This is a genomic window from Anoxynatronum buryatiense, from assembly GCF_900182905.1.
GTDB lineage: Bacteria > Bacillota > Clostridia > Peptostreptococcales > Tindalliaceae > Anoxynatronum > Anoxynatronum buryatiense.
Genome location: NZ_FXUF01000008.1, coordinates 115,343 through 173,013 on the forward strand (window position 1 = coordinate 115,343; position 57,671 = coordinate 173,013).

At 50.4% G+C, this 57,671-nt stretch carries 47 protein-coding genes and 2 riboswitches (1 of these 49 cut by a window edge); of the genes, 42 read left to right on the forward strand and 5 right to left on the reverse strand.

The genetic code is table 11. From position 1 onward, the window contains the following. Positions 1 to 65: 65 nt before the first annotated feature. The 28 genes from QOL74_RS11330 to mutY all read left to right on the forward strand — a co-directional run bounded on the left by QOL74_RS11330 (position 66) and on the right by mutY (position 31,199). Positions 66 to 917, forward strand: a complete 852-nt coding sequence (locus QOL74_RS11330; protein ID WP_283409593.1) for a bifunctional 5,10-methylenetetrahydrofolate dehydrogenase/5,10-methenyltetrahydrofolate cyclohydrolase — start codon at positions 66 to 68, stop codon at positions 915 to 917. 208 nt (positions 918 to 1,125) lie between these two features. Continuing rightward, a complete protein-coding gene (locus tag QOL74_RS11335; protein WP_283409594.1) occupies positions 1,126 to 1,413 on the forward strand; it encodes a hypothetical protein in 288 nt (95 codons plus the stop codon). A 273-nt stretch (positions 1,414 to 1,686) separates the two neighbouring features. After that, positions 1,687 to 2,820 carry an ABC transporter substrate-binding protein gene (locus tag QOL74_RS11340; RefSeq protein ID WP_283409595.1) on the forward strand — a complete coding sequence of 378 codons (1,134 nt, stop codon included), beginning with the start codon at positions 1,687 to 1,689 and terminating at the stop codon, positions 2,818 to 2,820. Positions 2,821 to 2,896: 76 nt separating this feature from the next. Beyond that, positions 2,897 to 3,739: an ABC transporter permease gene (locus QOL74_RS11345; RefSeq protein WP_283409596.1), complete on the forward strand. Its 843-nt coding sequence runs from the start codon at positions 2,897 to 2,899 to the stop codon at positions 3,737 to 3,739. A 29-nt stretch (positions 3,740 to 3,768) separates the two neighbouring features. Further along, on the forward strand, positions 3,769 to 4,521 hold the full coding sequence (locus QOL74_RS11350; protein WP_283409597.1) for an ABC transporter ATP-binding protein: 753 nt from the start codon (positions 3,769 to 3,771) through the stop codon (positions 4,519 to 4,521). A 75-nt stretch (positions 4,522 to 4,596) separates the two neighbouring features. Next, positions 4,597 to 5,754, forward strand: a complete 1,158-nt coding sequence (locus QOL74_RS11355; protein WP_283409598.1) for a double-cubane-cluster-containing anaerobic reductase — start codon at positions 4,597 to 4,599, stop codon at positions 5,752 to 5,754. Positions 5,755 to 5,820: 66 nt separating this feature from the next. After that, a complete protein-coding gene (locus QOL74_RS11360; protein ID WP_283409599.1) occupies positions 5,821 to 6,642 on the forward strand; it encodes an acyl-CoA dehydratase activase in 822 nt (273 codons plus the stop codon). A 113-nt stretch (positions 6,643 to 6,755) separates the two neighbouring features. Continuing rightward, a riboswitch (glycine riboswitch) is annotated at positions 6,756 to 6,862 on the forward strand. Positions 6,863 to 6,865: 3 nt separating this feature from the next. Then, positions 6,866 to 6,967: riboswitch (glycine riboswitch) on the forward strand. 137 nt (positions 6,968 to 7,104) lie between these two features. Then, positions 7,105 to 8,217, forward strand: a complete 1,113-nt coding sequence (gene gcvT / locus QOL74_RS11365; RefSeq protein WP_283409600.1) for a glycine cleavage system aminomethyltransferase GcvT — start codon at positions 7,105 to 7,107, stop codon at positions 8,215 to 8,217. 91 nt (positions 8,218 to 8,308) lie between these two features. Next, a complete protein-coding gene (gene gcvH / locus QOL74_RS11370; RefSeq protein WP_283409601.1) occupies positions 8,309 to 8,692 on the forward strand; it encodes a glycine cleavage system protein GcvH in 384 nt (127 codons plus the stop codon). Position 8,693: 1 nt separating this feature from the next. Next, complete coding sequence (gcvPA, locus tag QOL74_RS11375) at positions 8,694 to 10,040, forward strand: aminomethyl-transferring glycine dehydrogenase subunit GcvPA (RefSeq protein WP_283409602.1); 1,347 nt, start codon at positions 8,694 to 8,696, stop codon at positions 10,038 to 10,040. Next, the gene (gcvPB, locus tag QOL74_RS11380; RefSeq protein WP_283409603.1) at positions 10,037 to 11,506 is read left to right on the forward strand and encodes an aminomethyl-transferring glycine dehydrogenase subunit GcvPB; all 1,470 of its coding nucleotides are present in this window, start codon (positions 10,037 to 10,039) and stop codon (positions 11,504 to 11,506) included. The genes gcvPA and gcvPB overlap by 4 nt, the downstream gene beginning before the upstream one ends. Positions 11,507 to 11,701: 195 nt before the next feature. After that, the gene (locus tag QOL74_RS11385; protein ID WP_283409604.1) at positions 11,702 to 12,640 is read left to right on the forward strand and encodes an AEC family transporter; all 939 of its coding nucleotides are present in this window, start codon (positions 11,702 to 11,704) and stop codon (positions 12,638 to 12,640) included. 44 nt (positions 12,641 to 12,684) lie between these two features. Next, positions 12,685 to 14,094: a dihydrolipoyl dehydrogenase gene (lpdA, locus tag QOL74_RS11390; protein WP_283409605.1), complete on the forward strand. Its 1,410-nt coding sequence runs from the start codon at positions 12,685 to 12,687 to the stop codon at positions 14,092 to 14,094. 185 nt (positions 14,095 to 14,279) lie between these two features. Continuing rightward, on the forward strand, positions 14,280 to 14,825 hold the full coding sequence (locus tag QOL74_RS11395) for a peroxiredoxin (RefSeq protein WP_283409606.1): 546 nt from the start codon (positions 14,280 to 14,282) through the stop codon (positions 14,823 to 14,825). 194 nt (positions 14,826 to 15,019) lie between these two features. After that, positions 15,020 to 16,900: a sigma-54 interaction domain-containing protein gene (locus tag QOL74_RS11400; protein ID WP_283409607.1), complete on the forward strand. Its 1,881-nt coding sequence runs from the start codon at positions 15,020 to 15,022 to the stop codon at positions 16,898 to 16,900. Between the two features lie 374 nt (positions 16,901 to 17,274). Then, positions 17,275 to 18,195 (forward strand): thiamine pyrophosphate-dependent dehydrogenase E1 component subunit alpha, encoded by a 921-nt coding sequence (locus QOL74_RS11405; RefSeq protein WP_283409658.1) that lies wholly within the window; start codon positions 17,275 to 17,277, stop codon positions 18,193 to 18,195. Between the two features lie 14 nt (positions 18,196 to 18,209). Then, on the forward strand, positions 18,210 to 19,184 hold the full coding sequence (locus QOL74_RS11410; RefSeq protein WP_283409608.1) for an alpha-ketoacid dehydrogenase subunit beta: 975 nt from the start codon (positions 18,210 to 18,212) through the stop codon (positions 19,182 to 19,184). 100 nt (positions 19,185 to 19,284) lie between these two features. Next, positions 19,285 to 20,352 carry a DctP family TRAP transporter solute-binding subunit gene (locus QOL74_RS11415; protein WP_283409609.1) on the forward strand — a complete coding sequence of 356 codons (1,068 nt, stop codon included), beginning with the start codon at positions 19,285 to 19,287 and terminating at the stop codon, positions 20,350 to 20,352. A gap of 94 nt (positions 20,353 to 20,446) precedes the next feature. Next, a complete protein-coding gene (locus tag QOL74_RS11420) occupies positions 20,447 to 20,920 on the forward strand; it encodes a TRAP transporter small permease (RefSeq protein WP_283409610.1) in 474 nt (157 codons plus the stop codon). 5 nt (positions 20,921 to 20,925) lie between these two features. After that, positions 20,926 to 22,209, forward strand: a complete 1,284-nt coding sequence (locus tag QOL74_RS11425; protein ID WP_283409611.1) for a TRAP transporter large permease — start codon at positions 20,926 to 20,928, stop codon at positions 22,207 to 22,209. 36 nt (positions 22,210 to 22,245) lie between these two features. Further along, positions 22,246 to 22,722 carry a PPC domain-containing DNA-binding protein gene (locus QOL74_RS11430; RefSeq protein WP_283409612.1) on the forward strand — a complete coding sequence of 159 codons (477 nt, stop codon included), beginning with the start codon at positions 22,246 to 22,248 and terminating at the stop codon, positions 22,720 to 22,722. A gap of 4 nt (positions 22,723 to 22,726) precedes the next feature. Beyond that, positions 22,727 to 24,046: a dihydrolipoamide acetyltransferase family protein gene (locus tag QOL74_RS11435; protein WP_283409613.1), complete on the forward strand. Its 1,320-nt coding sequence runs from the start codon at positions 22,727 to 22,729 to the stop codon at positions 24,044 to 24,046. A 28-nt stretch (positions 24,047 to 24,074) separates the two neighbouring features. Continuing rightward, positions 24,075 to 25,463: a dihydrolipoyl dehydrogenase gene (lpdA, locus tag QOL74_RS11440; protein ID WP_283409614.1), complete on the forward strand. Its 1,389-nt coding sequence runs from the start codon at positions 24,075 to 24,077 to the stop codon at positions 25,461 to 25,463. Between the two features lie 236 nt (positions 25,464 to 25,699). Next, positions 25,700 to 26,974, forward strand: coding sequence for a DUF418 domain-containing protein (locus QOL74_RS11445; protein WP_283409615.1), 1,275 nt, complete (start codon positions 25,700 to 25,702; stop codon positions 26,972 to 26,974). Between the two features lie 250 nt (positions 26,975 to 27,224). Beyond that, positions 27,225 to 27,677: a hypothetical protein gene (locus tag QOL74_RS11450; RefSeq protein WP_283409616.1), complete on the forward strand. Its 453-nt coding sequence runs from the start codon at positions 27,225 to 27,227 to the stop codon at positions 27,675 to 27,677. A 166-nt stretch (positions 27,678 to 27,843) separates the two neighbouring features. Continuing rightward, entirely contained in the window at positions 27,844 to 28,710 is an 867-nt protein-coding gene (locus tag QOL74_RS11455) for a hypothetical protein (protein WP_283409617.1), read from the forward strand. Positions 28,711 to 28,861: 151 nt separating this feature from the next. Next, the gene (locus QOL74_RS11460) at positions 28,862 to 30,124 is read left to right on the forward strand and encodes a DNA recombination protein RmuC (RefSeq protein WP_283409618.1); all 1,263 of its coding nucleotides are present in this window, start codon (positions 28,862 to 28,864) and stop codon (positions 30,122 to 30,124) included. Then, positions 30,111 to 31,199, forward strand: coding sequence for an A/G-specific adenine glycosylase (mutY, locus tag QOL74_RS11465; protein ID WP_283409619.1), 1,089 nt, complete (start codon positions 30,111 to 30,113; stop codon positions 31,197 to 31,199). Before QOL74_RS11460 ends, mutY begins: the two co-directional genes overlap by 14 nt. Here mutY and argH read toward each other — a convergent pair. Then, the gene (gene argH / locus QOL74_RS11470) at positions 31,154 to 32,557 is read right to left on the reverse strand and encodes an argininosuccinate lyase (RefSeq protein WP_283409620.1); all 1,404 of its coding nucleotides are present in this window, start codon (positions 32,555 to 32,557) and stop codon (positions 31,154 to 31,156) included. The two genes, mutY and argH, sit on opposite strands and share 46 nt — an antisense overlap. Positions 32,558 to 33,017: 460 nt before the next feature. Here argH and QOL74_RS11475 point away from each other — a divergent pair, with 460 nt between their 5' ends. The 7 genes from QOL74_RS11475 to QOL74_RS11505 all read left to right on the forward strand — a co-directional run bounded on the left by QOL74_RS11475 (position 33,018) and on the right by QOL74_RS11505 (position 42,316). Further along, positions 33,018 to 34,175, forward strand: a complete 1,158-nt coding sequence (locus tag QOL74_RS11475) for an NAD(P)-dependent malic enzyme (protein ID WP_283409659.1) — start codon at positions 33,018 to 33,020, stop codon at positions 34,173 to 34,175. A 50-nt stretch (positions 34,176 to 34,225) separates the two neighbouring features. Continuing rightward, entirely contained in the window at positions 34,226 to 35,557 is a 1,332-nt protein-coding gene (locus QOL74_RS11480; RefSeq protein ID WP_283409621.1) for a 2-hydroxycarboxylate transporter family protein, read from the forward strand. Between the two features lie 209 nt (positions 35,558 to 35,766). Further along, on the forward strand, positions 35,767 to 37,368 hold the full coding sequence (locus QOL74_RS11485; protein WP_283409622.1) for a methyl-accepting chemotaxis protein: 1,602 nt from the start codon (positions 35,767 to 35,769) through the stop codon (positions 37,366 to 37,368). A gap of 142 nt (positions 37,369 to 37,510) precedes the next feature. Next, positions 37,511 to 37,783, forward strand: coding sequence for a citrate lyase acyl carrier protein (citD, locus tag QOL74_RS11490; protein ID WP_283409623.1), 273 nt, complete (start codon positions 37,511 to 37,513; stop codon positions 37,781 to 37,783). A gap of 2 nt (positions 37,784 to 37,785) precedes the next feature. Further along, positions 37,786 to 38,688: an HpcH/HpaI aldolase/citrate lyase family protein gene (locus QOL74_RS11495; protein WP_283409624.1), complete on the forward strand. Its 903-nt coding sequence runs from the start codon at positions 37,786 to 37,788 to the stop codon at positions 38,686 to 38,688. A 1-nt stretch (position 38,689) separates the two neighbouring features. After that, positions 38,690 to 40,240, forward strand: a complete 1,551-nt coding sequence (citF, locus tag QOL74_RS11500) for a citrate lyase subunit alpha (protein ID WP_283409625.1) — start codon at positions 38,690 to 38,692, stop codon at positions 40,238 to 40,240. Positions 40,241 to 40,450: 210 nt separating this feature from the next. Then, a complete protein-coding gene (locus tag QOL74_RS11505; protein WP_283409626.1) occupies positions 40,451 to 42,316 on the forward strand; it encodes an Ig-like domain-containing protein in 1,866 nt (621 codons plus the stop codon). A 124-nt stretch (positions 42,317 to 42,440) separates the two neighbouring features. Here QOL74_RS11505 and QOL74_RS11510 read toward each other — a convergent pair whose 3' ends face one another. After that, on the reverse strand, positions 42,441 to 43,559 hold the full coding sequence (locus tag QOL74_RS11510; RefSeq protein WP_283409627.1) for a C39 family peptidase: 1,119 nt from the start codon (positions 43,557 to 43,559) through the stop codon (positions 42,441 to 42,443). Positions 43,560 to 43,814: 255 nt separating this feature from the next. Between QOL74_RS11510 and QOL74_RS11515 the strand changes: the two genes are divergently transcribed. Continuing rightward, positions 43,815 to 44,192 carry a gamma-glutamylcyclotransferase family protein gene (locus tag QOL74_RS11515; RefSeq protein WP_283409628.1) on the forward strand — a complete coding sequence of 126 codons (378 nt, stop codon included), beginning with the start codon at positions 43,815 to 43,817 and terminating at the stop codon, positions 44,190 to 44,192. 132 nt (positions 44,193 to 44,324) lie between these two features. On the opposite strand, the gene QOL74_RS11520 is transcribed toward QOL74_RS11515, so the two are convergent. Together QOL74_RS11520 and QOL74_RS11525 are read right to left on the reverse strand one after the other, a co-directional pair. After that, positions 44,325 to 46,634: a putative bifunctional diguanylate cyclase/phosphodiesterase gene (locus tag QOL74_RS11520; RefSeq protein ID WP_283409629.1), complete on the reverse strand. Its 2,310-nt coding sequence runs from the start codon at positions 46,632 to 46,634 to the stop codon at positions 44,325 to 44,327. 185 nt (positions 46,635 to 46,819) lie between these two features. Next, positions 46,820 to 48,040 carry a glycoside hydrolase family 10-like protein gene (locus QOL74_RS11525; protein ID WP_283409630.1) on the reverse strand — a complete coding sequence of 407 codons (1,221 nt, stop codon included), beginning with the start codon at positions 48,038 to 48,040 and terminating at the stop codon, positions 46,820 to 46,822. A gap of 213 nt (positions 48,041 to 48,253) precedes the next feature. Here QOL74_RS11525 and QOL74_RS11530 point away from each other — a divergent pair, with 213 nt between their 5' ends. From QOL74_RS11530 to QOL74_RS11555, 6 genes are all read left to right on the forward strand, one after another. Continuing rightward, positions 48,254 to 49,171: an aldo/keto reductase gene (locus tag QOL74_RS11530; RefSeq protein ID WP_283409660.1), complete on the forward strand. Its 918-nt coding sequence runs from the start codon at positions 48,254 to 48,256 to the stop codon at positions 49,169 to 49,171. A gap of 91 nt (positions 49,172 to 49,262) precedes the next feature. Next, a complete protein-coding gene (locus tag QOL74_RS11535; RefSeq protein ID WP_283409631.1) occupies positions 49,263 to 51,476 on the forward strand; it encodes a DNA topoisomerase III in 2,214 nt (737 codons plus the stop codon). Between the two features lie 81 nt (positions 51,477 to 51,557). Continuing rightward, positions 51,558 to 52,067 (forward strand): methylated-DNA--[protein]-cysteine S-methyltransferase, encoded by a 510-nt coding sequence (locus QOL74_RS11540; RefSeq protein WP_283409632.1) that lies wholly within the window; start codon positions 51,558 to 51,560, stop codon positions 52,065 to 52,067. 489 nt (positions 52,068 to 52,556) lie between these two features. Next, positions 52,557 to 53,264: a B3/B4 domain-containing protein gene (locus QOL74_RS11545; protein WP_283409633.1), complete on the forward strand. Its 708-nt coding sequence runs from the start codon at positions 52,557 to 52,559 to the stop codon at positions 53,262 to 53,264. Positions 53,265 to 53,767: 503 nt separating this feature from the next. Then, on the forward strand, positions 53,768 to 55,294 hold the full coding sequence (locus QOL74_RS11550) for a response regulator (RefSeq protein WP_283409634.1): 1,527 nt from the start codon (positions 53,768 to 53,770) through the stop codon (positions 55,292 to 55,294). Positions 55,295 to 55,504: 210 nt separating this feature from the next. Next, positions 55,505 to 57,538, forward strand: coding sequence for a methyl-accepting chemotaxis protein (locus QOL74_RS11555; protein WP_283409635.1), 2,034 nt, complete (start codon positions 55,505 to 55,507; stop codon positions 57,536 to 57,538). 117 nt (positions 57,539 to 57,655) lie between these two features. Here QOL74_RS11555 and QOL74_RS11560 read toward each other — a convergent pair whose 3' ends face one another. Beyond that, positions 57,656 to 57,671 carry the final stretch of a M55 family metallopeptidase gene (locus QOL74_RS11560; RefSeq protein ID WP_283409636.1) on the reverse strand. 806 nt of this gene lie beyond the right edge of the window, so 16 of the gene's 822 nt are visible here — the last part of the coding sequence; the start codon falls outside the window, past its right edge — the gene reads right to left on this strand; its stop codon occupies positions 57,656 to 57,658.

The following is a 57,671-nucleotide window of genomic DNA, read 5'->3' on the forward strand; positions in this document are numbered from 1 at the left end:
CTCCGCTTTTTAACCATGAACAGGAAAATGCAAATGAACCGGAGGATGAAAAAAGGAGGATGACCATGGCAACACGCTTGAAGGGAAAACCGGTGGCAGATGCCCTGTCCGCCGCCATTCGGGAAGAAGTGGATTATCTGAAACCCAAAGGGGTTCAACCTGCCCTGACGCTGATTCGGGCTGGCGAAAAGCCGGATGATATGGCATACGAACGAGCCATTATCAAACGCTGCGAGTCGGTGGGCGTTAAGGTGAACAGCGAGGTGGTGCCGGAAAGCATCAGCCAGGCTGATTTTTTCAACCTGCTGGATACACATAATCAGGATCCGGCAGTTCATGGCATTCTGATCTTCCGGCCACTGCCCAAACATCTGAAAGAAGAGGAAGTGCAGTACCGCATTGCACCGGAAAAAGACGTGGACGGTTTTCACCCGGTGAACGCCGGCAAGCTGCTGACGGGAGACCCCGCGGCTTTTGCCCCCTGCACCCCCATGGCAGTGATGGAAATTCTGAAGCACTATGAAGTGGCACTGTCCGGCAAACGGGCAGTGGTACTGGGGCGTTCCATGGTGGTGGGTAAGCCCGTGGCCCTGCTGCTGCTGGCAGAAAATGCCACGGTGACCATTGCCCATTCCCGCACTCAAGACCTGGAAAAAGTGACATCTGAAGCAGATCTACTGGTGGCTGCCATTGGGCGTTCAGAATTTGTGACAGCAACTCACATCAAAAAAGGTGCCGTGGTGGCAGATGTGGGCATCAACGTGGATGATGCCGGTAATTTGACTGGTGATGTGGCCGCCGCTGCTGCGGAAGAAATGGCTGAGGCGTACACACCTGTACCCGGCGGCGTGGGTTCGGTGACCACGGCTGTTTTGGCAAAACAGGTGATCAAAGCCTGCAAGCTGCAGTTGAAGTGAGAATTCGGCGACAGATCAGAAGTGAATGATGAAAGACAGGATAAGAGCGGGTGATAAGTCCGCTCTTCTTTTGATATTTAAATGGCGCTTGTGTCGATAAAAGTCGCCGCTATAGCGACGAAAGTCAATCATTTTGCTTCATCGAAAACTGAGTAGGGAATAAGAAAGTAAGCAGTAAAACTGCTACTAATAAAAAAGGAGGATAATCATGCCTGAAGAAACAACAGTGCCAGAGATAAGATTTGAGTTTGATAATGCGTTGATTCGGCAACTATTGACCATTGAAGCGCCAGAGGAACTGCAGGCCCTGTTCAAAGAAAGAGGCGTAGATGTAAGTCCGCAAGATGCAATTAAAGTGAAGCATGTAATCATGGAGGCTACATTCACTAAAGAAGGCGAAGACCTGGAAAGAGAACTATCAGAGAATGAGTTAGATCGAGTGGCGGCGGGCGGGATTGTATATATCAGACCACCTGTGATTTTCGTTGACCGGTAACGCCACTATGGACAGGAGCAATAGGGAACCGGAACCCAGATAAAGGGGAGCAATCATCATTGACAAAACATACAAATAATGTTTATCGTGCTCATCCTTGTAACCGAGGATGGGCATTTTTAAGCATTAATTAAGAATAGCCGCTACAGATAGAAAAAGCCAATGAAAAATGAAAAAAGCATTGAGCTAATTGATTGGACGCGGCGTTTCAAGTGACAGTATAATAACTGGTGGCACGTTAAATAAATAACCAACATTCAGAGGGGGAACACCATGTTATTCAGATTAAAAGAAAAAAACATCAGGCTGGTACTGCTGCTACTGGTACTGACGCTGATGGTGGGCTGTTCAGGAAGTACTGAAGCAGATAATACCGAAATTCCGGATCTGAAAGTGGCGTATGTTTTCACCAATCACCAAACACCACTGATGGTGGCGGCCAGCAGGGCAGAAGCCTTTGAAGCAGACGGAACCTGGCTGAAAACAGTGATTGAACGGGAGCAATACGTACTGATGCAAGGCGATGAACCCATTGCCAATATTGATTTGATTGTCAATAAAAATGGTTCTGAAACCATGACCATGATGACCCAGGGACATGTGGATCTGGCGCTGGCTTCCAGTGCCGCCTTTATCGCGGCGGTGGATAAAGGCGCAGAGCTGAAAATGTTGTGTCCGGTACACACTGAGGGGATTGGTCTTGTGATGGCCCAGGATGCTGACGTTGACAACTGGGAAGCCTTTGCTTCCATGACCCGTGAATCTGATGCACCTGTCATGGTGGGATACCATTCGCCAACCAGTGCGCCAGTGATTCTTTTTGCTGCGGCACTTGATGATGCCGGACTCAGCTACACCAAAAATCCTGATGATGTGACAGCGGATATTTTACTGGTGGATCTCAAGGGTACCAATAATTTGCTGCCGGCATTGACCAGTCAGCAAGTGGAAGCCTGGGTGGGGCCGTCGCCTTATCCTGAGCTGGCCGTGACAGAAGGCGTTGGAAAAATGGTGCTGGATCTTCGGGAAATGCCGCCTGCAGGAAAATGGCATGATTTCCCCTGCTGTGTGGCCGGGGCGACACAAGCGGCCATTGAGAATCACGGCGAAGCGGTGGAAGCATTTACCAGACTGCTGACAGTGGCGGCAGACTATGCAGCCAATCATCCGGAGGAGGCTGCCCAAATTACCTCAGATTTTACAGGGGTGTCACTGGAAGCCGCCAGAATGTCTGAGATAAAATACACCACCAACCCCAGCGAAACATGGGTGACAAACCTGGGACTGGTGTATGATGTGCTGCATGAAAGTGATGGTTTGAATGAGCAGTTTGCAGATAAATCGTATGTGGAAACCCATGATGAAATCTTTGATTTCAGCTTTATCCATTCAATTATGGGACAGTAGACAGGCATTAGCGGTAAACGATGCGTCGAGACACAATTATTGTGGCATCAGACAGAAAACACACAGGGAGATACCCATGAACAAACAATTTAAATGGACCAAATGGATGACACCGGTGATACTGCCGGTTTTCTTTTTAATCATATGGCAACTGGCGGCCGTTAAAATGGATAACCGGATGGTACTGCCCACAGTCAGTGCGGTATTGTCCATATTAGCAGAACCGACAGCTGAACTGGTCAGCATCGGTTCGCTGATTCGCAACACCTGGATCAGCCTGCTCCGGGTTGCACTGGGGTACCTGACAGCGGCGATGATTGCCATTCCGCTGGGCGTTTTCATCGGATATTCGAAAAGACTTGACCGACTGGTGATGCCCTTCCTGAGTCTTTTTCGCCCAATTGCTCCCCTGGCCTGGGTTCCCCTGGTGCTGGCCTGGTTTGGTGTCAGCAGCCTGGCCACCATGATGGGAATCAGAGGCGGTCAGTACTATTCGCTGTTGCACAATATTAAACTATCAATGATATTTATCATCTTTATCGGAGCTTTTTTTCCAATTTTGACCAACAGCATCTATGGTGTGAAAAATGTAAAACAGACCCTTGTGGATTCAGCAAAAACCCTGGGAGCAACCAGACGTGAAATTATGATGAAGGTTTTGTTGCCTGGGGCGCTTCCTTCAATGGTGACGGGACTACGCGTGGGACTTGGGGTTGCCTGGATGTGTCTGGTATCTGCGGAAATGCTGCCGGGAAGTCTGGCGGGAATCGGATATCTGATTACACACGCCTATACCCTCGCCCGCACAGATATTGTCATTGCCGGCATGATTTGTATTGGCCTTGTGGGCGGGTTGATGGATTTCCTGTTTTGCAAAATTGAGGATCGCTGGTTTCGCTGGCAAAAGCTTGAAAAATAGTGTGTTTGTGACGTTGGGAGGCTCGGTAAATGATTGAAGTGCAGCGTGTATCAAAGGTCTTTCATACGGAAAAAGGACAGCGGGTATTGGCAGTCAATGATATTCAGCTGGAAATTGATCATCAGGAGTTTGTCTGCCTGGTTGGGCCGAGCGGGTCAGGCAAATCAACACTGCTGCGGTTGATGGAAGGGTTGATTGAACCGACGGAGGGGCAGGTGCGCGTTCTTGGCGAACCGGTTCGTGGCCCCAGAAGTGACGCGGCCATGGTTTTTCAGGAGTATTCCCTGATGCCATGGAGAACTGTTCTTGATAACGTGACCTTTGGGCTGGAATTGCGGCAAGTGAAGCGGGCGGAACAGAAAAAGCAAGCCATGGCACTTTTGCAGCGATTTGGGCTCCAAGATTTTTCTCAATGCCTTCCCTATGAACTGTCGGGTGGCATGAAGCAACGTGCGGCCATCGCCAGGGCGTTGGCTGTCTCTCCCAAAATTCTTTACATGGACGAACCCTTTGGAGCCCTTGATGCCTACACCCGTTATCAAATGCAGCAGGATTTGATTGATTACTGGGTGGCCGATAAACGGACCATTGTGTTTGTCACCCACAGTGTGGAAGAAGCGGTTTTTCTGGCCACGAGAGTCATTCTAATGAGCCCTCATCCCGGAGAAATTGTGGCTGACTACGCCATTGATCTCCCTTATCCCAGAAATCGCTGGTGCGATAAATTTGGGGCGCATTTCAAAGAGATTCTCCAGCGGTTGGATGAGGTGAGCCGTCAGTAGAGCGGAATCTGGCACCATTTCCATGAGAAATGGATACAATCCATAAGAGGAAAATTTGGAAGGAGAGATGAATCAATGAACAGACCGGCCATGATGGAAAAAATCGAAGAACTGCGGGGCATCAATTCAGTTAAAATCAAGGAAGCCAGCGAAGCAGGGCGCAAGATAGTGGGGATGTACTGTGTGTTTTCGCCCCAGGAAATTGCCCTGGCGGCAGGGGCGATCCCTGTCAGCCTGTGCGGTACCAGCAATGACCCTGTAGAGGCGGCTGAAAAAGAGCTTCCCCGCAACCTCTGTCCCCTGATCAAGTCAAGCTACGGATTTGCCATCACCGATAAATGCCCGTACTTCTATTTCTCGGATATTTTGCTGGCAGAAACCACCTGTGATGGTAAGAAAAAAATGTACGAGCTCATGGGAAAATTAAAACCCATGCATTTAATGAACCTTCCCCAGACTGCCGATGGAGAAGAAAACCTGGCCCTCTGGAAAAATGAGATGGTGCGCTTTAAAAGCTACCTGGAAGATACGCTCAAGGTGGACATTACCGAAGACAAACTGAAGGAAGCCATTAAACTGGTGAACCGGGAAAGAGAAGCCATGAAGCGGCTTCATCAGTTGAATGCTCACAAACCAGCGCCGCTGACAGGCATGGACATGATGAAAGCCCAGTGGATCAAAGGGTTTAATGTCGACAAAGAAGACGGCATTGAAATGGTGGAGCAGCTGATTCGTGAAGTGGAAGAAAATATGGATGCGCTTAAAACAGCCATGGGACAGGAAGGCCCGCGTATTCTCTTGACAGGCGTGCCGGTGGGTATTGGTTCTGACAAGGTGATTCGTCTCATTGAAGAAGGTGGCGGCCGTGTGGTTGCACTGGAAAACTGTACCGGCTACAAAGGTTTGGATGTGTTGGTGGACGAAACCAAAGAGCCGCTGCAAGCCCTCGCCGAAAAATACCTGAGCACCCCCTGTTCATGTATGTATGATAACCAGGGACGACTGGATCTGATTGCCCGTATGGCAGCGGAGTATCAGGTTGACGGGGTGTTGGACCTCACCTGGCAGGCTTGTCACACCTACAATATCGAGTCATTCTTTGTCCGGGATTTTGTGCGTGAAGAGCTGGGTCTCCCTTTCATTCAAATTGAAACCGATTATTCAGAATCAGACGCAGGCCAGTTGAAGCTGCGTATTGACGCATTCCTTGAAACCATTGATACGAAGGCCTAACAGCAGCGATCAGGCACACTTAAGCGATCAGGCACACTTAAAAGAAGTGCCACAAGACAGGAACTAATGAAGAAAACATTTCAGAAAGAAGGGGTTGGCATGTACGCCGTTGGAATCGATATTGGCTCCACTGTCACAAAAGGCGTTCTCATGACAGATGGCATTGTGACAGGCACCCATCGCCTGCCCACCGGCTGGAGCCCCAGGGAGACTGGCCGACGCGTCCTTGCTGACCTGCTGGCACGGCATCAGGTTTGCCCGGGGGAGGTCCAGCAAATTGTGGCCACTGGCTATGGGCGTCAGACAATGGAGGAGGCCCATCGAAAAATCACAGAAATTACCTGCCATGCCCGGGGAGCTTACCATATCAATGCAGCCGTGAGAACGGTCCTTGACATCGGCGGGCAGGACAGTAAAGTGGTTCGCCTGGGTGACCGGGGGCAGGTGGTGGACTTCATCATGAATGATAAGTGTGCGGCCGGCACAGGCCGGTTTTTACAGGTGATGGCCACCCAGATGGAAGTGGATGTCAGCCAGCTGGAAGAACTGGCAGCAGAAGCAAAACCCGTACAACTGAACAACATGTGTACGGTTTTTGCCGAATCAGAGGTGGTGGGGCTTTTAGCATCTGGAGCCTCCAAAGCCAGCATCGCCGCAGGGCTGCTCACCTCTGTCGCCAGTAAAATCTGCACCCAGGCCCAACGGGTGGGTGTGGTGGAAGACGTGTTTTTTTCGGGAGGCCTGGCAGAAATCGGCTACCTGAAAAAAGTCATCCAGGAGAAACTGGGAGTACCGGTTCATCAATCACATTTGGCACAATATACAGGGGCCATCGGGGCTGCGCTGTCAGGAATGGCATCACTGGAACCGGCCGGCAAGGAGCAATGAATAACTTCCGGAAAACGACGGCCTTCATCATAAGATTGTGGTCTTTTTAACAAATGTTGTCAAATTCTGAAAATTAGAGTACAATAAAGGGGAAAAATGCATCACATAACCGAATGAAGGTCACGGGAGATCTCTGAATGACAAGGAGAGCCGAAGAAGCAATATACCGGACTGGACCCCTGGTATAGAATCTTTCAGGCAACAGGATCGTGGCTGGACGGGACTCTGGAAAGTTCCCCGGGGAACGCCGAAGGGGCAAGGTGAAAACAGTGGCGAATGATGCCGAACACCGTTTTCTCAGAAACTCTCAGGCCTGATAACAGAGGACATGCTGACACCATCACCAAGTGATGGGTTTGTGTGTCCTTTTTTCATGCCGATTTGAGGGTTGTCTGTTTAATGATTCACATGAATGAGGCAGTGATTTACGGGGTATGGTAGGAAATAGAGAGGAGGCGCGTTATGGAAGAATCAAGAAAGACACCGTTGACGGACTGGCACGCAGCCAATGGCGGTAAAATGGTGGTCTATGCCGGCTGGGAAATGCCGGTACAGTATGAGGGGCTCGTTGCTGAGCACAATGCCGTCCGTGAGCAGGCCGGCATGTTTGATGTGTCACACATGGGCGAGGTACTGGTGGAAGGACCGGAGGCACTGGCATATTTGCAAAAGCTGCTGACCAATGATTTTTCAGCCATGGTCAATGGCGAGATTCTCTACACCATGATGTGTTACCCCAACGGAACCGTGGTGGATGATCTGCTGGTGTACCGGTATGAGTCTGACCGGTACCTGCTGGTGATCAACGCCGGCAATGTGGATAAAGATGTGGCCTGGATGCAGGAGCAGGCAGCCGGATACCAGGTGAGTCTCACCAACCAGTCTTCGGAGACAGGTGAACTGGCCCTTCAGGGGCCTCTGGCAGAGGAAGTTTTACAGTTGCTGACAGATACCGACCTTTCAGAAATCGGCTTCTTTCATTTCAGGGATCACGTGGCCATTGCAGGCGTGCAGTGCCTGGTTTCCCGCACCGGGTATACCGGTGAGGACGGGTTTGAGGTATACACCCCCTGGAATGAACTGGAGAAAGTATGGGTGGCCATTATGGAGGCCGGTGCATCCAAAGGAGTCAAACCGGCTGGCTTGGGGTGCCGTGACACCCTGCGCTTTGAAGCCGGGTTACCCCTGTACGGGCATGAAATCTCCGACAGCATCACCCCGCTTGAAGCGGGACTGGGATACTTTGTCTCCCTGAAAAAAGAGGATTTCATCGGCCGGGAAGTGCTGGCTCAACAGAAGGAGCAAGGGCCGCCCCGAAAGCTGGTGGGCTTCGAACTCATTGAAAGGGGCATTGCCCGCAGTGACTATGAGGTGCTGCTTAATGGTGAAAAAATCGGCTTTGTCACCACGGGTTATTTATCTCCCACACTGAATAAAAACGTGGGACAGGCCCTGGTGGACAGGCAAAAAGTGGCAGGTGCCGAAACGCTGGAAGTTCAGATTCGAAACAAACAGGTGAAGGCAAAAATCGTGAAACTGCCCCTCTATCGGAAGAGAACCAAGGCCCGGGGATAACTCCCAGGTTCTATCAATAATCATCAACATCAATCAACATCAGGCACTACCAAAGAAAACCCCAAAAACATGAAAATGAGGAGGACTGAACATGAGAGTGATGAAAGACCTGCTGTTTACCAATGAGCACGAGTGGGTGGATGTACAGGGAGAGGAAGCCTATGTGGGACTGACAGAGTTCGCATCAAAAGCGCTGGGAGACATTGTGTTTGTGGAACTGCCGGAAGTGGATGAAGAGTACAGCGCCGGCGATTCCTTCGGAGTGGTGGAATCTGTAAAGGCTGCTGCAGACATGTACATGCCCCTGGACGGCGTTGTGACTGAAATCAACACTGAACTGGAAGATGACCCGGGTCAGATCAATCAGTCACCGCTGGAAAACTGGTTCCTGAAATTTAAAATCACCAACAAAAGCCAGCTGGATGAACTGATGACACCCGCTGATTATGAGCGTTTCTGTGAAGAGGAGGCATAATATGTTTCCATATATTCCCCACACCGAAGAAGATGTGAAATACATGCTGGATACGCTGGGGATGAAAGAGCTGGAAGAACTGTTTGCCGACATCCCCAAAGAAGTGCGTCTTGGCCGGGAGCTGAACTTGGAGGCACCGAAGTCAGAGCTGGAAGTCCAGCGGCTGATGAATGGCCTGGCAAACAAAAACAAGCCCACAGGCGAGCTTTTAAGCTTTCTGGGAGCCGGTGCCTATGACCATTACATTCCCACGGTGGTGAAACACATCACCGGCCGGTCGGAATTCTACACCGCCTACACCCCTTACCAGGCTGAAATCAGCCAGGGAACCCTGCAGGCCATCTTTGAATTTCAGACCATGATTGCCAACCTCACCGGGATGGATCTTTCCAATGCCTCCATGTATGACGGCTCCACAGCCACGGCAGAGGCGGCAGCAATGGCGGGAGATGCCACCCGGCGCAAGGAGATTCTTATTTCAGAGACCGTGCATCCGGAAACCCGCCAGGTACTGAACACCTATGCTCATTTCAATGGACTGAAAGTGGAAACGGTGCCCGCAGCAGCAGGTGTCACCGATCTTGAAAAGCTCAAGACCATGATCAGCAAAGAAACAGCCGGTGTCATTCTTCAGACACCCAACTTCTTTGGGATTATCGAAGAAGTGGAAGAAGTCGAAAAAATGATTCACGAAGTCAAGGGTCTGCTCATTATGAATGTGGATCCCATTTCCCTGGGCATTCTGAAAGCACCGGGCGACCTGGGTGCCGACATTGTGGTGGGTGAAGGCCATGCCATGGGGAATCCCATGAGCTACGGCGGCCCCTACCTGGGATTCATGGCCGCCACCACCAAACTGATGCGCAAGATGCCCGGCCGCATTGCCGGCCAAACCACCGATATTGAAGGCAAAACGGGCTATGTGTTAACCCTGCAGACCCGGGAGCAGCACATCCGCCGTGAAAAGGCCACCTCCAACATCTGCTCCAACCAGGCGCTGAACGCCCTGGCAGCGTTGGTGTATATGTCGGTGCTGGGTAAAAAAGGCATTCAGGAAGTGGCGCGCCAATCTTACAAAAAAGCCCATCATGCCCTGACGGAAATTGAGAAGGTGACAGGCTTTAAAAGAACCTTTGACAAACCTTTCTTCAAAGAATTTGCAGTACAGGTGCCCACATCACCGGCAGCTGTTAACGAAGCCCTTTTGAAAGAGGGAATTCTGGGCGGGTATGAACTGGGGAAACATTATCAGGATCAATCCAACAGCCTGCTTTTCTGCGTGACAGAAAAACGCACCCTGGATGACATCCAGCGGCTGGTGAAAGGTCTGGAGGTGGCAAAAGCATGAAAGAATACACCAAATTACTGTGCGACATTACAAAACCCGGCAGAACCGGATACCGGCTGCCGCCAGATGAACTGAAAGACATGGAGGTGGAGAAGGGAATTCCCGCCGGCATGCTGCGGCAGGATGAACCCGCATTGCCTGAGGTGAGTGAAGTGGATGTGATTCGCCATTTTGTCAACCTCTCCCAAAAGAACTTCGCCATCGACAAAGGCTTCTACCCCCTGGGTTCCTGCACCATGAAATACAATCCCAAAATCAATGAAGACATGGCGGCGCTGGCTGGCTTTGCCAATCTGCACCCTTATCAGCCGGAAGAAACGGTTCAGGGAGCCCTTCAGCTGATGTATGAACTGGATGAAATGCTGGCGGAAATCACCGGAATGGAGCGGGTAACCCTTCAACCGGCAGCCGGTGCCCACGGCGAAATGACCGGTCTGATGATCATGAAGGCTTATCATGAAAGCCGTGATGACCACAAACGAACCAAAATCATTGTGCCGGATTCAGCCCATGGCACCAATCCTTCCAGCGCTCAGGTGGTGGGTTTCGATGTGGTGGAAATCAAGTCCGACAAAAGCGGCAACGTTGACATTGAAAGCCTGAAGGCTGCCCTGAGTGACGAAGTGGCAGGCCTGATGCTGACCAATCCCAGTACCCTGGGACTCTATGAAGAAAACATTCAGGAAGTGGCCCGGCTGGTTCATGAAGCCGGGGGACTGCTGTACTATGACGGTGCCAATGCCAATGCCATTCTGGGAATTTCCCGTCCCGGCGACATGGGCTTCGATGTGGTGCATCTGAACCTTCATAAAACCATGACCACCCCCCACGGCGGCGGCGGTCCCGGCAGTGGTCCCGTGGGTGTGAAGAAACACCTGGTACCCTTCCTGCCGGCGCCCATGATTGAGAAAAAAGGCGATACCTACTATCTGGATGAAGACCGGCCCCAAAGCATCGGCCGTATTCGCGCTTTCTATGGCAACTTCGGCATCAATGTGCGGGCCTATACCTACATGAAAACCATGGGAGCGGAAGGGCTGAAAAAAGTCAGTCAGATGGCGGTGCTGAACGCCAACTACCTGATGCATCACCTGAAGAACTACTACCGTCTCCCCATCGACCGGGTGTGCAAGCATGAATTTGTGCTGGCAGGACTGGGCAAGAAAGAGCTGGAAGTCAATACCATGGATGTTGCCAAGCGTCTGCTGGATTACGGGTTCCATCCACCCACAGTCTATTTCCCTCTGATTGTGCCGGAAGCCCTCATGATCGAGCCCACTGAGACAGAAAGCCTGGAAACGCTGGATGCCTTTATTGAAGCCATGGCAGCCATCTCCAAAGAAGCCGACGAAAATCCTGAACTGCTGAAATCAGCACCTCACGTAACACCGGTGCGCAGGTTGGATGAAGTCAAGGCGGCCCGGCAGCCGGTGCTGAAATGCGCCATGCCGGAGGGGCCGCAGTAGCGTCATCAACAACTGACAAAGGGTTGAAGTGAAAGATTGCCGGAGATTCTCCGGCACTCTTTTTACGATTGACGGTTGAGAAAACCGGTTATGATGGCAGGAAAAAGTTTTGACGGGGCGCTTTGGGTCGGTTATAATCATGCATAACAATGAATAAGCCTAATGAAGATTAAGCCGGCTGAAGGAGCGACCACTATGATTTTTCTTAATGCAATTCAGAGTGTCCTTAGTATCATGATCATGATTGCCATCGGGTATGTGCTCACTAAAAGAGAGTGGTTTGACGAGCATACTTCCGCCATGTTTTCCCGGCTGGTGATGAACATCACCCTGCCGGCCATGATGGTGGCCAACATGATGAACTTTTTCGACCGGGAACAGCTCCTGGTCATGGGAATGGGATTTCTGATTCCCCTGGCGGGCATGCTCTTGTCTTACGGTTGCGCCAAACTGACAGCAAAGCTGTTTCGGATTCCTCAAAATCAGCAGGGTGTTTTTTCCTGCATGTTTGCCATGTCCAATACCATTTTTGTGGGATTGCCGGTGAATGTGGCTCTCTTTGGAGACGTGAGCATTCCCTATGTACTGATTTACTTTGTGGCCAATACCATCATGTTCTGGACTGTGGGAGTGTACGGCATCCGGCGTGATGCCCGGGAAGAAGGCGGATTTTCACTGCAGGCGCTGCGAAAGGTGTTTACACCTCCCTTTGTGGCTTTTTTATTCGCTGCGCTGCTGATCCTGCTGAACATTCCCCTGCCCCGGGTTGTTTTAGATACGGCCACCACTGTAGGCCGGATCACCACCCCTCTTTCCCTGTTTTTTGTGGGAATCGTACTGGTTTCGCTGCCTCTCAGCCAAATGAGGCTGAACAAGGCACTGGTGCTGGTACTGATGGGGCGGTATCTGATCTCACCACTGATGGTATATCTGTTGTTGCAATTGATACCGGTGCCCGCCATTATGCGCAATGTCTTTGTAATCCAGTCGGCCATGCCGGTGATGACTCAGGCGGTGATCGTGTCCCGGGCTTATGGGGCCGATGATCAGTTTGCAGCCCTGGGCGCCTCGGCGACCACCATCGCCAGTCTGGTGGTGATTCCCCTGTACCTGGTACTGCTGGGAGGGGCATAAGAAAAAACAAGGCGGCGTGCACCACTTTAAGGGAGGCAATTTGAATGAAGAAAGAATTGGTGATTATCGGAGCAGGTCCCGGTGGTTATGTGGCGGCCATTCGTGCGGCGCAGCTGGGCGCTCAGGTAACTCTTATTGAAGGAAGAGACATCGGTGGTACCTGCCTGAACCGGGGATGCATCTCCACCAAGGCACTGTATACCAATGCCAAAAAGATAAATGAATTAAAGGAAATGGCCCATTTCGGCATTCAGCTGGAAGGGTTTACCATCGATTTCGATACCATTCAGGAACGAAAGCAGTCAGTGGTGACCCAGCTGGTGTCAGGGATTGAACGGTTGCTGAAAGCCTACAAAGTGGAGATCATCAAAGGCTGGGCAACCCTGCAGGCAGATCAAACAATCGCAGTCGCCATGGAAGACGGCAGCACCCAGATTCTGGAAGCAGCACACATTCTGCTGGCGGCAGGCTCCAAGCCCTCTATTTTGCCGGTGGAAGGGGCCGATCTGCCAGGCGTCATCACCAGTGATGACCTGTTGAATATCGAGCACGTACCCAAGCGGCTGGCAGTGGCCGGCAGCGGTGTCATTGGCATTGAGCTGGCAGCCATTTTCCAGGCCTTCGGCTCTGAAGTAACGGTCATTTCTTCCACGCTGTTGAAACGCATGGATGGCGAAATGGTGAAACGGGTACAGCCATACCTGAAAAAACAAGGGCTGAACCTGCTTCAGGACTGCCGGGTCACCGGTGTGACACGTGAAAATGAGGTATTGACAGTGGAAGTGCGCAACAAGAAAACAGGTGACACAGACACCGTTACGGCCGATGTGCTATTGATGGCCCCTGGCCGGGAGCCCATGGTGGACCGTCTTGGTCTTGAAGCGGCGGGAGTGGCCCACGACGCCAAAGGTATCCGGGTGAACGACAACTTTGAAACCAATGTGCCTGGCATTTACGCCATCGGAGATGCTCTGGGGGGTATGATGCTGGCCCATGTGGCCTCTCACCAGGGAATTGCCGCGGTGGAAAGAATCATGGGACACACACCTGAAATTCGGCTGGATGTGGTGCCGGACTGTGTCTTCATGGATCCCCAGCTGGCAGGTGTGGGCAAAACAGAAGAAGAACTGAAAGAAGCGGGCATTCCCTACATTTCAGGCAAGTTCCTCTTTGGCGCCAATGGCAAAGCCCTTGCCATGGGTGAAACTGACGGATTTGTTAAAATACTGGCCCGGGAAGATGACCATCGGCTGCTGGGAGCTCATATTATGGGCCCTCATGCCTCAGACCTGATCCATGAACTGGCGCTGGCCCTGGCCCACGACATGACCCTGGAAGATGTGGCCAATACCATTCACGCCCATCCCACCCTGGCAGAAAGTGTGCTGGAGGCGGTGCTGGCCACCAAAGGCGAAGCCATTCACAACGCACCTCCCCGCAAACCGAAAAAATAACAGATCACATCAGGCAATATCTTCAGTCAACCGGCTCTCCAAAAGGGAGCCGGTAATACTTTGACCAATTATTAAAATAATTACAAATATGTATTGAAATTAATTACTATTTATGTTTAAATAGTTTATGACAGGATATAAATTAAAAAGAAAAACTCATTCAAACACATCAGGAGGTTGAAAAAATGGCAGAGCGTCTTGTTGGCAACAAAGCCCCTTACTTTGAAATGAAATATGTGGATGGTGAAGGGGAACGGTTTGGAAAGGTAACACTGGATGACTATAAGGGTAAATGGCTGGTCATGTTCTTCTATCCCCTTGATTTTACATTCGTTTGCCCCACTGAAATCACCGGAATTAACAGCCGGATTGAAGACTTCGCCAAAGCCAATGCCGAAGTGCTGGGCGTCAGCACAGACAGTGAACATTCCCATAAAGCCTGGATTCATCAGGCTCATGATAAGGGCGGTCTTGGAAAGCTCCAGTTCCCCCTGGCTTCTGATATGACACAGAAGGTGGCGAAGGATTATGGCGTGCTGGTGGAAGAAGACGGCATTGCCCTTCGCGGTCTTTTCATTATCGACCCTGAAGGTGTGGTCCGCTACAGTGTGGTCCATGACCTGAACGTAGGCCGCAGCGTGGAAGAAACCCTCCGGGTGCTCCAGGCATTGAAAACCGGCGGATTATGCCCTGTTAACTGGAATCCGGGAGACGAAACGCTGGAAGGTTAACCAACATCGATCATTTCGTTATTTCAGTCACTCCCTTTTTGGGCCGGCAGATCACTGCCGGTCTTTTTTTCTTTCATTTTTGGTGGAATGTGGTAGAATAAGACACAAATCAGAAACGACAGCCCGGTTGGGGAGCACAGCTGAAAACGGTTGCAGCGAAGAGCTGTTGCAATACAGGTAACGGAGGGGAACGCATGTCAGATGAACAAATACGGGATGATCAACTGAGTCGGATCAGAATCGATCAAAAAGCCTTTCAACACCTGCTGGAAGATAAGAAAGAGCTGATTCAAAATGCCCAGATTTTCATGGACTATATTTTTTCGTTTATGCCGGAAAAGAATTTTGTGATTGTCCTGACAGATGAAAAGGCCAATATTCTGAAGGTTGCCGGCGGACAAACGCTGATGCAGCTTTGCAATGATGAAATGCGATTTTTGGAAGGTACCTGCTGGATGAAGGAAGGGGTGGGCAAAACAGCCATCTCTGAAGCCATCAACACCGGCATGCCTGCAAAGCTGTGTGGTGAAGACCACCCCATGTCAGTGCATCAAAGCTGGTCCTGCTATGCGGCGCCCATCGTGGATGCCGACGGCATGCTCCAGGGGGTATTGTGCCTCACGGAAAACACCCGCCAGGAAAACCCCAATGCACTGGGCATGGTGATTGCATCTGCCAAAGGCATTGAAAATCAGATTAAGAACATGGACAAGGCCATCAAACTGAAAGAACAGTTGAAATACCAAAGTGCCATCGTGGAGAACATGTCCGATGGCTTCCTCACCATCGACCAGTATGGCAAACTTACATACATTAACCGAAAAGGGGCGGAACTGCTGGCCCTTGATCAGCATACCTGCATTGGCAAGCACGTGGGAGATCTGGTGCCCTTTAAACCCATCATTCTTGAAGTGCTGGAAACGGGGAAAGGGTATACCGACAGGGAATATGTGCTTGAAAACCTGAAAGGGAAAAAAATGCATCTCCTGAAGACGGCCATGCCCATTAAGGATGAACAGGGTGAATTGGTGGGTGTGATTGACATTTTCAAAGAGATTAAACAGATAAAAAAAATGATTAACTCCATGGTGGGGGCTCAGGCCACTTTCAGTTTTGGCGATATCCTGGGAAACAGCCAGGCATTGCGGGAGTGCATCCAAAAATCAAAGGTGGCGGCCCAAAGTCTTTCCAGTGTGTTGATACAGGGAGAAAGCGGTACGGGCAAGGAGCTTTTTGCCCATGCCATTCACCGGGAAAGCCAGCGGAGTGAAGGACCCTTTGTGGCCATCAACTGCGCTGCCATCCCCAAAGAGTTGATTGAAAGCGAACTTTTTGGTTATGCTGCCGGTGCCTTTACCGGCGGCGTGAAAGGCGGCCGTCCCGGCAAATTTGAGCTGGCGCATGGCGGCACCATTTTTCTGGATGAAATCGGCGATATGCCTCTCAATATCCAGGCCAAGCTGCTGCGGGTGCTTCAGGACAAGAAAATTGTCAGGGTGGGCGGCGATACGGTGTTTGATGTGGATGTGCGCATTGTTGCGGCGACCAACCGCAGCTTATACAACGACTGCACCAAGGGGTTGTTCCGGTGGGATATCTACTACCGTCTAAATGTGCTCAGCATTCAGCTGCCACCCCTGCGGGAGCGGGAGTGCGATGTGCGGCTGCTGGCAGATTTCTTTGTGCAGAAAATTGCCGGCCGGGAACAGAAAAATATTCAGGGCATCGACACCCGGGTGTATGAAATGCTCAAAGGGCATCACTGGCCCGGAAATGTGAGGGAGCTGGAAAATGTGATGGAACAAGCGGTCAACCTGTGTGATGCTGAACAGATCCTGCCGGAACACCTGCCAGCCTTTATTACCCGTGAAAGCGCTCCTGTGGAAGCGAAACCTGATTTAAACTTCTATCTAAGGCCTCTTGAGGATGTTGAAAAAGAAACCATCCTCAAGGCCCTTGCCTATACCAACGGGAATGTATCACGAACGGCCAAGCTGCTGAATGTCAGTCGAAATACACTTTACAACAAAATGCAGAAATATGATGCTGTATCAACAGTGAATGCAGGGGAATAAGGGGTTGAAACATGGAATGCATGCTCAAAAAATGAGCACTGCTCAAATAATGCGCAAATCAAGCTGAAAAGCTTGCGATATTGGGAAGCACAGGATTATCAAGTAAAAAAACTGCTCATTTGTTGAGCAGTTTTTCGATTTTGATGACAATTAAATGGATATAGTCTGTGTTGGAAAAGACGCACTTCAGCAGGAACACCATTAGACAATTCGTGTAACCCTTGAAAACAGCTGTGCGCCAGATAAAGATCTTCAGACAGGAAAAACTGGCACGGCCTTTGCAATAAAGATGGTCAGGACAAACCAGTTTAAAAACTGTTCAGGAGGTGTCGGATTTGTATTCAAAGGAATTATTAGTTCACTTTTATCGCACCATGGTACGGATTCGCCGCTTTGAGGAATCCATCAGTGAATTCTCTCAAAAAGGTGAAATCCCGGGTTTTGTCCACCTCTACATTGGTGAAGAAGCCATTGCCACCGGCGTATGTGCCAATCTTACCAAAAAAGACTACATTCAGAGCACGCATCGCGGCCATGGACATACCATTGCCAAAGGTGCACAGGTGGATCGCATGATGGCAGAGCTTTTTGGCAAGAAAACCGGCTACTGCAAAGGAAAAGGCGGCTCCATGCACATTGCTGACTTCAGTGTGGGCATGCTGGGAGCCAACGGCATTGTCGGCGGGGGCTATAACATGGCCGTAGGGGCTGGATTGGCTGAGACGCTGAAAGGAACAGACAACATCTCGGTGGTGTTCTTTGGAGACGGCGCCTCCAACAGAGGCACCTTTCATGAGGCCCTGAACATGGCGGCAGTATGGAAACTGCCGGTGATCTTCGTTTGTGAAAACAACGAATGGGCTTCCACCACGGCCCTCCATGAGCAGACAGCAGTGAAAGACATTGCCGTGAGAGCGGTGGCCTATGACATCCCCGGGTGCACGGTTGACGGCAACGATGTTTTTGCCGTTTACGAAGCAGCCCAGGAAGCGGTGGAACGGGCCCGCAGGGGTGAGGGACCAACCCTGCTGGAGGCTAAAACCCTGCGCATTGACGGCCACTTTGTGGGAGACCCCCAAGTGTACCGCAGCCGGGAAGAAACAATGAATCGTTTCAAGGCAAACGATCCCATTATACGTTTTGAAGAAAAAGCAGTGCAGGACCAGTTGTTGTCAGAAGAAGAACTGAAAACCATCCGTGATGAAGTGGAACAGGAGATACAGGAAGCCATCACCTTTGCGCTGGAAAGTCCTTTTCCCGATGTTTCAGAACTCTATACGGATCTATACGTATAACAGGAGGGTACAGGATGAAAACGATAACCTTTTCACAGGCCACCCTGGAGGCCATGCAGGAAGAAATGCGACGGGATAACACTGTCTTTGTCATGGGAGAAGATATTGCCAAACAGGGAGGCATCTTCGGACAGTTCAAGGGACTTCCTGAAGAGTTCGGCCATGACCGGGTGCGTGATACCCCCATTTCTGAGACAGCCATCGTTGGAGCTGCCGTCGGAGCAGCCCTGGCGGGAACACGGCCGGTGGCAGACATGCACTTTGCCGATTTCATCGGCGTCTGCATGGATGAAGTCTTTAATCAAATGGCAAAAATCCGCTACATGTTTGGCGGTCAGACATCGGTTCCCATGGTCTTGCGGGCACCCGACGGGCTGGTTCGTTCAGCTGCAGCACAGCACTCCCAGAGTGTGGAATCATGGTTTCTTCACATTCCCGGACTGAAAGTGGTGGCACCTTCCAACCCGGCAGATGCCAAAGGGCTTCTCAAAGCTGCTATTCGGGACGACAATCCGGTCTTGTACTTTGAAAACAAAGACCTTTTCCGCCAGAGTGGCGAAGTGCCGGAAGATGAAGATTTTCTGGTGCCCATCGGCAAGGCCAACGTGGTGAAGGAAGGCAAAGATGTCACCATCGTTTCCTACTCCATTATGATGAAAAACGCCATGGAAACCGCAGAAATACTGGCAAAAGACGGCATTGATGCTGAAGTCATTGATCTGCGAACCATCTCGCCCATCGACAGAGAAGCTATTTTAACCTCTGTGAGTAAAACCCACCGCCTGCTGATTGCCCACGAAGCCGTGAAAATTGGCGGGGTGGGTGCGGAGATTTCAGCCATGGTGGCAGAAGAAGCCATTGATCAGCTGGATGCCCCCATTGTCCGCGTGGGAGCCAAGTACACCCCTGTGCCATTCAGCCCCACGCTGGAAGCGGCCTATCGTCCCACCACGGCAGAAATGGTGGCAGGCATCAAAGGAATGTTTTAGGAACTGAAGCGCTGATGATCCTTGAAGGGCATGGCTCAGACCTGCCGTATCGGCAGGTCTGTCATGATAAACAAAAAAAGAGAACGAAGGAGGAGAAAGAATGAAAAAGAAGTTGGTACTTGTATTGGCATTGCTAATGTTGGTGAGTCTTTTTGCCACTGCCTGTGGGCAGTCAACCCCCGCTCCAGCTCCAGCTCCGGAACCGGCAGCAGAAGGCAGTGAACCGGCAGCAGCCCCTGAGGTTGAGTTTCCGGAAATGACCCTGCGCATGAGCGTCACCACTTCCGATGTGGGCTCCTGGTACATGGGCGGTATGAAAATGGCTGAAATTGTCAGCGAGCGCACCGGTGGCAAAGTGAATATCGAAGTGTACCCCAACGAACAGCTCTCCGGTGGTAACCAGGGAGTTGGTATTGAGCAGGTGCAGCAGGGCGTGACTGACATGTCCTTCCACTCCACCATCATTTACTCCATCATGGATCCCAAGTTCAGCGTGGTCTCCATGCCCTGGATCATTCCCAACATCAGTGACATGGATCAGGCCATGGCGGGTGAACCGGGCGAAGCCATCAAAGAGATCGTTCGCAGCAAGGGAATCGAACCCCTGGCCTTTGGTGAAAACGGTTACCGTCAGTTGACCACCAACCGCCGTGCGGTTAGAACCCCGGCGGATATGAGCGGCATGAAAATCCGTATCCCCGGTATTCAAATGTACATCGACCTTTTCCAGGCACTGGGAGCTGACCCAACAGCCATGAACTTTGCAGAAGTGTTTACTGCCCTTCAGCAGGGAACCATCGACGGTCAGGAGAACCCACTGCCGGTCATTACCACCAACCGGCTCTATGAAGTACAGGAATATGTGACCCTGTGGAACTACTCTTATGACCCACTGGTCATCGGTATCAACATGAACAAATTCAACTCCTTCAGCCCGGAACTGCAGCAGATCTTCCGTGAAGCCGCAGCAGAAGCAGCAGCTTACCAGATCGACCTGAACCGTCAGGAAGAAGCAGAAGCTATTGCCTTCCTGGAAGAGCAGGGAATGGAAGTCATTGAACTGACAGATGCAGAAGTGGCTGCATTCCGTGACCTGATGGCACCGGTTTATGAAAAATATGAACCTATCATTGGGGAAGACCTGATGAACCTGTTCCTGAATTTCTAAAAAGCATCAGCAATCCATTTGGTTTTGCAACCCTTAAAACGTTACAGCCGCGGTCTGTCATTGGCAGACCGCACTGTAGCATGGAGGTGCCATCATGATCAAGTACTACAATCAACTGGAACGTATGGCCAAACTGATCCTTATTCTAAGTCTGGCAGTGATGGCCATTATTAATATTGCCAATGTTGTGTCCCGCTATCTTCTCAGCACATCCCTGGCATACACTGAAGAACTGGTCACCAATCTATTTGTCTACAACACCTTTATTGGGGCCAGTGTAGCCGCCCGAAAGGGAGCTCATCTGGGTATGCCCATTATTTATGACCGATTAAACGAAAAAAACCAGCGGTGGATGATGTTTGGCGTGGCACTGCTGTCAGCGGCGCTTTTTCTGGTACTGCTGCGATTCGGCTTCACCATGGCCCGCGACCAGTTCAACTTCGGTCAGCGAACCCCTGCACTGGGACTACCTGCCTGGATCTTTGGCGCAGCCATTCCCATTGGCGGTCTGTTTATGGCAGCGGCCTTTTTAGTGGGCGGCTATGAAACCCTGAAAGGAAAGAGGTGATCAACATGAGCCCGGTAGCCTTAACGTTGTTTGGATCACTGTTCATCCTTCTGATCCTGAATGTTCCCATTGCGGTATCACTGGCCTTATCTTCCGTTGTGACACTTTTTATTTTTGATATCCCGCTGTCTATTTTTCCCTTCACCATGTACACGGCAACGGCCAAGTTCACATTACTGGCCATTCCTTTTTTCATTCTGGCAGGCACCATTATGGAAAAATCAGGGATCTCCAAAAGGCTCATCAATTTTGCCAATCTGGTGGTGGGTCATCTGAAGGGTGGTCTGGCCATTGTCACCGTGCTAACCTCCTGTTTCTTTGCAGCCATTTCCGGTTCAGGGCCGGCAACCGTGGCAGCCCTGGGGAATATGCTGGTGCCCGCCATGGAAGAATCAGGATATGACAAAGGAATGTCGGCGGCCCTGCTTTCTGCCTCCGGAGCCATTGGCATCATCATACCTCCCAGTATTGCCTTTGTGGTGTACGGGGTGGTGGCGCAGGTGTCCATCGGGAAACTCTTTATTGCAGGGATTATTCCTGGTCTTTTATTCGGGTTGACGCTCATTGTGGCCAGTCTCATTGTTTCCCGCAAATATAATATCAAGCAAACAGGTGCGGCAACGGGAAAACAGCTGAGAAAAGCCTTTGTGGAGGCCATTTGGGGTATTATGACCCCGGTGATCATCCTTGGCGGTATCTACGGTGGTATTTTCACACCTACAGAAGCAGCCGGTGTGGCGGTTTTCTATGGGTTGATTGTAGGGCTGTTCATCTATCGTGATCTGAAACCCAAAGCCGTTCCCAGTCTGCTGGTGGAATCCTCTGTCAGCTCGGCGGTGGTGATGCTCATTGTGGCCGCGGCTTCCCTCTTTGCATGGATCATTACCACCCAGGGAATTGCCCGGGATCTGGCAGATGTGCTCCTAAGCATTACTTCCAACAAGTATGGCATCCTCATGATCATCAACATCATTCTGCTCATTGCCGGCTGTTTTATCGATGCCGTCAGTGCCTATTACATTTTGATGCCCATCTTCCTTCCCATTCTCAACATCGTGGGAATTGACCTCCTTCATTTTGGGGTGGTGATGACGGTGAACCTGGCCATCGGGCAGATCACACCACCGGTGGGTGTGAACCTTTATGTGGCTTGCGGTATTGCCGATATCGGCATCAACCGAATTTCCAAGTCCATTGTACCCTTCCTGGTGGCTTCACTGGTGGCACTTTTACTGGTGACGTACCTGCCCATCCTGTCGCTGGGATTACCGGCACTCATGGGTATGTAACATCACACGGCCATTAGCCGGAAAAGGAGGATGACTGTGAGCTATACAGCAGCCGCTACCCGGGGTAAGACCCTGGTGGCACGCATATTACCCGGAGAAGACCTGATTCCCTCCATCATCGAATGTTGTCGGGAACATGGTGTTAAGGCCGGCTTTATCACCGTGTGCATCGGCAGTCTGCGCAAGGCATCTTTTGTCTACGCGGTGGAGAACAAAGAGACATATTACAAAATGGTTTACAGTGAGGCACAAAAGCTGGATGGCCCCTTTGAGTTTCTGGGAGGCCAGGGGCTGGTGGGGCTGGACGAACATGACGGCTGGCAGGTTCATCTCCATGCATCTTTCTGCGACAAAGATCGGAATGTGCTGGCAGGACACATGCTGGATGAAGGGAATCTGGTGTTGGCCACCATGGAAGTGGTGATCCAGGAAATCAGCGATATTTCCCTGAAACGCATCTATCATCATCAAAGCGGGTTCAGCTTCTTTACCCCTTTGCCGAAAGAGGAGTGAAAACATGGCAACCATTCTCAATATGCCGAAACTGGGCCTGACCATGACAGAAGGCACTGTTTCCAAATGGAATAAAAAAGAAGGCGACTTGGTGGAAAAAGGAGAAATCCTCTACGAAGTGGCCACAGATAAGATTAATAATGATGTGGAATGTACGGTTTCCGGAACCTTGTTGAAAATTCTGGTGCCGGAGGGTCAAAAGCAGCAGATTAAAGCACCGGTAGCCATTATCGGAGAAGCAGGGGAAGACATCACCGCCCTGCTGAACGAGGCTGGAACAGCCCCTGAAGAGACGCCAAAAGAAGTGCCGGCAGCAGCTTCGACAGCGTCCGGCCCGGCCCCAACAGTGCCGGCGGCAGCAGTGGTGACAGAAGGATACGTGAAAGCCTCGCCCCTGGCCAAAAAACGGGCCAGGGAGTTGGGGCTTGACCTGGCCCGAATTGCCGGTACCGGCCCTGAGGGACGGGTGGTTGAAAAGGATGTGCTGCAGGCATCAGCAGCAGGAGCGGCCTATAAAATTTCACCGGCAGCGGCGGGAATGGCCCGTACAGCCGGGATTGATCCGGTCACCATTGGTAAAGACGGCCGCATCATGAAAGAAGACATTCTGAAACAAATGGCAGACCAGGCCCGTCTGGCGGGCAGCAACCTGACCGAGACCCGCATTCCCATGACACAAATGCGCCAAGTCATTGCCGAGCGTATGCTTCAAAGTGTGCAGGTTTCACCGGCGGTTCATTATCAGCTGCGGGTGGATGCCACTGAAATGATGAACTTCCGTGACCGTGTGAAACAAAAAAGCAAAATCACCTACACTGATATCCTGGTGGCCATCACTGCCCGGGTGCTGCGCAGGCATCCCCTGCTGAATGCCAGTGTGGACGGTAATGACATTTTGGTGCGCAACTATGTGAACATGGGTGTGGCAGTTGCTTTGGAAGAAGGTTTGCTGGTGCCTGTGGTGAAAAATGCGGACCTGAAAAGTTTCCGTGAAATTGGCCGCGAGATCAGTGAACTGGCGGCAAAGGCCAGAGGCAATGCCCTCACCATGGAAGAAATGAGCGGCGGCACCTTCACCATCACCAATTTGGGCATGTTTGGCATGGAGGCCTTCACCCCCATTATCAATCAGCCGGAAGTGGCCATTCTGGGCGTCAACAGTATTGTGGAAACACCGGTTTCAGAAAATGGCACACTGGTCTTCAAGCCCATGATTAACCTGAGTCTGTCGGCGGACCACCGGGTGGTGGACGGTGCCGTGGCAGCGCATTTCATGCAGGATCTGAAGGAAGCTGTTGAAAATCCCCTCACACTTCTCTGGTAGACAGTGTGATTAACTGAGGTGAATGACCATGCGAATTGTAGTGATAGGCGGCGGGCCGGGCGGATATGTGGCAGCCATCCGGGCGGCACAGCTGGGCGGCGAAGTGACCCTTGTTGAAAAAGCCTCTTTGGGAGGTACCTGCCTGAATGTGGGGTGCATTCCCACCAAGGTGCTGGCCCACAGCACCGAACTGCTTCAGGAAATACGCCATGCAGAAACCTACGGACTGGAAGTGCCGGCGGTATCGGTGAACTGGCCGCGCCTCCAGGAACGGAAACAGGCAGTGGTGAATCAGCTGGTGGAAGGCGTGGGCGGGCTGCTGCGTTCCTGGAATGTGGAAGTCATTCAGGCAGAGGCATCCTTTGCCAACGAACAGGAGTTGCTGTTGAAGGAATCATCAGGGGGAACCCGGTTGCTGCCCTTTGACAAGGCCATTCTGGCTGCCGGATCAGAAAGTGTGCAGCTGCCTTTGCCGGGAGCCGACCACCCCGGGATTCTCACCAGCACCGAAGCCCTGTCCCTTGAAACCATTCCCGAAAGCCTGTGTGTCATCGGCGGCGGTGTGATTGGCACCGAATTTGCCGGCATTTATGCAGGCATGGGCACAAAAGTGACGGTCATCGAGATGCTGCCTGAAATTCTGGTGAACATGGAACCGGAGCTGACGGCAATGGTTCAGATGATCATGGAAGAAGAGGGTGTTCAGTTCCACACCGACACCCAGGTAAAATCCATTGAAAAAACACCGGCGGGGTTTGTGGTGAATGCCCGGTGCCAGGGCCAGCCGGTAACAGTTGCGGCACAACATGTTCTCATGGCCGCTGGAAGACGTCCGGCCACTGCCTCTCTGGGGCTGGAAAAAGCAGGTATTCGCACCGAAAAAGGCCGGGTACTGGTGAATGACCGGTTGCAGACATCCCTGCCCCATGTGTACGCCATCGGCGACTGCACCGGGGGCACCATGCTGGCGCACACGGCATCAGCCCAGGGTGTGGCGGCAGCGGAAACCATCATGGGTCATTACACGGAAGCCCGTTTTGATACCATTCCTTCCTGCGTGTATATTCGTCCGGAATATGCTTCGGTGGGATTGACAGAAGCCGCTGCCAAAGCAAAGGGCTATGCCGTCAAGACAGGCAAATTTGCCCTTACCGGAAACGGAAAAGCATTGATTATGAACAACGGGGTGGGCATGGTGAAATTTGTGGCCGATGCCGCCACCGATGAAGTGCTGGGACTGCATATATTAGGGCCCCGGGCAACCGATCTCATCAGTGAAGGCACCCTGGCCCTGCGCCTGGAAGCCACCCTGAAAGAAATCGGAACCACCATTCATGCCCATCCCACTTTGGCAGAAGCCATTCTGGAAGCGGCCCATGCCGCTCAGGGACACTGCATTCATATGCCCAAGCCCTGATAAACCCATTCGTTATCCTCCTCCCTTCTCTTGCGGGTGTCGCCTTGTTGCGGCGCCCGCCATATTTTTTTGGCATTGGAAACAGCATGCGCAAAAAAGCTGTTGATAACGTTTTAGTAATGGCTATAAGCTTTTTATTCACTTTTCCTTGTCACCTGTTAACTGAAACAAAAACGACAGGACATCGTAGATGAAGGCAGAGAGACGTAATGAAAATGTGTGAACGGAGGCTTATAATGAACCAATCAAAAGAAGACACACACTTGGAAAGGCCGATACCCGTTTCAGTGGGTGAACGACTCCAGGCAGTCGACATGCTCCGGGGATTTGCCCTCATTGGCGTGTTGTTGGTGAATACCCAAATGTACAACGATACCATGATGGGTTTTTCTGCTTCCCCGTTAAGCTACACAGGAGCGGCGAACCAGGTGGCGGCCCTGCTGATTCAGATTTTTGCCACCGGCAAGTTCTACACGCTTTTTTCCTTTCTTTTCGGGCTGGGATTTTACCTGTTCACTGAACGACTGACAGAAAAAGGCCTTCCGGCCATTTCGCTGTTTCGGCGGCGCCTGCTCCTTTTGCTGTGTATTGGATTTTTCCATTTCGCCTTGTTTTGGCATGGTGATATTCTCATGTCCTATGCCCTGACCGGCTTTCTTCTCATGGCTTTTCGCAAGAAGCAGCCTCAACAGCTGAAAAAATGGATCATCATCCTGCTGTGCCTGTCCATTCTGGTGATTGGAGGTTTAATGGCCCTGCAGTCGGTGAGCCTGGAATCACTTTCTCCCCAACAGGCAGAAATGTATGAAGCCCAGATTCAGCAAACGGTGAGTCAGTATCAGGAAGGCAGTTATCCGGCTACCATTGGTTACCGTCTTACGCAGGAACTGCCCATTGTCCTCCTTTCAACGATTTTTATCATTCCCAAGCTGCTGGCTCTCTTTCTTGCCGGACTTTATGCGGGTAAAACCCGCATCTTTCAGAAGCTGCATGACTTATCAAGCCAAGACGATTCGACAGACAAAAGTGAATCAACAGAACTGCAGGAACAGGTTCGCCGTATCTGGCGTACCAGCGGACTCATCGGCTGGTCATTGACAGCCGTTTATGTGGTGGTGGATCTTCAATTGATTCCCGGAGCCGGACTGGCCGCCAGACTGGCGGCAGAATGGGCCCGTGAAATTTCCACGGTGGCCCTGTGCCTTTTCTACATCACCTCATTGCTGCAGCTGTGGCAGCATCCCCGCTGGCAGCAGCCTTTGGCCTTCTTTCAGGGGGTGGGTCGTCTGGCCCTCACCCATTATCTGACCCAGTCGGTGATCCTCTCCCTGGTGTTCTATGGTCACGGTCTGGGGCTGCTGCGCCGCATGCCCCTCTGGCAGGGCATGGTGCTGTCGCTGGTGATTTACACCCTTCAGCTGCTGGTCAGCCGTCCTTACCTGCGGCGTTTTCGCCAGGGACCGGCGGAGTACCTCTGGCGCAAGGGCACTTATGGAAAAAGAGCAGCTTAAACGAGCGTCGCTGGCTCCTTAAAGCCGCTGCCTTCATCGAATATTGCCAACAGTATGACTCCCTGTCTTTCCCAGAGGCAGGGAGTTTATGGTATAATCGATACAACAAGAAAGATGGACCCATAGGGGTGTGAACCCGTGGTCAGTGAACACGCTGACCGTGATTTCACCCATGAAGTGCAACGTGTAAAGCGTAAAGGGCAAGGGTCATCGGGTATGGAGAACCAGGTAAAGGCCAGGAGGTGATGGGGTGTTAAAACCAATTGATCAGGGAATCCCAATGGAACGGTTGTTTCGACCGGGTGGTGTGACACCAATGGAACCTGGCAGCCAACAGGCTGCTGCTGTCAATCAGGGTGAAAGTACCGCTTTTGGCAAGGGCGAATCCTGTGAAACTTGTGATAGCCGAAAATACAAAGATCGATCTGACGATCCCAGTGTTTCCTTTCAAAGCCCCACACATATATCGCCTGAGCAGGCATCGGTTAAGGTGAGGGCTCATGAACATGAACATGTTCGAAATGAGAAGGCTCAGGCGCAACGGGAAGGCCGCGAAGTCCTTTACCAGACGGTGGTGCTTCATGGGGGGATTTGTCCCGACTGTGGAAAACCTTACGTAGCCGGTGGTGAAACTCGAACGGTCACCCGGGGAAGTATCAGCGCAGAGGATCTGAAAGGGCAAGTGGTAGACACTTATATTTAAACAAAAGACTGAGATTTCTCGGTCTTTTTCCTTGTCTGACTGGAATGAGTACACAGAATAAAGACTTTCTGGCAAGGAAAAGCATCGATTTGAAAAAGGGAGAGTATAAGCTATGAGAAAAGTTAAGGATATTTTTTATAGCTCTAAGTTTGAGGAGGAGATGTACATGAATATACCGAAATTCAAAGCTGAAAATGAGTGCATGAAATATGACCAATTACTCCATTATTCGAATATTGAGACACTTAGAATCATGCTTGACGAGCGAACCTTGAAGTGCAACAGTTTGAAAAACGTCAATGATCTTTTAGAAAGGCAAAGAAAAGGGATAGAAGAGCAGGCTGATGCAACTTATGTTTCTTGCTTCAGTCATTGCCAATATGAGACGGTTCCTTTTTGGTATCTGTATGGAGGAAGTGAATGTAGCAACAAAGTATTATTGAGATTCAATAATGTTGCGAAAAGTTTTGGAAATGCCATAAAAGACGATTGGGCGTTTACTGGAGATAAAAAATGCATATTTTATAATCCTAAAGATCTTTTTTCAAAGGAGATAGGTGGGATTAGTTATGATTTAAAAAATGATTCTTGCATAGAAAGCAGTCAAACTATTCTGGCTGTTAGGTTGTTCGATGTTAAGTATGTACACCCAGATAATGAAGTGCTTACAAAAAACTATAAAACTAATGAAAAGATGACATTTGCAGAAAATGAGGTTGAATTGCCTGCTGAAGTTAATGACGTAAGGACAATTGGAAAATATAAAACGATCCATTGGAAATATGAGGCTGAGACGCGTATTCAATGCATACTTAGGCATGGTAAAGGACCTTGTTTAGAACATATTTTGTTGCGACTTAAAGACGATTTTTTTAGGGATATGGTTATAGTATCTAATCCATGGGCATCAGATGCTTTTTTAAGAGGGATAAAAACTGTGTTGGAACATTCGAATCTTCCGAAAGAGATTAAGGAAACAATAACCGTACAGCGAAGTGAGCTGGATGGTCAAATAGTTGGATGTAATCGATGATGTATCACAAAAGGGAAGTATTGTCATTTTTAGGCTTTCAGCGTTTGATGGGTAAATTAACTCTCTTCAATAACGCTTGAAATCACAAATACTTTAAAACTTGCTTTTCCGAATGCATAAAAAGAAAGAAAAAAACAAAGGAGGAGCACCCATGGAATCATGGATCATCTACCTGATGATGGGGATACAACTGTTGTTGCTGTTGGTGCTGGTGCTGCGGCAGAAGCCTGCATCCCATAAGGAAGAGCTGGAAAAACTGCTTCGGAAAAGTGAAGTCCTTGAACAGCAGTCTCAACGCATGGAACGGCAGATGAAGGAAGAACTGGAAAAAAACCGGGAAGCCTTCAGTCGCAACGAGAAAGAAGCCCGCCGGGAGTTGACGGACAGCCTTCGCCAGTTTGAGTCTGTCACAGAACGGCGTATGGAGCGGATTCGTGAAGTGATGGAACAGAAAATGACGCAGCTGCAACAGGATAACAACACCCGGCTGGAAGAAATGCGGGCAACGGTGGATGAAAAGCTCCACAAAACCCTGGAGCACCGGCTGGGTGAATCCTTTAAGCAGGTGAGTGAACGGTTGGAGCAGGTGCATCAGGGGCTGGGGGAAATGCAGACCCTGGCCGCCGGCGTGGGGGATCTAAAAAAGGTGCTGACCAATGTAAAAACCCGGGGCACGCTGGGGGAATACCAGCTGGAAAACCTGCTGGAGCAGTTGATGACCAGTGACCAGTACGGCAAAAACGTGGCAACTCGTCCCGGCAGCAATGAGCGGGTGGAGTTTGCCGTGAAAATGCCGGGCAGAAGTCAGGAGGACATTCCGGTATGGCTCCCTGTAGATGCCAAATTTCCCACAGAAGATTACCAGCAGCTGCTGGAAGCCTATGAAGTGGGTGACGCCACGGTGATCGACCAGTGCCGAAAAAAGCTGGTGCAGCGGATGAAAACAGAAGCTAAAAACATCCGGGACAAATACGTGGAACCACCTCACACCACTGATTTCGGCATCCTGTTCCTTCCCTTTGAAGGGCTCTATGCCGAAGTGCTGCGCCTGGATCTTTTCGAAGTGCTGCAACGGGAGTACAAGGTGATGATTGCCGGCCCCACCACATTGGCCGCTTTCCTTAACAGTCTGCAAATGGGCTTTCGCACCCTGGCCATTGAAAAGCGCTCCAGTGAAGTGTGGGAGCTGTTGGGAGCGGTGAAAAGTGAGTTTGGAAAGTTTGCCGGTATTCTGGAAAAGACCCGTCAAAAGCTGGATGAAGCCGGTAAGGTCATCGACACGGCCGGAGTGCGCACCCGTGCCATTGAGCGGCGGCTGCGTGAAGTGGAAGCCCTGCCGGCAGAAGCCGGGGAAAAACTGTTGGGAAGCGGGTTTTCCCAGTCAACGGAGGAAACGAATCGTGACTTTGAATAACAATGAATTCCCCTGGACACCTGCGCTGCTCCAGTGGTTTGAAGTCAATCAGCGCCCCATGCCATGGCGGCAAACCTCCACCCCCTATTACCGGTGGCTGTCGGAAATCATGCTGCAGCAAACCCGGGTGGATACGGTGATTCCCTATTTTCACCGGTTTGTGGAGCGGTTCCCCAGGGTTGAACATCTGGCAGAAGCATCGGAAGACGAAGTATTGAAACTGTGGGAAGGCCTGGGCTACTATTCCCGGGCTCGGAACCTGTTGAAGGCGGCCAGGGTGATGGTGGCGGAACATCAGGGCACCTTTCCGGCAACTGAAAAAGAAGCCCTGGCCCTCCCGGGCATTGGCCCTTATTCAGCAGCGGCGGTGTTAAGCATGGCCTATGGGGTTCCTCTCCCCTCGGTGGATGGCAATGTGCTGCGGGTATACGCCCGCCTGACGGCACTGGCGGAAAACGTGCTGGAACCGGCCACGGTGAAAAGGGTACAGGGAGCACTGAAGACGGCCATGCCACAGCACCGGCCGGGTGACTTCAATGAGGCCATGATGGAGTTGGGAGCGGTGATCTGCCTGCCTGTCAGTCCGCTGTGTCAGAACTGCCCCATCCAGGACCACTGCGAAGCCCACAGGCAGCATCGGGTGGAGCAACTGCCCCTTCGCATAAAGAAAGACCGCACCACCCGGCATCATTACCTGGTGATGTACCTGCAAAATGCGGCAGGTACCTGTGTGGCGGCACAAAAAAACCCGCCCAGCGGTTTGCTGGGTGGGTTGTGGGCGTTTCCCATGATGGAAGTGACGGCAGATCATGAAGACATGAAAGCGTTGCCGGCTCTGGCAGCCAAAGAAGCGGTCGCCAGGTGGCAGATCACACTGCAGCAGCCGGAGGCTGTCGGCAGGCTGCGCCACGTATTCAGTCATCGCCACTGGACGATGTGGGTGGTAAGTGCCGTGTCGGAGGAGCTGCCGCCGGCTTGTGAATGGCTGCCCCATGCTGAGCTGTCTGTCAAAGCCTTCCCCGAGGTGTATCAGAAGGTGATGCGGCTCATGGATGAACGGGCGGCGTCAATCTGACGTTTCACTTCCGACCGGGCAGTGCCGCCAAAACTGTTGCGGCGGTCCACGGCAGCTTCAATGGTGAGGCGGAGAAAAAGATCTTCCTGAATGGCCCCGTGGAAAGACTGCCATTCTGCCAGGCTCAACCCTTCAAAGCCGGTATCCTTGGCCAGGCACTGCTGAACCGCCTGGCCCACAATATGGTGGGTTTCCCGGAAAGGAACCCCCTTTTCCACCAGATATTCTGCCACGTCTGTGGCCAGCAGGAATCCTTTTTCAAGATGAGGCTGGAGAGAAGCTTCCTTTATCTGAATTTCTGTCAGCAATGACGGCAGCAGTCCCAGCACTTCTCCAACGGTTTTCAGAGCATGGAACACCGGGCGTTTGTCTTCCTGCAAATCCCGGTTATAGGTGAGGGGCAGGCCCTTCAGGTTCACCATCAGGTCCTGCAGGGCGGCCAGCACACCGCTGGTTTTCCCCCGCATCAGCTCCAGGGCATCCGGGTTCTTTTTATTGGGCATCATACTGGAGCCGGTGCAAAAGGCATCCGGCAGTTCAATGAAATCAAATTCCGATGTGTTCCAGAGAATCAGGTCTTCACACAGACGGCTCACATGCAGCATAAAGGTGGAAGCCGCAAAAAGGAACTCCAGCAGGTAATCCCTGTCAGATACGGTGTCCAGGCTGTTTTCTGTCACGCCGGCAAAGCCCAGTAACCGGGTAGTCACGTGCCGGTCAATGGGCAGGGTGGTGCCCGCCAGGGCCCCGGCTCCCAGCGGGTTCAGATCGGTGGTGTCCAGGGCGGCACTGAGGCGCACCATGTCCCGGTGGAACTTCCAGAAATAAGCCATCCAGAAATGGCCCAAAGAAATGGGCTGGGCATGCTGCAGGTGGGTGAAGCCGGGAATAAACACATCCATGTCTTTTTCGGCCCGGTTGGTCAGGGCTTCCAGCAGCTTTTTCTGGCCTTCCAGCAGCTCAGCGATCCGCTTTTTCATAAACAGGCGGTAGTCTGTGGCCACCTGGTCATTTCGGGATCGGCCGGTGTGAATCTTGGCACCCATGGGCCCCAGCTTTTCGATGAGTCGGGCCTCGATATTCATGTGAACATCCTCCAGTGAGATCTGGGGAACCAGGGTGCCTGCTTCGATCTCCTGTTCAATTTCAAACAGGGCCTTGTCGATGGCTTCCTGCTCGTCGGCCGTTAACAACCCCACGTGATAGAGCATGGCACCGTGAGCCCGGCTGCCGGCGATGTCTTCCCGGTAAAACTGCCAGTCCACATCCAGTGACTGGCTGAACTGCTGCATTTTTTCAGTAGGAGAGGCAGCAAAGCGGCCGCTCCACAGGGCTTTATGAGTCGTGTCGTTATTCATGGTTTTTCCTCCCCTGATGCGGATGATTTTCTTCATCATACTGGAGCAGTGGCATGAAGTCAACAAAAAAGAATATTTATACATATATGCGATTATTAATTCAAATGCGGTCTCTGTGACGTGCATTTAACCCATTGTAACAGCAACTGGAAACAAGTAGATCTGGAACTGGAGGTTCGGTGTAATACCGGGGGCACTTACAAAATCATAATGTTGCCAATTAATGCTGCCAAATAAGGGTGCCTAAATGCCAGTATTAGTCGCCTGAATGGCAAACTTTTGAATAGTCAATAAAAAACAATATGAACTAAAGATGGACGTTATGCACATAACCTTCACAATTTTCTGAGAGTGTCATAAAATGACCTCAGAGTTGTGGAGGTTTTTTCTGCATAAAAGGAAAACGTTTGGATATTAAGGAGGGAATGTATTGTCAACGACAGGTGAAAGAAGCTTGGAGATGCATGAAAAAAATCAGGGGAAGATTGAAGTGGTGTCCAAAGTTCCGGTGAAAACACGGGACGATCTCAGCATTGCGTACACCCCGGGAGTGGCAGAACCCTGCAAGCAGATTGCGGAAGAAAAAGAGTTGGTGTACCGCTATACAGCCAAAGGCAATCTGGTTGCTGTGGTATCCGATGGAACTGCTGTGTTGGGCCTGGGAGACATCGGACCTGAAGCCAGCATGCCTGTCATGGAAGGGAAAGCCATTCTGTTCAAGTGCTTTGCGAATGTGGATGCGTTTCCCATCTGCCTGGATACAAAAGATCCGGACGAAATTGTTAAAACAGTGGCGTATCTGGCACCCACCTTTGGCGGCATCAACCTGGAAGATATTTCTGCACCCCGCTGTTTCGAAATTGAAGAGAAACTGAAGAAAACGCTGGATATCCCCGTTTTTCATGATGATCAGCACGGAACCGCCATTGTGACCCTTGCAGGAACCATCAATGCGCTGAAAGTGGTTAAGAAGGAGTTTAAAGACTGCCGTTTTGTGATTACGGGCGCCGGCGCCGCCGGGGTTGCCATTGCCAAGTTGTTGCTCCACATTGGTGTGAAAGACATTTTCCTGGTGAACCGGGAAGGCATCATTTGCGAAGGTCAGTCACACAAGAACCCATATGTGGCAGAAATGGCCCAGGTTACCAACCGGGAAAAGCGACAGGGTAAACTTGAAGATGCGTTTAAGGGCACCGATGTGTACATTGGCGTGTCAGGCCCCAATATGGTGACGAAAGAAATGATTCAACAGATGAATGAAAATGCCATTGTTTTCGCCATGGCAAACCCCACGCCGGAAATCATGCCGGAAGAGGCCAAGGCGGGAGGAGCGGTGGTCATAGGTACCGGACGTTCTGACTTCCCCAACCAGGTCAACAATGTGCTGGCCTTTCCAGGTGTTTTTCGTGGCGCATTGGATGTGCGTGCCAGCGATATAAATGAAGAAATGAAAATCGCCTCGGCCAACGCCATTGCATCCATCATCGGAGATGACGAACGATCCCCTGACTATGTGATTCCGGATGCCTTTGATCTGAGGGTGGTGGAAAGGGTTACTAAAGCAGTTTCAGAAGCTGCAGTCAAAACAGGTGTGAACCGCATCCCCTACACACCATAAAATGTGCCAGCGTGTCAATTTAGGTGATGAAAAAAAGGAGGAAATCATTCATGAGTAGCGAACAAGCAGTTGTTGTCAATGAACAACTTTCTCACCCTGAGAAGAAAGCCTATACCATCATCGGATTCCCTGTGCCTTTATTCCTATTGTTAACTGCCGTCGTATTTGCAGCGATCGTTACCGGCCGGCTGCCCGGCGGTATGATCGGCGGCTTTGCTTCCATGATCATTTTGGGTGCTATCTTCTTTGAAATTGGGACCCATACACCCATTGTCAACACCTACTTGGGAGGTGGCGCCATTGTCTGTATCTTCGGCAGCTCCGCTTTGGTCTATTTCAACATCCTGCCTGAAGCCACCGTGGCCACGATGGACACCTTCATGAAAGGCGGCGGCTTTCTGGACTTCTACATTGCCGCACTTATCACCGGCAGTATCTTGGGCATGAACCGCAAACTCCTTATCAAAGCCTCCATCCGTTACCTGCCTGCTATCCTGGGAGGCGTCATTGCCGCCATGGGTGCTGCAGCCCTCGTAGGTACACTGATTGGCTTTGGTGCCCGTGAAGCCATGCTCTTCATCGCCCTGCCCATCATGGGCGGTGGTATGGGCGCCGGTGCCGTTCCCCTGTCTCAGATCTTTGCCCAACCCCTGAACCTGGAGCCGGAAGGCGTTCTCTCCATCATGGTGCCAGCCCTGGCCATGGGAAACGCGGTGTCGATTGTCGCCGCAGGATTACTGAACAAATATGGTAAAGGTAGACCCAACCTCTCAGGTGAAGGACAACTGATGATAGTTAAGGAAGATAATGCAAAAGAGGATACCCAGCCTGAAAAAGAACTGCCTCTGGACGTCAAACTCATGGGCATGGGCATGCTCATGGCCACCGCTTTCTTCACCTGGGGGAACTTCCTGGGTCAATTTCTCCCATCCATTCACCCCTACGCCCTGATGATTATCACTGTAGCTGTGTTTAAAGCCTTCGGATGGCTCCCTCATAAGTTTGAATCCGCTGCCAACCAGTGGTTCCGCTTTATCATGGGATATACCACCGGCGCCCTCCTGGTGGGCATCGGCATCTCCTACACTAACCTGGGCCAGATCATCGCAGCCTTTACCATTCAATACATCATTCTGGTGGTCGTCGTAGTCATCGCCGCCATCCTGGGCTCCGGCTTCGTGGGCCGCCTCATGGGCTTCTACCCCATCGAAGCATCCATCACCGCCGGCCTCTGCATGGCCAATATGGGCGGCACCGGCGACGTGGCCGTGCTGTCAGCAGCAGATCGGATGGAACTCATGCCTTTCGCACAAATTTCCTCCCGAATTGGCGGTGCCTTTATGCTGATTCTGGCCAGTTTCCTGATTAACCTTTTCCTCTGATAAGAAACGCTATGGAACATATTGCAATAAAAGAAACCTGTCGAAAGATGACGGTCCTTAACAGAAAGACATGAATCTCATACTGGTAGTCTAATAGCCGCAGGCAGCTGATTTCTCAGCGGCCTGCGGCTATATTATTAAATTGATCACCGAAGTTATATGAGTGAGAAAGAGGATCCTATTTACTACAAAAAAGTGAGGTGCTAACCATGAATGTGCCGGAGAAACACTTGAAAAAAATAAGGTATGCAATGATCATGCTTTTTTTTATGGCGGGTGAATACTGGTATCATCAGGCAATCGAGTTTAAAGCACATTATCCGCTGGTTTTAGGACTCTTCCTGCTGGGTGCTTATGTAGACGCTCAAAAAGAAACGAAAAAAATGGAGCCAATTATTGAGGCCATTGAAGGTATTGCAAAAGGAAAACTGAATACGAACCTAAAAATAGGGCATCGAACACAGAAAAATTTAGAAAATATACAAGCAGACTTAAATAGACTCACCAAAGAGTATGAGAGCCTTAATGAGGCACCAAAAAAAATGGAATCCAAGGTGCAATCAGTGATGAACAAGTATAAAGAAATTGCACTATTGTTTATAACTGACGAAGAAGGACAGCAGATCTATAATTCACAAGGATCGCAGTTGGTAAACAACGGAAACAGAGAGTATTTTGCTCAGGCCAAAAAAACAGGAAATCCACAAGTTTCTGGTATAGTCATTTCAAAGATTACGAATAAACTAGCTTTGGTGATTGCAGTTCCGTATAAAAGCAGGGATAGGTTTTCTGGGGTGTTTGGGGCTACCATTGACATTCAATCTGTCAGCGCCAAAGAAGAAAAGTTGCAAAATGCGTTGATTGGGGGGATGGAAAACTTTAAAAAATTGGTGTTGCACGTTGGAGAGGCGACCTTGCAGGTTGACCAGTCGGCAGAAAAACTTAGCATCATTACCCAACAGTCAGCAGAGGCATCAGAAGGAATAGCTCATTCAACGGTGCAGATTAATGAGGAAGTATTGGAACAAAACCAAGCTATTCGAGTGATCTCAGAGGCGACGTATAAACTGGCGGAAGAGATTCGACAAATTCATGAAAAAACGATTATAATGCAAAAAGAAAGCCAGGAAATGAATGTCCAGGCATATAGGGGACAAAATCAAGTGCAAGAAACGATAAAGGGAATGCAAGAACTGGAAGAAAGCAGCCAAAAACTGGTACAGACGCTGGAAAAAATAACCCAGAATTCCAATCAGATGGATATGATTACACGAAGCATTCAGTCGATTTCAGAACAAACCAACCTGTTGGCGCTAAACGCAGCCATCGAAGCAGCCCGTGCAGGAGAAGCAGGAAGGGGATTTGCCGTGGTGGCGGAAGAAGTTCGAAAACTGGCAGAAAACGTTGGAGAATCCAGCCAGCAAGTTAATGAGCTAATCAGTGTCATCCAACAGGAAATCGTTGAAGCAAATGAAGTGGTTGCGCATGATCAGAGTCTGGTCAAAAATAACGGACAGCAAGTGAACCAAACCGGTGATGTTCTGACAGTGATTATGGGAAAGGCAGCGCTATTGAAAGACAACCTGATTTCTGTAACGGCGTCCGTTGAAAATGGTGTGGACTTTAGTCGGAAAGCCTCTGAATCCGCCATCGCTGCTGAAGCGAATAGCCAGAAAGTGACAGAAGAAATTGAAAGCATTTCTGCGTCAACGGAAGAACAGACCTCTGCTTTGGAGGAAATAGCATCTTCCAGTTCGCATTTGAGCAAAATGGCTAATGAATTACAGCAAAGAATTCAAATGTTCCAGTAATGGGTAAAGAAATGATAGAACATCGGTCATGTTCAAGTCCGTGCTTTTGAGCCGGACCTGTGTTAAAGGAGACAAGGTTTCGAACATGAATGACCAGGTTAATGAGTAGTGTGGCGGTTATGGTGAAAGGAGAGGTTCATGCATGGAGATCAGGAAGCCGGCTCAGGCCGGAACCATGGAATCGGGAGATGTATACGTGACAGTGGAGCCAAGCACGGCTGAAGAGCCGGAGATTACACTGGAAAGTCTTGTGTTGGAGCAATATGGCCATCAAATTTTGCAGACAATCCGGGAAACCCTGGAAATCTGCCGGGTAACAGGGGTTAAGATGACGGTAAGAGACCGGGGCGCGCTGGAATACGCCATCCGATCAAGGGTTGAAACAGCCCTGTTGCGCGCCGGGGAGGAGGAGTAAGCATGAAGGGACTACGTAGAAGCATGCTTTTTGTTCCGGGGAATCATCCGGGCATGATTCAGAATGCAGATATTTATGGCAGTGACAGTATCATCTTTGATCTGGAAGATGCCGTCAGCCTTCAGGAAAAAGACAGCGCCCGTCTTTTGGTGAAACATGCGTTGAGAAAGATTGATTTTGGAGAGACAGAGCGGGTGGTGCGGATCAATCCCCTGGACACGGGCTGCGGTACCCAGGACTTGAAAATGATGGTGGCGGCCGGACCCGACGCACTGATGATTCCCAAGGCAACAGCCCGGCGGCTGATAGAAGCAGATCTGATGGTAGGTGAAATAGAAGCGGCGCTGGGTGGAAACCGTCAGCCCCTGGCGTTCATTCCCATTATCGAGAGTGCTGTGGCGGTGGAAGAAATCAATGAGCTGTTGAAAGCTTCCAGCCGGATTGTGGCTGCTTTGCTTGGGGGAGAAGATTTAACGGCAGACCTGGGAATTCAGCGGACGAAAGCAGGTGATGAACTGCTTTACGCCAGAAGCCGGGTGGCCATGGCCTGCTGCGCCTGTGGGGTGGATGCCATTGATACCCCTTATGCCGATACGATGGATGACGAAGGGCTGGCAAAAGACACTGCAAAGGGAAAAACTGTGGGGTTCACCGGCAAAGCTGCGATTCACCCGCTTCAGATTGAAGTGATCCACCGGGTGTATGCCCCCAGTGAAGCTGAAATTCATGAGGCAAGGCAGATCATCCGGGCAATGAAGCAGGCGGAACGGGAAGGCAAAGGTGCGGTGGCAGTGGACGGACGGATGGTGGATGCGCCCATTATTTTAAGGGCAGAAAAGCTGCTACAGCAGGCAAAAGCCATGGGAGTTCATGACATGACAGACAACGTGAACGGAGGTGCCTGATATGCTGAATAACGTGAAGCGCGAAATACCAAAAACCATTCCGGGATTCGGAGATGTCATCCCGTTTAAAGGTGTGTGGCAGCATATGCCGATGATTCACACGGCACCGGTTTCCCTGGTGCCATCGGGGAAAGGAACAGTTAAAAAACTTCATTCCATAGAACAGGCACTGGACGCCTGTGAGTTGAAAGACGGCATGACGGTTTCCTTCCATCACCATCTTCGCAATGGTGACGGTGTGCTCAACCAGGTGATGGAAGCCATTGATGCCAGAGGGCTGAAAGATATTCATGTCGCTGCCAGTTCCCTGTTTCCGGTTCATGCTCCCCTGGTCAGCCTGATGGAAAAAGGAACAGTCACTCGCATAACCGCTAATTATATGCTGGGGCCGGTGGCAGAAGCGATTTCCAATGGAAAGCTGACATATCCCGTGGTGATGCAGACCCATGGAGGACGGGCACGGGCCATCGAAGTTGGCGATCTGTCCGTTGATGTCGCCTTTATTGCAGCGCCGGCCTGTGATTTGGCAGGCAACCTGAACGGCGTGGAAGGGCCCTCTGCCTGCGGTTCGCTGGGGTATGCGGTGCCAGATGCCCATTATGCCAAGCGGGTGGTGGCCGTCACAGACCACCTGGTGCCTTATCCGGCCAATCCCATTGAAATCAGTCAGGAATGGGTGGATTTTATTGTGGAAGTGGATTCCATCGGGGATCCGGAAGGCATTGTTTCCGGTTCCACACGCCTCACACGGGACCCGCTGGGTTTAAACATTGCCCGAAAAGCGGCCCAGGCCATAGAAGCCTCTGGATTACTGGTGGATGGATTCTCTTTCCAGACCGGTGCCGGCGGGGTGTCACTGGCGGTGGCTGCTTATGTAAGGGAAATCATGCGCCAAAAAAAGATAAAAGGAAGCTTTGCTTCCGGTGGAATTACCGGGTATATGGTGGATATGCTGGAAGAAGGGCTGTTCCGCTCCCTGTTGGATGTGCAATGTTTTGATTTGCAGGCGGTGAATTCTTACAAGCAAAATCCTGCCCATCAGTTCATGTCGGCTTCCATGTACGGAAACCCCCATAACAGAGGTGCTGTGGTCAATCAGTTGGATGTGATGATTCTGGGTGCCACAGAAATAGACACTGATTTTAATGTGAACGTGACTACCGGTTCAACGGGAATCATCATGGGCGGATCAGGCGGCCACAGTGACACGGCAGCAGGGTCCAAGCTGGCCATTGTCACCACCCAGCTGCTGCGTGGCCGGTTACCCATCATTCGCGACAAAGTCACCACGGTGACCACGCCGGGAGAATCTGTGGATTTACTGGTAACCGAAAGAGGCATCGCTGTGAACCCCCGGCGAAAGGATCTGGAAGAAAAGCTGAATGAAGCCGGTATTCCCACCACATCCATTCACCAGTTGAAACAAATGGCAGAAGAACGTGCCGGAACACCAGATCCGGTGGCGTTTGAAGAACGCATTGTGGGTGTGGTGGAATACCGGGATGGAACGGTGATTGATGTGATTCGTCAACAGAAACAGCACTTCAAATAGGTGCCAAAAAGAGACAAGCGATTCATCACGGTGAGCAGGAAGGCTAATGTGAAGGCCCTCAACTGTCGATAACTTAAGTGAAGCATGTGAAAGTGACGGTTTGCAAGAATGATGCATTGACCAAAAGAATGAGCATCTATCATGAAATGCAGATAAGAGAAGATATGAACGGCAATCTGTTCGATCTGCAGAGACAGAGGGGGCATCTTGATGAATCGAAAAAATGTGGCATGTCTCATGGCAATCATCATGATCATGGTAACCTGTTGGCCTGGCGGGGTATTTGCTGATGACCAGCAGGGCGTCAGTGGAAATTTGACCTATCGTGTTGACAATGGGGAAGTGACCATCACCGGGCTGGTGTACGGACAGGACGCACCGAATGTGATTATTCCCGGAAGCATTGAAGGGATGCCAGTTGTGGCCATTGAAGAGGCAACGGCACTTGGCTCCGGGGAAGTCTTTCAGGGAAAAAACATTGCAACACTGCGCATTCTTAAGGGTCTCGAAGTCATTGGTGATTTTGCATTTGAGGGTAACCAGATCAGCATCCTGCGACTTCCGGTGTCGGTGAGCCATATTGGAGAAGGCGCCTTTCATGGGAACCCCCTCACCAGAGTGGTGGTGTGGAATGGGGCTGCCACCATTGAAGACCAGGCTTTTGTAACTTCACTGACAGAGCCGGGTGCCCTGACGGTGGTGGGCTATGTGTACCAGGCGGAAACTGAAACAGTGACGGCTAATACCTATTCAACGGCAAGACAATATGCCCTTGCCAATGGGCATTCCTTTGAACCCATTATTCCAACAGAATCCATTCAGGTGACGCCTGGGGCAGTGACCCTGGACATTGGCGAATGGAGTGCGCTGTCTGCCGCCTTCAATCCCGCCAATGCCACTGCAGCGGAAGACTGGCTGGTGTGGGAGAGTAACAATGCCCAGGTGGCCACTGTCTCCCAGGAGGGTGTTGTCACGGCCATGGGCGAAGGCACGGCGACGATCAGGGCAATATCAGCAGATGAAGTGCTGGGAACAGCAACCATTGAGGTGAGACAACCTGAGGAAGCCCCCGGTGATGATGACGATGACGGGGAGCCAGGGGACCCTGATGATGGCGATGACCCCGGCGATGGCGATAATGGCGATGATGATGATCCGGGTGACGATAATGATGACGAACCAGGAGAACCTGGCGATGATGACGACCCGGAAGATCCGGCAGACGTTGTCAGGGTAACAGGTGTTACTCTGAACCGCCGCACCCTCACGCTGGATGAAGGGGAAACCCGGCGTCTTATCGCAACGGTGACCCCGTCCCAGGCCACCAATCAAAACATTACCTGGAGCAGCAGTAATGATTCAGTGGCCCGGGTATCTTCCACCGGGCTGGTGACAGCCCGCAGAAATGGCCGAGTGACCATCACCGTCACCACAGAAGACGGTTCTTACCGGGACACCTGTGAAGTGACGGTGCTTCGGTGGTACGATGACCGATATGAAAATGATCGAAGAGATTCATCACGGGATACAGGCGGCAGTACGGGCACCACCACTGGCACTCCCGCCACCAGTATGCCGGGTGCCGGTCTTTACAGTGATCAAACCACTTATCGTCATTTTATACTGCCCTCTTTTTCCAACGATCAAGGCTATTTCACGGTGACAGCTCCGGCAGATTTAGGCCGCAATCAACTGCTGCAGATCCCCTTTGGAGCCCAGCGCTTCAGCAGTTTTACCATTGGGAGAGAAACAGTGGAAGCACTGAAACAAAACCAGAACAACCTGTTGCTGATGGAGGGGCGTCTGAACGTACTGCTGGAACCCCAGGCCATTAAGAGCGGCCAGGAGATCAAGATCACCGTTGAAAAGACAGATGAAGGGTATCAGATTCATGCCAATCCCAAAGGTGCGGTGAGTTTGATCTTTTCACCTCCTTCGGGGGAAAGCCTGAGGGGAAGAATAGTCCAGCGGCAGGATGACACTGGGCAGTGGTGGTCAATACCGCCCACCCAGTTGAATACCAACGGTGGTGTGACTATTTTCATGGAAGAAGACGGATTGCACCGGTTTCAATAGTCTTGCAGAGGTTCACCAGCCATGATACCTGGAGATCGTTATGATATTGCCGGAAGATTCCTTACAGCGAAAGGCCGCGGATAACCCCGCGGCCTTTGTGATAGGAACAAAACGATGGTGATGGTTAGTTTACCAGATCCACCACCAGGTAAGGCTGCAGCTGGTAAGGCTTGGGGGCGATATTGCGGTCATGCCACATATAGAACCAGCGCTCCAACGGGTAATAGTAGTAGCCATCCTGCCAGTGATCAGAAGTGTCGTAGGGGTCTGCAAAAATAAGCACGTCATCGCCAATCTCAGGGGTGCCGTTGTTGTCATAGCCAATGATCACCTGCCAATGGCCATCCCAGTCCACCCATTCCACCATGATGGGGCGGCCGGCTTCCAGATGACCGGTGAGCCATCTGACAAAGTAGCTGTCGGCGGCTTCAGCCCAGTCTTCACTTTCATCATCATTCTCAGTGGTGTAAAGCGACATATAGGAGAAGGTGGGCGGCAAATTGCCCCATTCAGCAGCCACATGACTGGAATCACCCTCTTGAATCAGATCCTGGGCAGAATAATTTTCGTGATAGCTGGTTTCCACCACTTCAAAGCCTGCCAGGCTTTCAAAGAAGCGGGTCATCTGTCCCACGTCAGTGCCATATTCCCCAAATTCATCGGCAGAACCCGGCTCGGCATCGGGATCATCCAAATCGGTATGAGCATCCATCATCACGCTGATGTCCCATTCATCATAATCGGTGACACCAAAATGCCACAGCACCATAAGGGCAGAAGCCGGTCCGCAAGACCATTCAGCTGTCTGCTGATAGGTCTTGAAGTTTTCCAGCAGAGTCAGCTGGTCATCGGATTTCATGCGGTAAAAATCAGGATTCACATAATAGCGGGAGGCTGGATTATCGCCGGCGTACTCGTAGGCATTGGCGCCGCCCCATTCATCGATATTAATGGCCTCGGTAACGACTTCTGGTTTGTTTTTTTCTGCGGCCTGATTACTTTCAGGTGTCAGTTGAATCGTTTTTTCGGAAGCGTCCCATTCCACAACAACTCCCAGCAGTTCTGCCAGTGCACGCAGGGGGACATAGCTGCGTCCATTGATCATTTCAACAGACTGGCCTTCGGGCAGAGAGTAAGGCTGGTCGTTCACAGTGACGCTGACTTCGGCAGCAGCAGATCCCACTGACAGAGAAACAAGAGCGAACACCAGCAAGCATGCCAAAAACCATTTCATTTTTTTCATAGTCATCAACCTTTCGTGTCATGTGGTGGTGAGTGGACGGCAACTAAATTGAAAACAGGCATCATATCACTTCTGGGCATCACTCCTGCACCGTATTTGACTGACTACTGTGATTCTATCATAATATTCAGTATCTTAACCAGCAAAAAATGATAAGACAAGACGAACAGATTGAAATAATCCTATGAGCATGTTTTACTGAAATGAGCAAGGATGAAAGAGGGCGAATAAGATATAGTTAAAGGAGAGATTCTTGTGGATCAATCATCAATGGAAGTGCTGGTATTTGTTTATGGAACCCTCATGCAGGGACGAAGCAATCACCATTACCTCAGCAACTCACAGCGTTTGGGAGAAGGCATTGTGCAGGATTATCAGCTCTACCATTTGGGAGAGTATCCGGGAATGGTGCCGTCTGTCGGCTGTCAGGTAAAGGGCGAGGTATATCGAATTAACGAAACAACGCTGGCTCAACTGGATGAGTTGGAAGATGAAGGGGGCGAATACAGGCGTGTCAAGATGCCTGTCACGATGGCGGCGGTTACACTGGAAGAGGTGTACAGTTACGTGTACCAGTTGCCGGTGGATGAAGAATGGGCAGTTCCCCTTCGGCAGCAACCCTGGTCATCATAGCTGGAAAGGCTAAGAGACATGCTGAGGGCATGTCTCTTTTGCATGAGGCCAGAAACCGTATGTGAAACAATCTGCCGACCTGATAAACCGGCAGGATTATGAATCACATCAAGCGGTTTGGTTTAAAAGATGCTATGACAGGTACTGCTGCTTGAAGGTTTCGAAGGGTACCGGACGACCCCACAGGTATCCCTGCATTTCATCGCAACCCATTTCTTTAAGAACATCCAACTGATCCTGATACTCAACACCTTCTGCAATGGTGCGCAAGTTCATTCCTTTGGCCATCATGATGATAGCTTTAATGATCAGCTGAGAGTTTCTGTCATCAGCAACATGATCCACCAGCTCTTTGGCGATTTTCAGGCGATCAACTCCGAAGCGCCTGATATAACTCAGGGAAGAGTAGCCTGTACCGAAGTCATCAATGGAAATGGTAAACCCGGACTGTTTCAACTGATCAAAGGTGCCCTCAATGGTTGCATGCAAGCTCATGGCTGAATTCTCCGTGATTTCCAGATCGATCCAATGAGGCGGTACACAGTGCCTCATCTCTTTTTGCTTCAGAGAAGCCAAAAGATCAGCTGTTTCAATAACTTTCGGCGACAGATTAATTCCCATTTGAATAGAAAGAGAAGAGGCTTTTCGTGCGTGGGCGATGGTGGCGTAAGCCTGGTCAATGACCCATTCGGTGATGGGAAGAATGATCCCGGTTTCCTCGGCCACAGGGATGAACTCGCCAGGTGAAATCATTCCCTGATGGGGATGAAACCAGCGAAGCAATGCTTCCATCCCCACTAATGCATGGTCAGAGATGCGAAACTGAGGCTGAAAATAAAGCTGGAACTCCCTGGAAAAATCAGCATTTCCCAGCATTATTTCCAGGGAGTGCTTACGTTCGATTTTTTCCCTTAAGGTACTATTGAATCGAACTGAAGCACTGTTCTGATGAGAATCCTTGGCTTCATACATGGCCATATCTGCATACTTCATTAGTAAATCCCGGGTAGTTGCATCATCAGGATAAAGAGAAACACCAATGCTGACACCCAAGTGGAAGATATAGGGAGGAAGTTCGACGGGAAAATTGATGGCTTCAATCACTTGCTGTGACAGAAGGTCAATTCCTTCCTTTGAAAGACCCGGAGCAGTGAGGATGGCAAACTCGTCTCCGCCGATGCGAAAAAAACTATTGGATGGAGAGCAGGCAGCAGCAATGCGTTGGCTGATCTCCACCAGCACATGGTCTCCCAGCTCATGGCCATGGGTATCATTAATGGATTTAAAGCGATTCAAATCCAGATAAAGAACGCCAAAGGAAGTAGCTCCCATCTGGTTTAAGCGAGCGTCAAGACGGTCGATAAAATATCTGCGATTGAAAAGACCTGTCAGGGAGTCTTTTTTCGCCAGTGAACTCAGGGTCTCATTAGCCACAATGAGATCTTGGCTGCGGGCAACCACTTGTTGTTCCAACTGTTCGTTGAGATACAGTTCTTTCTTTAACAGATATTCATTTCGTATGCTGGTTTGTACATAGCTTGTCAGCAGTTGATGGAGGATAATGATGAAGGTGGCAGCGAGAAAAGCTTCAATACTGAATGTTTTTGTCAGAAGCAGAAGCAACAGCAAAAATGGCAGCAGTCTGGCGGATTTTTTGCGTCCATAATTTTGTGGCAGGACTAATAAGTCATCAGCTCCAGTTGGCGCAAAGGTGGTTCTGGCGTGGATGGAGGCTTTGGAAAAAAGAATGAGGGGAAGTAAGTACAAAACATCCACCAGGGTATTCGCCTGGTATAAGTCTGCCAATGTCAGGTAGGCATAATAAAAATCATTGCCTGATGAGATGGCAATTCCCAGAAAAAGATAGTAGAAGGATGGATGAATGCGGCCATCACGGTTGGAAATATAGATGAGCAGCATGCTGGTCAGTGAAAAGAAGCCAGCAAATAAATAAACCATGGTCAGAATATAGTCATCGATTTCATTGAAACGCAGATTAGTTCTGAGAAAGATCACAGCCCACATGAAGATCAGTATTAGGGAGACGACGGTGAGAAGGTCCAGCAGCAACTGATAGCCATTCCATTTTTGAAGATGTTCCCTGAAGTACCTGATGGAAAAAGACATGAGAAAGAGGCTGGGAAGAGTGTATAACACTTCCAGCCAATAGACTCTTGAGGGGTCAATCCCCAGAAGGTGCTCCATCACCAGCCAGCAACAATCGGCAAATGTCCAGACAGCAGTGAAGGCAAGCAGATAAACCCATGGAAAGCGGGGCAGTCCATGGGCTTTAACGGAACGAAAAAGAACCAGTGTTGCCGCGAAGCCCACCAGGGGTGAAGCGAGATTGCTCCATATGTCACTGGCTGCCAGAGTGCTGATGATAAATAGAAAGAATAGCGTTATTAGAAGAGCTGTTTCAGAAAATCTTCGTATTTCCATGGTGCTTATCCTCCTTGATTAGGTAATTATACTCAATCAAGAAATGGAAAGCAATGACCAATTAAACAAATGATAAAGCAACAGGATGACACCGTGCGGAGTCACATGACGATAAAACCCCTTCCTGGAGAAGATGCCGGGAGGGGGTTGAAAGTGAGATGTGTCATGGTTGATTACTCAACGGGTTACTTATCATGGAAATGGTGTTTCAGCAGGGTCACTAAATCGGGGTTACGTTTCAAAGCGCTGTAGTTATAGAAAATGCTGCCTTTCACCAGCGGATACCAGGTATTCATCTGAAGCTGGCGGTCCATTTCGCCAATACCGTGCCAGGGGCTGGCGGGGTCAGAGTTGCCAACGCGGTAGGCTGCCTGACCAATGTAAAGGTCAACGGCAGAACCAGCCATCGCCTGGTTCCACCAGGCCAGCAGGGTATGGTAATCGGCAATATCGAAGCCAATGTGCCAGTAGATCTGAGGAGCAATGTAATCAATGGTGCCTTCCTGAATCCAGGCAAGGGGATCTGCGTAATGGGAAAAATAGGTTTGGTTGCCCCGGGTTTCACTTCCCAGGGGATGAGAGCTTTTATTGGCCCAGATTCCGAAGGGGCTGATGCCAAAACGCACTTCGGGGTCAGTGGTTTGAATGGCCTGGTGAAGATCCCGGATCAACGTGTTCACATTTTCCCGGCGCCAGTCTTCCACCGACGCATAACCGGCACCATAGCTGGCATAAGTGCCGGCATCATCGAAGGTGGTGCCGGGGTAAAAATAGTCGTCAAAATGAATGCCGTCGATATCGTACATTTCCACCAGCTCAAGGGCGCTGTCGATGATCAGCTGGCGGGCCTGGGGCATGCCCGGGTCGAAATACAGGTTGCCATCGGTATGATGTACCACCAGGTGAGGATAGAGACGGGCGGGATGCCAGGGCACCAGCGCCGCAATGTCATGAGCCGGTTCATCCTTGGTTTTGCGGGTAATGCGGTAAGGGTTCAACCAGGCATGAAGCTCCATGCCCCGGCGGTGTGACTCTTCCACCCAAAATTGAAGAGGATCAAAACCATCCTGGGGTGCCAGGCCCTGACTCCCTGTGAGATACCGGGACCAGGGGAAATAACGGGATTGGTAAAAGGCATCGGCAGTGGGACGCACCTGCAGAAAAATGGCATTGAGGCCGGCTGCCTCAGCAGTTTCCAAAATTGTGATGGCCTCTGCCTTCAGAACGGCAGGGTCTGTGGTGGGCTTGGAAGGGTAGTCGATGTTCAGCACTGAGGCCACCCAAAGGCCCCGCATGGGCGGGCGTTCAGTGACGGTTTTTTCAGGAGCAACGGCACCTGCAGTCAGTACGGTGGTCAATACAAAAAGAATCACAAGAAAGCATAGGGGGCCGGTTCTTTTCAACATGTTGTGAAACTCCTCTCGGGTGATGGTTGACAAGGTCATCCGTGTGATCCGCTGTTTATGAGGAACATCCGAATAAAGGGGCGGTCGCGGGTGACGCAGTTAAGGTTAATATACTGAAAAGCAGGGGAGAAGTCAACTGATTCCATGCCCTTAAGGTGTAAATCTGTTATAATGGAAAGCATAAAAAGAAGCGAAAGGTGGAAGGGAACAATGATGACACAGATGAAACTGGCCCGGGGCAGCCTGAACGCCCCAGCACTGGTACTGGGCTGTTTGCGGATGAACACACTCTCCACCAGAGAAGCGACGGCACTGGTGCAGACGGCTGTTGAAAAGGGCGTTACTCACTTTGACCATGCTGATGTTTATGGCGACGGTCGTTCTGAGGAAGTATTCGGGAAAGTAATGGAGAAACATCCTGGATTACGGGATCAGATTCTGATTCAAAGCAAATGTGGCATTCGGAAAGGGTATTACGACTTTTCGAAGGAGTATCTGCTGTCCTCGGTGGAGGAAAGCCTTCAGCGTCTGAAAACAGACTACCTGGATATTCTGCTGCTTCATCGGCCCGACACTCTCATGGAGCCGGCGGAAGTGGCAGAAGCTTTCAGTCAGCTTCACGAAAGTGGAAAAGTGCGTTATTTTGGCGTCAGCAACCATCATCCGCTGCAGATTGAGGTGCTGAACCAGCATCTGGAACAACCTCTGATATTGAATCAGCTGCAGCTGAGCCTGGCCAACACCAGCCTGCTGGATGCCGGTTTGCATGTGAACATGAACCAGACGGCAGCCTTGAACCGGGACGGCTATGTGCTGGATTACTGCCGGACGAAAGGAATGACACTGCAGGCCTGGTCACCCCTCACCATCAACCCGGAGGCCGGCAGCTTCATCGGCCACGGAGATTACGTAGAGCTGAACCGATTGCTGGAGCGAATGGCAGAGAGCAAAAACACCCAACCTTCCGCCATTGCCCTGGCCTGGATCATGCGCCACCCTGCAGGTATTCAGCCTGTTGTGGGCACCACGCGGCCGGAACGGCTGGAAGCCCTCAGTGAAGCCGCTCATATTCATCTGAACCGCCAGGAGTGGTATGCGTTGTATCTGGCTGCAGGCAATCGCCTCCCCTGATCAAAGCCTTTTGGTTTCATTAAAGATTGTCGACTGTCTCTGTCCCGGTATGCGCCGGGATTTTTACTGATGAAAGGAATGAAGTGAAACGATGAAAAAATCACTGGTACTGGCAGAGAAACCCTCTGTCGCCCGGGATATTGCCCGAGTGCTTCAATGCCGGCAAAAAGGAAACGGATTTTTGGAAGGCGACAAGTGGATTGTTACCTGGGCACTGGGCCACCTGGTCACATTGGCAGATCCTGAAACCTATGATCAAAAGTACAAAAGCTGGAAGCTGGAAGACCTGCCCATGCTGCCCAAAGAACTGAAGCTGGAAGTCATCGGCCAAAGCCGCAGGCAATACCAGGCTGTCACCAGCCAGATGAACCGCAAAGACGTGGCCGATATTGTTATTGCCACCGATGCAGGCCGTGAGGGTGAGCTGGTGGCCCGGTGGATTCTGGAAAAAGCCGGGGTGCGCAAACCCCTGAAGCGGCTTTGGATTTCCTCTGTTACTGATAAGGCCATTCAGGAAGGCTTTCGCAGCCTGAAAGAGGGCAAGCAGTATGAAAACCTCTACGCCGCTGCTGTGGCCAGGTCTGAGGCAGACTGGCTGGTGGGCATCAATGCCACCCGGGCCCTCACCTGCCGTTATAATGCCCAGCTTTCCTGCGGCCGGGTGCAGACCCCCACACTGGCCATCCTCTCCTGGCGGGAACAGGAGATTCAGCAGTTCCAGCCCCAAACCTATTATGGCCTCATTGCCGACGCCAACGGTCTGTCACTCACCTGGCGGGATGCCAAAAGCAACGCCACCCGCTCCTTTGACCAACAGCGGATGACCCAGATGCAGCAACGTCTTTCAGGAGAAACAGCCATCCTGCGGAGTATTCGAAAAAATGCCAGGCAACAACCGGCTCCCGGTCTTTATGATCTGACCCTGCTGCAGCGGGAAGCCAACAGCCGTTTCGGATTTTCGGCCAAGGAAACCCTCTCGCTGACACAACGCCTCTATGAACATCACAAAGTGCTCACTTATCCCCGCACCGATTCCCGGCACCTGACCTCTGACATGACAGCCACTCTGAAAGACCGGGTGAATGCCTGCAGCGTGGGGCCCTATGCGCCCCTGGCAAGCCGATTGCTGCGCCAGGGAATCAAAGCAGGCAAGCAGGTGGTGGATGATGCCAGGGTCACTGATCATCATGCCATCATCCCCACAGAGGTGAGCCCTTTTCTGGCAGATCTCAGTGATGGGGAACGAAAAATTTACGATCTGGTGGTGCGGCGCTTTCTGGCAGCCTTTTATCCACCTTTCACTTACGACGAAACAGTGATGGAAGCCGTCATTGGCGATGAAACATTCGTCGCCCGGGGCAAAATCATCCGGGATCAGGGGTGGAAAGCCGTCTTCCAACAGGAAAAGGAACTGGACGATGCATCGCCGGAAAATGACAACGATGAAGACCTGAAGGACCAAGCCCTGCCGGCACTTGAAAAAGGCCAGCGGCTGCCTGTGAAAACCCTGCGTCTCACCACGGGAAAAACAAAACCACCAGCCCCCTTTACCGAAGGCACACTGCTGGCAGCCATGGAAAATCCGTCAAAATACATGGCATCTCAGCGAAAAGACCTGGCCCGCACCCTGGGTGAAACCGGCGGGCTGGGAACCGTGGCCACCCGGGCTGATATCATTGATAAACTGCTGAACAGCTTTCTCGTTGAAAAAAGAGGCAATGCCCTGTACATCACCTCAAAGGGAAAACAGCTGCTGAACCTGGTGCCGGAAGGTCTGAAATCTCCGGCGTTGACAGCAGAGTGGGAGCAGCGGCTGGGAGCCATCGCCGGAGGCAAACTGAAAAAGGAAACTTTTGTCAGTGACATGCGCACCTATGCCAAAGAAATTGTGAAAGAGATTAAGCAAAGTGAGGCCACCTTCAAGCATGACAACGTCACCCGGGAAAAATGCCCGGAATGCGGCAAATACCTGCTGGAGGTTGCAGGCAAGAAAGGAAAAATGCTGGTGTGCCAGGACAGGGAATGCGGCCACCGAAAGTCGGTGGCAGTGGTAACCAACGCCCGTTGCCCGGAGTGCCGGAAAAAACTGGAGCTGCGGGGCGAAGGAGAAGGCCGCATTTTTGTCTGTCGCTGCGGTTACAGAGAAAAACTCAGTGTTTTTGAAGCACGAAAGAAAAAAGAAGGCGGCAGCCGGGTTTCAAAAAAAGAAGTGGCCCAGTACCTGAAAATCCAGGAAAAAGCCAAGGATGAACCCATCAACACTGCGTTGGCGGATGCCCTGGCAAAACTGAAGCTGGATCAGTAGCCTGCCTGACTCCCTGTCGGTCAAATCTGCTGTCTGTTCTTTTGCCTGAATGCGTTGATGAATACAATATGAGGTGATCAGGTGTCGCTATATTACTACGAAACAGAAGCCGGAAATTTTGGCATTGCCGAAAAGAACGGCAGTATTACCCACCTGTTTTTTGAAGAGGATCCCCTGCCGCAGAACATGGAAATCCATGAAACAGCCCTTCTGAGAGAAGCAGCAAAACAGCTGCGCCAATATCTGGCAAAAGAGCGCACCCGCTTCACCCTGCCGATGAAGCCCGTGGGAACTGAGTTCTTCCAGAAAGCCTGGGCACATCTCTGCACCATTCCTTATGGAGAGACCCTCACCTACAAAGCCCTAGCCATCCGGCTGGGTTCACCCCGGGCCGCCCGGGCGGTGGGACTGGCCAATCGCCATAACCCGATTCCCATTTTAATTCCCTGCCACCGGGTGATCGGCAGCAATGGGTCACTCACTGGATACCGGGGCGGGCTTGCCCTGAAACAACGCTTGCTGGAACTTGAAAGAATAGCAGCGGACCACAAGAAAATAGCAGCGGACCACAAGAAAATAGCAGAAAAGTAAATCGACAGGCCGGATGGTCTCCATGTTGCGTGAAAGAGTTGGAGAAAAACCAGGCTTTTCATTAAATGGACTACGCATAACAACAAACACGAATGCATAAATATGAAGAAGGCCTCGTGTGGTTGGATCGCACAGAGGCCTTCTTTAAAAGGGAGAGATGAGAAAAAAGGATGAGCTTGATTCACCATATTGCCAGGTGAAAGGGGGATAAGTAAAGACCTGAACAAAATAGTGACCGCGGTCATTGAATTAATTATATACATAAACGCAAGATGCGTCAATCAATAATTGACAAAAAAATGACAAAATTAGCCTGAATAAATAGTACTGGCAGATCATTTTTATTCGACACATAAGTCAATGTTTGATATAGTGGTTTTAATAGGTCTTGAAACAGGCGGAATTAACCATGGTGACATTTCGCAGCAGTTCAAGCCATTTTACTGGGAGAAACAAACCAGCCTTGAATGAGTGAGGGGAGTGAAGAAGATGCGTTACCAGGTGATGCCTCCCGTTTTCCAGTTGGAACCACAACTGAAATTCGGCATTGTGATCGGCAAGAATCTTCAAAATGGTGAAACATCAGCGACAGATTTGGAAAGACTTCGAGAGGCGGAAGCAAGTGCACGGGTAAAACTGTCTGCAGGTGTACCGCGGGATTGGCCTACGGTGGCCTTCTATCGGGATGTGATGACCCGGGCCGGTATCAACCCTAACAAATATCCCGTATCGGTGGAAGCCATGCTGAAGCGGGTGGTGAAAGGCGGCAGCCTGCCGGTGATCAACGCCCTGGTGGATCTGTGCAACGCCGTCTCTCTGGAGCACCTGATCACCCTTGGAGCCCATGATCTGGCAGATATTCAGGAAGATCTGGCGGTTCGCTTTGCCACCGGCAACGAGCGGTTCCTCCCCTTTGGAGAAACAGAACAGGAATCGGTGGAGCCGGGAGAACTGATTTTCACCAGTGGTGACCAGGTGCAAACCAGAAAATGGATCTGGCGGCAGAGTGAACTGGGTAAAACCACACTTGCCAGCAAAGACATCATTTTTCAGCTGGTGGGCTTTGAAGATGAACCGGAATCATCTTTTCGGCAGGCGCTTGAATCCATTGAAAGACTGGTTGTCCAACGATTTCAAGGAACTGCTGAAGCCTATGTGGTAAGCAGCGATCATACGATGATTGAATTTGACCGATAATTGAGAGGATCTGTGATTTGGGGTTGCTGACAGACATACTCTTTCAAGCATTCCTTGCAAGTGATGTCTATAACTGAAGACAGAAATGCTGGATTCTATCACAGAAGCCAGCATTTTTTAATGGGAATTTTTAGTGGGAGATGCTTTTGTATCTGATGTCGCGAAATAATTAGTCGTGTGAACAACTCACTGAACAAGGTGGTGATTTCATAGAGGTTTAGAATTTTCGGAAACACCAAACATTCTAATTAAGCACCCTATTGTTATCGAACACTCTGATTTGCAACAGTTACAAGATGCTTAAGCGACGAAATAAGAAGGTTTTTTAGAGTAACACAGGGAGAAACTAAGAATTGGCTAAGATCATTATGGTAGCATATAAAAAATGACCATGGTTGATTTTAGAGGGATACATGAGAGTGTATAAACGATATCGAATGATTTTATCTGGCAGTAGCATCACTGAATAAACTTCAGTATTAAACTGAAAGAGCGGTGAATCAATGATAAATCTTTCGGAGCCTGAGATCATTTTGGTCGATGATGAGTCCTTAACCTTGCGTAACTATGAGCTGGTTCTCAAGTCTTTTTTTGGAGTAAAGGCATTTTCAGATCCGGTGGAAGCACTAAAATACATGGATCGGGAATCTGTGAAACGACTGAAAGTAATCATTAGTGATGCGTGGATGCCAGATATGACCGGAGCGGAACTATTGTTTCACATGTCGAAAAGAATCCCGGAAGCAATGCGAATGATCGTTACAGGTATGAGAAATTTCGAAGTGGCGAAAGAATCCATCAACAAGGGAAAGGTTCATTGTTTCCTTAATAAACCAGTTAAACCTGAAACACTGATTTTTAATACGATTTGTTGTTGTGAACAGTTACGGGTGCGCCGCGTTTTATACCATTCCATCGTAAGTATTCGCCTGGAAGAAACGGAGAAGCGGCAAATGCAATGGTTAAACCAGTTCTTTGTAGAACAGGCAGGTAAGGAAGCCGATGAAATGTCGGCACTGATACGGCCGATCTCTTATTATTATAAAGCGCTCAATCTCTATCGTAACAAAAAGTATACTGCCGCAATAGAAGTAATCGGTCAGATTGCAACTGCACATGACGATCGGGTGGCCAGAGGAACTGAAATTCGGAAGCTGCTGTTGGAGGCGGCTGTTTTATGGACATTCAGGAAGCCGGGAAACAGCCAGGGATCATGGCACTACAACAGGGACGAAGTCGTATTATTACTTAGGAAAGCAGCCGATGTCATGGCAGCACATTCATTAAACGGAATGATTGCCGTCCTGATGGAGGAGTTTTCTGATTTAATGCAGTTTGGGATAGACATGAACGTTTTTTCACAAAAACAGGCAGAGTGGATCCGGTTATGCCTGGGAAAAGATAAAAGGAAAGATTGGTCGGTGCAAACACTGGGAACATTGGTTATTTGGTATAAAGGGGAGACGGTGAAGATCAATGATTTATTGACCCGAAAAGAAATCGATGTGTTGACCTATCTATTGAGCCGTCCGGGACAGCGAATCCCTGCCGATATGATGATAGAGCATTTTTGGCCCCATAAGAGCTTTAAACAGGGCAAGAACAATCTGTACCTGACGCTTCATACTCTCCGAAAAACCCTCGAACCCGATTTGAACAAGCCGAAACATTCCCGTATCATCCAATATCACGATAATTGCTGTTTTCTGAATACTACCCATGCAGCCATTCAGGATCTCGAACTGACTGAACTGATGACCAGAGCACAGGACGAATGGAGCAAGGGATTGGAAAAAGCGTTTCTTGAAACATGCCAGTTGATTATCAGCAATTATCGACAACCATATCTATGTGAATATATCTATGAGCATTGGATTTCAGAACGACGGTATCAGATTCAGTCAAAGTTCCACGAACTGCTACTGAAGTACACGCAGCTACTGGAAAAACAGCAAAGAAAGCAAGAAGCGCAGCTGATGCTGAAGGTTTCTATCAGTAATCGTCTTGTGCTGGGAGACCTGTATGACTAACACGCAGCATACCAGACAGTGGCACGCGTCTCAAGCGACGCTTGAATGATTGAATCACTATGAAAGATGAAGCTTTGCAAATCATTACCATGGAAAGCAGTCGGTTTGAATGGGCTCCGGTAATTTTCCGGATAGATTCAGCAGACGATGCTGAAGTAATTGAACAGGGGGCATGATTTTAAGCATTGAATGTCAATGAGGCAGAGCGGGATGGTCAATAAAAAATCAAAACTGGAGGGTGATCAAATGGGATTGGCAAAAAAAATTGCTGTTATTGTGGGGGTTCTTGTGTTGATTATTTGCCTGGGGCTAAGTGGGATGGCGATCAAAATCGCATCAGACACACTGGAAGAGCAAATTGATAACACTTTGCTCGGGCAGACAATACAAGGTGCTGAATTGGTTGAAACGATTGTCGGCATGCGTCTTGAGGTTCTGGAAGAGGTGGCGCGCAGGGAAGCAGTTGAATCAATGGATTGGAACGTGCAGCGCACTTCACTGCTGGACGATGTGGCAGGCTTGGGATATGAAGACATCGCAATTGTGGACCGCGGCGGGCAGGCAACTTATGTGCTGTCGGGAAACAGTATCAATAACGGTGATGCCGATTACGTCAAAAGAGCATTTGCCGGGGAGAGTAATGTATCAGACGTGATCATCAGTCCGGTAACCGGGGAGGCTTCTTTTGTTCATGCGGTACCTATTAAAGTGAATGGCAGGGTTGAAGGCGTGCTTTATGCAAGAAGAGACGGCAATATGCTGACTTCACTCACCGATGAAATGGGCTTTGGTGAAAGTGGGTATGCCTTTATCCTTAACACCCAAGGCATTTTTGCGGCGCATCCGAATCAAGATTATGTAATGGATCAGATAGCTCCGGTACAGGCTGCGCAGACAGATGTTTACTGGGAAAATCTGGCCGGTTTATTCCAGCGAATCTTAAATGAACCGGAAGGATACAGCTATTATCGACATAACAACCAGGATTTTTTTGCTGCCTACGCGCCGATTCAGGGAACCAACTGGATTCTGGTCACCACCGCTGCAAAAGATGAAGTTCTGAGTGCGGTTGCATCCACGCGAAATACCCTCATAACGATGTCGGCGGCGTTCATGCTGCTTGGGTTGGTAACAGCTTTTATTGTCGGAAGAAGCATAGCGAAACCGATTATACGTCAGGCGTCTGTCATTGAACGGTTCTCAAAATATGATTTGACAACCGAAGGCATGACGGAAATTCGCCGGTACGCAAGCCGAAAAGATGAAATTGGTTTGATTACCAAGGCGCTGGCAATCATGCAGGAAAATCTGGCTTCACTGATCATGCAAATCAGCGGTAATGCGCAGACTGTGGCTTCCTCGGCAGAAGAGTTGACAGCGACCAGTCAACAGTCGGCCGCAGCCTCCAATGAGGTGGCAAAAACCATTGAAGATATCGCAACAGGAGCGACTGATCAGGCCAAGGATACGGAGCATGGCGTTCAAAGTGTTAATGAAATCGGAAAACAGATTGAAAAAAACCAACAATTAATGGAAACGTTGAATCGAACAGCTGAAGATGTCAAACAGATGAAAAACGAAGGATTACAAACACTGAAAGATGTTGTCGAAAAGACGGCACAGACCAGTGATTCGACGAAAGAAGTCAGTGAGATCATTATCAATACAAACGAAAGTGCAAGCCGAATACAAACGGCCAGTGGGATGATTAAGAGTATTGCAGAGCAGACAAACTTATTGGCTCTGAATGCAGCCATTGAATCAGCACGAGCGGGTGAAGCTGGCCGCGGATTTGCCGTGGTTGCTGAAGAAATCCGAAAGTTGGCAGAACAGTCCAATCAATTTACAAAGGAAATAGATACCATCATCAGTGATTTGACAGGTAAAACCGGTTATGCTGTGACAACCATGAGTCAAGTGGCTGAAATTGTGGCAGCACAAAGCAAAAGTGTTGGCGTAACAAATGAAAAATTTCAGGGCATTGACATATCCATTGAAAGAATGCGTGCGGCGATTGAATCATTGAATGAGTCGGGGGCGGTGATGGATTCCAAGAAAAATGAGTTGGTGGGGGTAATTGAAAATCTGTCGGCCATCTCGGAAGAAAATGCTGCCGGAACCGAAGAGGCCTCTGCCTCAGTAGAGGAGCAAACTGCAGCCATGGCCGAAATAGCTGGAGCCAGTGAAACATTGGCACAGCTGGCGGAAGAAATGCAGAAGGGGATTGCCCGGTTTAGCCTGTAAAGACGAATTGTAAAATGTGACATGGTAAAGTAAACAATCAAGAGCAGGGTTCTGTCACTTCGACGGAATCCCTGCTCTTGACTTATGGCATCAATCACCAAATGAGGAAGGCTAACCTTACAGCATTGAACCT

Excerpts from the sequence above, each read along its gene's own strand:
- QOL74_RS11330 (WP_283409593.1), top strand. The coding sequence starts at position 66 with ATGGCAACACGCTTGAAGGGAAAACCGGTGGCAGATGCCCTGTCCGCC.
- QOL74_RS11335 (WP_283409594.1), top strand. The coding sequence starts at position 1,126 with ATGCCTGAAGAAACAACAGTGCCAGAGATAAGATTTGAGTTTGATAAT.
- QOL74_RS11340 (WP_283409595.1), top strand. The coding sequence starts at position 1,687 with ATGTTATTCAGATTAAAAGAAAAAAACATCAGGCTGGTACTGCTGCTA.
- QOL74_RS11345 (WP_283409596.1), top strand. The coding sequence starts at position 2,897 with ATGAACAAACAATTTAAATGGACCAAATGGATGACACCGGTGATACTG.
- QOL74_RS11350 (WP_283409597.1), top strand. The coding sequence starts at position 3,769 with ATGATTGAAGTGCAGCGTGTATCAAAGGTCTTTCATACGGAAAAAGGA.
- QOL74_RS11355 (WP_283409598.1), top strand. The coding sequence starts at position 4,597 with ATGAACAGACCGGCCATGATGGAAAAAATCGAAGAACTGCGGGGCATC.
- QOL74_RS11360 (WP_283409599.1), top strand. The coding sequence starts at position 5,821 with ATGAAGAAAACATTTCAGAAAGAAGGGGTTGGCATGTACGCCGTTGGA.
- gcvT (WP_283409600.1), top strand. The coding sequence starts at position 7,105 with ATGGAAGAATCAAGAAAGACACCGTTGACGGACTGGCACGCAGCCAAT.
- gcvH (WP_283409601.1), top strand. The coding sequence starts at position 8,309 with ATGAGAGTGATGAAAGACCTGCTGTTTACCAATGAGCACGAGTGGGTG.
- gcvPA (WP_283409602.1), top strand. The coding sequence starts at position 8,694 with ATGTTTCCATATATTCCCCACACCGAAGAAGATGTGAAATACATGCTG.
- gcvPB (WP_283409603.1), top strand. The coding sequence starts at position 10,037 with ATGAAAGAATACACCAAATTACTGTGCGACATTACAAAACCCGGCAGA.
- QOL74_RS11385 (WP_283409604.1), top strand. The coding sequence starts at position 11,702 with ATGATTTTTCTTAATGCAATTCAGAGTGTCCTTAGTATCATGATCATG.
- lpdA (WP_283409605.1), top strand. The coding sequence starts at position 12,685 with ATGAAGAAAGAATTGGTGATTATCGGAGCAGGTCCCGGTGGTTATGTG.
- QOL74_RS11395 (WP_283409606.1), top strand. The coding sequence starts at position 14,280 with ATGGCAGAGCGTCTTGTTGGCAACAAAGCCCCTTACTTTGAAATGAAA.
- QOL74_RS11400 (WP_283409607.1), top strand. The coding sequence starts at position 15,020 with ATGTCAGATGAACAAATACGGGATGATCAACTGAGTCGGATCAGAATC.
- QOL74_RS11405 (WP_283409658.1), top strand. The coding sequence starts at position 17,275 with ATGGTACGGATTCGCCGCTTTGAGGAATCCATCAGTGAATTCTCTCAA.
- QOL74_RS11410 (WP_283409608.1), top strand. The coding sequence starts at position 18,210 with ATGAAAACGATAACCTTTTCACAGGCCACCCTGGAGGCCATGCAGGAA.
- QOL74_RS11415 (WP_283409609.1), top strand. The coding sequence starts at position 19,285 with ATGAAAAAGAAGTTGGTACTTGTATTGGCATTGCTAATGTTGGTGAGT.
- QOL74_RS11420 (WP_283409610.1), top strand. The coding sequence starts at position 20,447 with ATGATCAAGTACTACAATCAACTGGAACGTATGGCCAAACTGATCCTT.
- QOL74_RS11425 (WP_283409611.1), top strand. The coding sequence starts at position 20,926 with ATGAGCCCGGTAGCCTTAACGTTGTTTGGATCACTGTTCATCCTTCTG.
- QOL74_RS11435 (WP_283409613.1), top strand. The coding sequence starts at position 22,727 with ATGGCAACCATTCTCAATATGCCGAAACTGGGCCTGACCATGACAGAA.
- lpdA (WP_283409614.1), top strand. The coding sequence starts at position 24,075 with ATGCGAATTGTAGTGATAGGCGGCGGGCCGGGCGGATATGTGGCAGCC.
- QOL74_RS11445 (WP_283409615.1), top strand. The coding sequence starts at position 25,700 with ATGAACCAATCAAAAGAAGACACACACTTGGAAAGGCCGATACCCGTT.
- QOL74_RS11455 (WP_283409617.1), top strand. The coding sequence starts at position 27,844 with ATGAATATACCGAAATTCAAAGCTGAAAATGAGTGCATGAAATATGAC.
- QOL74_RS11460 (WP_283409618.1), top strand. The coding sequence starts at position 28,862 with ATGGAATCATGGATCATCTACCTGATGATGGGGATACAACTGTTGTTG.
- argH (WP_283409620.1), bottom strand. The coding sequence starts at position 32,557 with ATGAATAACGACACGACTCATAAAGCCCTGTGGAGCGGCCGCTTTGCT.
- QOL74_RS11475 (WP_283409659.1), top strand. The coding sequence starts at position 33,018 with ATGCATGAAAAAAATCAGGGGAAGATTGAAGTGGTGTCCAAAGTTCCG.
- QOL74_RS11480 (WP_283409621.1), top strand. The coding sequence starts at position 34,226 with ATGAGTAGCGAACAAGCAGTTGTTGTCAATGAACAACTTTCTCACCCT.
- QOL74_RS11485 (WP_283409622.1), top strand. The coding sequence starts at position 35,767 with ATGAATGTGCCGGAGAAACACTTGAAAAAAATAAGGTATGCAATGATC.
- citD (WP_283409623.1), top strand. The coding sequence starts at position 37,511 with ATGGAGATCAGGAAGCCGGCTCAGGCCGGAACCATGGAATCGGGAGAT.
- QOL74_RS11495 (WP_283409624.1), top strand. The coding sequence starts at position 37,786 with ATGAAGGGACTACGTAGAAGCATGCTTTTTGTTCCGGGGAATCATCCG.
- citF (WP_283409625.1), top strand. The coding sequence starts at position 38,690 with ATGCTGAATAACGTGAAGCGCGAAATACCAAAAACCATTCCGGGATTC.
- QOL74_RS11505 (WP_283409626.1), top strand. The coding sequence starts at position 40,451 with ATGAATCGAAAAAATGTGGCATGTCTCATGGCAATCATCATGATCATG.
- QOL74_RS11510 (WP_283409627.1), bottom strand. The coding sequence starts at position 43,559 with ATGAAAAAAATGAAATGGTTTTTGGCATGCTTGCTGGTGTTCGCTCTT.
- QOL74_RS11520 (WP_283409629.1), bottom strand. The coding sequence starts at position 46,634 with ATGGAAATACGAAGATTTTCTGAAACAGCTCTTCTAATAACGCTATTC.
- QOL74_RS11525 (WP_283409630.1), bottom strand. The coding sequence starts at position 48,040 with ATGTTGAAAAGAACCGGCCCCCTATGCTTTCTTGTGATTCTTTTTGTA.
- QOL74_RS11530 (WP_283409660.1), top strand. The coding sequence starts at position 48,254 with ATGACACAGATGAAACTGGCCCGGGGCAGCCTGAACGCCCCAGCACTG.
- QOL74_RS11535 (WP_283409631.1), top strand. The coding sequence starts at position 49,263 with ATGAAAAAATCACTGGTACTGGCAGAGAAACCCTCTGTCGCCCGGGAT.
- QOL74_RS11545 (WP_283409633.1), top strand. The coding sequence starts at position 52,557 with ATGCGTTACCAGGTGATGCCTCCCGTTTTCCAGTTGGAACCACAACTG.
- QOL74_RS11550 (WP_283409634.1), top strand. The coding sequence starts at position 53,768 with ATGATAAATCTTTCGGAGCCTGAGATCATTTTGGTCGATGATGAGTCC.
- QOL74_RS11555 (WP_283409635.1), top strand. The coding sequence starts at position 55,505 with ATGGTCAATAAAAAATCAAAACTGGAGGGTGATCAAATGGGATTGGCA.